The 57,671-nt window shown below is 33.7% G+C and carries 53 protein-coding genes, 6 tRNA genes and 1 pseudogene (1 of these 60 only partly in view); 13 read left to right on the forward strand and 47 right to left on the reverse strand.

What is annotated here, in order from left to right; translation table 11 throughout:
- Positions 1-206 precede the first annotated feature (206 nt).
- The 4 genes from CIGN_RS05740 to groES all read right to left on the reverse strand — a co-directional run bounded on the left by CIGN_RS05740 (position 207) and on the right by groES (position 3,389).
- Complete coding sequence (locus CIGN_RS05740) at positions 207-635, reverse strand: hypothetical protein (protein WP_086302731.1); 429 nt, start codon at positions 633-635, stop codon at positions 207-209.
- A gap of 462 nt (positions 636-1,097) precedes the next feature.
- Positions 1,098-1,358 (reverse strand): hypothetical protein, encoded by a 261-nt coding sequence (locus CIGN_RS05745; protein ID WP_086302733.1) that lies wholly within the window; start codon positions 1,356-1,358, stop codon positions 1,098-1,100.
- 114 nt (positions 1,359-1,472) lie between these two features.
- Positions 1,473-3,110, reverse strand: coding sequence for a chaperonin GroEL (groL, locus tag CIGN_RS05750; protein ID WP_086232376.1), 1,638 nt, complete (start codon positions 3,108-3,110; stop codon positions 1,473-1,475).
- 15 nt (positions 3,111-3,125) lie between these two features.
- On the reverse strand, positions 3,126-3,389 hold the full coding sequence (gene groES / locus CIGN_RS05755; protein WP_086227752.1) for a co-chaperone GroES: 264 nt from the start codon (positions 3,387-3,389) through the stop codon (positions 3,126-3,128).
- 233 nt (positions 3,390-3,622) lie between these two features.
- Between groES and CIGN_RS05760 the strand changes: the two genes are divergently transcribed.
- Positions 3,623-6,187 carry a translocation/assembly module TamB domain-containing protein gene (locus CIGN_RS05760; protein WP_086302735.1) on the forward strand — a complete coding sequence of 855 codons (2,565 nt, stop codon included), beginning with the start codon at positions 3,623-3,625 and terminating at the stop codon, positions 6,185-6,187.
- A gap of 48 nt (positions 6,188-6,235) precedes the next feature.
- On the opposite strand, the gene CIGN_RS05765 is transcribed toward CIGN_RS05760, so the two are convergent.
- The 8 genes from CIGN_RS05765 to CIGN_RS05800 all read right to left on the reverse strand — a co-directional run bounded on the left by CIGN_RS05765 (position 6,236) and on the right by CIGN_RS05800 (position 16,156).
- A complete protein-coding gene (locus tag CIGN_RS05765) occupies positions 6,236-7,510 on the reverse strand; it encodes an aminotransferase class V-fold PLP-dependent enzyme (protein ID WP_086302737.1) in 1,275 nt (424 codons plus the stop codon).
- Between the two features lie 55 nt (positions 7,511-7,565).
- Positions 7,566-9,365, reverse strand: coding sequence for an ATP-dependent DNA helicase RecG (recG, locus tag CIGN_RS05770; RefSeq protein ID WP_236844745.1), 1,800 nt, complete (start codon positions 9,363-9,365; stop codon positions 7,566-7,568).
- Complete coding sequence (locus tag CIGN_RS05775) at positions 9,365-10,603, reverse strand: M16 family metallopeptidase (protein ID WP_086302741.1); 1,239 nt, start codon at positions 10,601-10,603, stop codon at positions 9,365-9,367. The genes recG and CIGN_RS05775 overlap by 1 nt, the downstream gene beginning before the upstream one ends.
- The gene (gene pyk / locus CIGN_RS05780; RefSeq protein ID WP_086240183.1) at positions 10,603-12,045 is read right to left on the reverse strand and encodes a pyruvate kinase; all 1,443 of its coding nucleotides are present in this window, start codon (positions 12,043-12,045) and stop codon (positions 10,603-10,605) included. The genes CIGN_RS05775 and pyk overlap by 1 nt, the downstream gene beginning before the upstream one ends.
- An 89-nt stretch (positions 12,046-12,134) precedes the next feature.
- Positions 12,135-13,481: an FAD-dependent oxidoreductase gene (locus CIGN_RS05785; RefSeq protein ID WP_086226534.1), complete on the reverse strand. Its 1,347-nt coding sequence runs from the start codon at positions 13,479-13,481 to the stop codon at positions 12,135-12,137.
- A gap of 123 nt (positions 13,482-13,604) precedes the next feature.
- Complete coding sequence (locus CIGN_RS05790; RefSeq protein ID WP_086302743.1) at positions 13,605-14,606, reverse strand: asparaginase; 1,002 nt, start codon at positions 14,604-14,606, stop codon at positions 13,605-13,607.
- Positions 14,603-15,901 carry a DNA recombination protein RmuC gene (locus tag CIGN_RS05795; RefSeq protein ID WP_181892532.1) on the reverse strand — a complete coding sequence of 433 codons (1,299 nt, stop codon included), beginning with the start codon at positions 15,899-15,901 and terminating at the stop codon, positions 14,603-14,605. Before CIGN_RS05795 ends, CIGN_RS05790 begins: the two co-directional genes overlap by 4 nt.
- A 45-nt stretch (positions 15,902-15,946) precedes the next feature.
- Positions 15,947-16,156 carry an alkylphosphonate utilization protein gene (locus tag CIGN_RS05800; protein ID WP_086302747.1) on the reverse strand — a complete coding sequence of 70 codons (210 nt, stop codon included), beginning with the start codon at positions 16,154-16,156 and terminating at the stop codon, positions 15,947-15,949.
- A 160-nt stretch (positions 16,157-16,316) separates the two neighbouring features.
- Here CIGN_RS05800 and alaS point away from each other — a divergent pair, with 160 nt between their 5' ends.
- Genes alaS through CIGN_RS05820 form a run of 4 tightly spaced genes read left to right on the forward strand, consistent with a single transcriptional unit; the run spans position 16,317 to position 21,824 of the window.
- Positions 16,317-18,851, forward strand: coding sequence for an alanine--tRNA ligase (gene alaS, locus CIGN_RS05805; protein ID WP_086302749.1), 2,535 nt, complete (start codon positions 16,317-16,319; stop codon positions 18,849-18,851).
- Entirely contained in the window at positions 18,848-19,345 is a 498-nt protein-coding gene (locus CIGN_RS05810) for a hypothetical protein (protein ID WP_086224043.1), read from the forward strand. The genes alaS and CIGN_RS05810 overlap by 4 nt, the downstream gene beginning before the upstream one ends.
- Positions 19,342-19,887 (forward strand): septum formation inhibitor Maf, encoded by a 546-nt coding sequence (maf, locus tag CIGN_RS05815; protein ID WP_086224042.1) that lies wholly within the window; start codon positions 19,342-19,344, stop codon positions 19,885-19,887. Before CIGN_RS05810 ends, maf begins: the two co-directional genes overlap by 4 nt.
- Entirely contained in the window at positions 19,884-21,824 is a 1,941-nt protein-coding gene (locus CIGN_RS05820) for a transglycosylase domain-containing protein (RefSeq protein WP_086234273.1), read from the forward strand. The genes maf and CIGN_RS05820 overlap by 4 nt, the downstream gene beginning before the upstream one ends.
- A 121-nt stretch (positions 21,825-21,945) precedes the next feature.
- Here CIGN_RS05820 and CIGN_RS05825 read toward each other — a convergent pair whose 3' ends face one another.
- From CIGN_RS05825 to CIGN_RS05985, 33 genes and pseudogenes are all read right to left on the reverse strand, one after another.
- Complete coding sequence (locus CIGN_RS05825; RefSeq protein ID WP_179186968.1) at positions 21,946-22,233, reverse strand: cupin domain-containing protein; 288 nt, start codon at positions 22,231-22,233, stop codon at positions 21,946-21,948.
- A gap of 126 nt (positions 22,234-22,359) precedes the next feature.
- On the reverse strand, positions 22,360-22,716 hold the full coding sequence (gene rplS, locus CIGN_RS05830) for a 50S ribosomal protein L19 (RefSeq protein ID WP_086224039.1): 357 nt from the start codon (positions 22,714-22,716) through the stop codon (positions 22,360-22,362).
- Positions 22,713-23,408 carry a tRNA (guanosine(37)-N1)-methyltransferase TrmD gene (trmD, locus tag CIGN_RS05835; protein ID WP_086302751.1) on the reverse strand — a complete coding sequence of 232 codons (696 nt, stop codon included), beginning with the start codon at positions 23,406-23,408 and terminating at the stop codon, positions 22,713-22,715. The genes rplS and trmD overlap by 4 nt, the downstream gene beginning before the upstream one ends.
- A gap of 3 nt (positions 23,409-23,411) precedes the next feature.
- On the reverse strand, positions 23,412-23,942 hold the full coding sequence (gene rimM, locus CIGN_RS05840; RefSeq protein ID WP_086302753.1) for a ribosome maturation factor RimM: 531 nt from the start codon (positions 23,940-23,942) through the stop codon (positions 23,412-23,414).
- Positions 23,932-24,177, reverse strand: a complete 246-nt coding sequence (locus CIGN_RS05845) for a KH domain-containing protein (protein ID WP_086226545.1) — start codon at positions 24,175-24,177, stop codon at positions 23,932-23,934. Before CIGN_RS05845 ends, rimM begins: the two co-directional genes overlap by 11 nt.
- Positions 24,177-24,404 carry a 30S ribosomal protein S16 gene (gene rpsP / locus CIGN_RS05850; protein ID WP_063998335.1) on the reverse strand — a complete coding sequence of 76 codons (228 nt, stop codon included), beginning with the start codon at positions 24,402-24,404 and terminating at the stop codon, positions 24,177-24,179. The genes CIGN_RS05845 and rpsP overlap by 1 nt, the downstream gene beginning before the upstream one ends.
- A 70-nt stretch (positions 24,405-24,474) precedes the next feature.
- Positions 24,475-25,821, reverse strand: coding sequence for a signal recognition particle protein (gene ffh / locus CIGN_RS05855; protein WP_086302755.1), 1,347 nt, complete (start codon positions 25,819-25,821; stop codon positions 24,475-24,477).
- A gap of 325 nt (positions 25,822-26,146) precedes the next feature.
- Positions 26,147-27,160: a peptide-methionine (R)-S-oxide reductase MsrB gene (gene msrB, locus CIGN_RS05860; RefSeq protein ID WP_086302757.1), complete on the reverse strand. Its 1,014-nt coding sequence runs from the start codon at positions 27,158-27,160 to the stop codon at positions 26,147-26,149.
- Positions 27,161-27,274: 114 nt separating this feature from the next.
- Entirely contained in the window at positions 27,275-29,386 is a 2,112-nt protein-coding gene (gene feoB / locus CIGN_RS05865) for a ferrous iron transport protein B (RefSeq protein ID WP_086302759.1), read from the reverse strand.
- Complete coding sequence (locus tag CIGN_RS05870; RefSeq protein WP_086224032.1) at positions 29,387-29,611, reverse strand: FeoA family protein; 225 nt, start codon at positions 29,609-29,611, stop codon at positions 29,387-29,389.
- Positions 29,612-30,092: 481 nt separating this feature from the next.
- Positions 30,093-30,169, reverse strand: a tRNA-Arg gene (locus CIGN_RS05875).
- Between the two features lie 34 nt (positions 30,170-30,203).
- A complete protein-coding gene (gene fusA / locus CIGN_RS05880) occupies positions 30,204-32,279 on the reverse strand; it encodes an elongation factor G (RefSeq protein ID WP_086226549.1) in 2,076 nt (691 codons plus the stop codon).
- A gap of 12 nt (positions 32,280-32,291) precedes the next feature.
- Positions 32,292-32,762 carry a 30S ribosomal protein S7 gene (gene rpsG / locus CIGN_RS05885; protein ID WP_086232363.1) on the reverse strand — a complete coding sequence of 157 codons (471 nt, stop codon included), beginning with the start codon at positions 32,760-32,762 and terminating at the stop codon, positions 32,292-32,294.
- A gap of 69 nt (positions 32,763-32,831) precedes the next feature.
- Positions 32,832-33,215 carry a 30S ribosomal protein S12 gene (rpsL, locus tag CIGN_RS05890; RefSeq protein WP_063998572.1) on the reverse strand — a complete coding sequence of 128 codons (384 nt, stop codon included), beginning with the start codon at positions 33,213-33,215 and terminating at the stop codon, positions 32,832-32,834.
- A 146-nt stretch (positions 33,216-33,361) separates the two neighbouring features.
- A complete protein-coding gene (locus tag CIGN_RS05895; RefSeq protein WP_220323448.1) occupies positions 33,362-33,859 on the reverse strand; it encodes a GmrSD restriction endonuclease domain-containing protein in 498 nt (165 codons plus the stop codon).
- A 159-nt stretch (positions 33,860-34,018) separates the two neighbouring features.
- Complete coding sequence (rpoC, locus tag CIGN_RS05900; protein ID WP_086302761.1) at positions 34,019-38,542, reverse strand: DNA-directed RNA polymerase subunit beta'; 4,524 nt, start codon at positions 38,540-38,542, stop codon at positions 34,019-34,021.
- Positions 38,535-42,674 (reverse strand): DNA-directed RNA polymerase subunit beta, encoded by a 4,140-nt coding sequence (gene rpoB / locus CIGN_RS05905; protein ID WP_086302763.1) that lies wholly within the window; start codon positions 42,672-42,674, stop codon positions 38,535-38,537. The genes rpoC and rpoB overlap by 8 nt, the downstream gene beginning before the upstream one ends.
- A gap of 94 nt (positions 42,675-42,768) precedes the next feature.
- Positions 42,769-43,143 carry a 50S ribosomal protein L7/L12 gene (gene rplL, locus CIGN_RS05910; protein ID WP_086224027.1) on the reverse strand — a complete coding sequence of 125 codons (375 nt, stop codon included), beginning with the start codon at positions 43,141-43,143 and terminating at the stop codon, positions 42,769-42,771.
- 29 nt (positions 43,144-43,172) lie between these two features.
- Positions 43,173-43,658, reverse strand: a complete 486-nt coding sequence (rplJ, locus tag CIGN_RS05915) for a 50S ribosomal protein L10 (RefSeq protein ID WP_086226552.1) — start codon at positions 43,656-43,658, stop codon at positions 43,173-43,175.
- Between the two features lie 102 nt (positions 43,659-43,760).
- Entirely contained in the window at positions 43,761-44,465 is a 705-nt protein-coding gene (gene rplA, locus CIGN_RS05920; protein WP_086302765.1) for a 50S ribosomal protein L1, read from the reverse strand.
- A gap of 56 nt (positions 44,466-44,521) precedes the next feature.
- The gene (gene rplK, locus CIGN_RS05925; protein WP_086224024.1) at positions 44,522-44,947 is read right to left on the reverse strand and encodes a 50S ribosomal protein L11; all 426 of its coding nucleotides are present in this window, start codon (positions 44,945-44,947) and stop codon (positions 44,522-44,524) included.
- A gap of 11 nt (positions 44,948-44,958) precedes the next feature.
- Positions 44,959-45,489 (reverse strand): transcription termination/antitermination protein NusG, encoded by a 531-nt coding sequence (gene nusG / locus CIGN_RS05930; protein WP_086224023.1) that lies wholly within the window; start codon positions 45,487-45,489, stop codon positions 44,959-44,961.
- A 9-nt stretch (positions 45,490-45,498) separates the two neighbouring features.
- Positions 45,499-45,678: a preprotein translocase subunit SecE gene (gene secE, locus CIGN_RS05935; protein WP_086224022.1), complete on the reverse strand. Its 180-nt coding sequence runs from the start codon at positions 45,676-45,678 to the stop codon at positions 45,499-45,501.
- Positions 45,679-45,691: 13 nt separating this feature from the next.
- A tRNA-Trp gene (locus CIGN_RS05940) sits at positions 45,692-45,767 on the reverse strand.
- A 25-nt stretch (positions 45,768-45,792) separates the two neighbouring features.
- The gene (gene rpmG, locus CIGN_RS05945) at positions 45,793-45,960 is read right to left on the reverse strand and encodes a 50S ribosomal protein L33 (RefSeq protein ID WP_086226555.1); all 168 of its coding nucleotides are present in this window, start codon (positions 45,958-45,960) and stop codon (positions 45,793-45,795) included.
- Positions 45,961-46,009: 49 nt separating this feature from the next.
- Positions 46,010-47,209: an elongation factor Tu gene (tuf, locus tag CIGN_RS05950; protein ID WP_086232358.1), complete on the reverse strand. Its 1,200-nt coding sequence runs from the start codon at positions 47,207-47,209 to the stop codon at positions 46,010-46,012.
- A 73-nt stretch (positions 47,210-47,282) separates the two neighbouring features.
- A tRNA-Thr gene (locus tag CIGN_RS05955) sits at positions 47,283-47,357 on the reverse strand.
- Positions 47,358-47,496: 139 nt separating this feature from the next.
- A tRNA-Gly gene (locus tag CIGN_RS05960) sits at positions 47,497-47,573 on the reverse strand.
- Positions 47,574-47,582: 9 nt separating this feature from the next.
- A tRNA-Tyr gene (locus CIGN_RS05965) sits at positions 47,583-47,667 on the reverse strand.
- A 57-nt stretch (positions 47,668-47,724) separates the two neighbouring features.
- Positions 47,725-47,800 (reverse strand) — tRNA-Thr (locus tag CIGN_RS05970).
- A gap of 112 nt (positions 47,801-47,912) precedes the next feature.
- Positions 47,913-48,317: pseudogene (locus CIGN_RS08515) on the reverse strand (methyl-accepting chemotaxis protein); the annotation flags it as partial.
- Positions 48,318-49,855: 1,538 nt separating this feature from the next.
- Positions 49,856-50,344 carry a peptidylprolyl isomerase gene (locus CIGN_RS05980; protein WP_086224018.1) on the reverse strand — a complete coding sequence of 163 codons (489 nt, stop codon included), beginning with the start codon at positions 50,342-50,344 and terminating at the stop codon, positions 49,856-49,858.
- Positions 50,345-50,353: 9 nt separating this feature from the next.
- A complete protein-coding gene (locus CIGN_RS05985; RefSeq protein WP_086238538.1) occupies positions 50,354-51,061 on the reverse strand; it encodes a YebC/PmpR family DNA-binding transcriptional regulator in 708 nt (235 codons plus the stop codon).
- A gap of 111 nt (positions 51,062-51,172) precedes the next feature.
- Between CIGN_RS05985 and CIGN_RS05990 the strand changes: the two genes are divergently transcribed.
- From CIGN_RS05990 to lgt, 5 genes are read left to right on the forward strand one after another with little or no spacing between them, the layout of a single operon-like run.
- Complete coding sequence (locus CIGN_RS05990; RefSeq protein ID WP_086226559.1) at positions 51,173-51,376, forward strand: heavy metal transport/detoxification protein; 204 nt, start codon at positions 51,173-51,175, stop codon at positions 51,374-51,376.
- A gap of 8 nt (positions 51,377-51,384) precedes the next feature.
- Positions 51,385-53,529 carry a heavy metal translocating P-type ATPase gene (locus CIGN_RS05995; RefSeq protein ID WP_086302769.1) on the forward strand — a complete coding sequence of 715 codons (2,145 nt, stop codon included), beginning with the start codon at positions 51,385-51,387 and terminating at the stop codon, positions 53,527-53,529.
- Between the two features lie 3 nt (positions 53,530-53,532).
- Positions 53,533-54,675 (forward strand): Y-family DNA polymerase, encoded by a 1,143-nt coding sequence (locus CIGN_RS06000; RefSeq protein ID WP_086302771.1) that lies wholly within the window; start codon positions 53,533-53,535, stop codon positions 54,673-54,675.
- 41 nt (positions 54,676-54,716) lie between these two features.
- A complete protein-coding gene (locus CIGN_RS06005; protein WP_086224014.1) occupies positions 54,717-55,268 on the forward strand; it encodes a hypothetical protein in 552 nt (183 codons plus the stop codon).
- A 22-nt stretch (positions 55,269-55,290) separates the two neighbouring features.
- On the forward strand, positions 55,291-56,070 hold the full coding sequence (gene lgt, locus CIGN_RS06010) for a prolipoprotein diacylglyceryl transferase (protein WP_086303215.1): 780 nt from the start codon (positions 55,291-55,293) through the stop codon (positions 56,068-56,070).
- Positions 56,071-56,138: 68 nt separating this feature from the next.
- On the opposite strand, the gene CIGN_RS06015 is transcribed toward lgt, so the two are convergent.
- The gene (locus CIGN_RS06015) at positions 56,139-56,333 is read right to left on the reverse strand and encodes a hypothetical protein (protein WP_086228798.1); all 195 of its coding nucleotides are present in this window, start codon (positions 56,331-56,333) and stop codon (positions 56,139-56,141) included.
- A gap of 118 nt (positions 56,334-56,451) precedes the next feature.
- Here CIGN_RS06015 and CIGN_RS06020 point away from each other — a divergent pair, with 118 nt between their 5' ends.
- The 3 genes from CIGN_RS06020 to CIGN_RS06030 are packed head-to-tail and all read left to right on the forward strand — an operon-like array spanning position 56,452 to position 57,350.
- On the forward strand, positions 56,452-56,922 hold the full coding sequence (locus CIGN_RS06020) for a hypothetical protein (protein ID WP_086302773.1): 471 nt from the start codon (positions 56,452-56,454) through the stop codon (positions 56,920-56,922).
- 28 nt (positions 56,923-56,950) lie between these two features.
- Positions 56,951-57,169, forward strand: a complete 219-nt coding sequence (locus tag CIGN_RS06025; RefSeq protein ID WP_143297689.1) for a hypothetical protein — start codon at positions 56,951-56,953, stop codon at positions 57,167-57,169.
- Positions 57,132-57,350: a hypothetical protein gene (locus CIGN_RS06030; RefSeq protein ID WP_086302777.1), complete on the forward strand. Its 219-nt coding sequence runs from the start codon at positions 57,132-57,134 to the stop codon at positions 57,348-57,350. Before CIGN_RS06025 ends, CIGN_RS06030 begins: the two co-directional genes overlap by 38 nt.
- A gap of 84 nt (positions 57,351-57,434) precedes the next feature.
- On the opposite strand, the gene CIGN_RS06035 is transcribed toward CIGN_RS06030, so the two are convergent.
- Positions 57,435-57,671, reverse strand: partial view of a primosomal protein N' gene (locus CIGN_RS06035; protein ID WP_086302781.1) — the end only. The gene runs 1,596 nt beyond the window's last position; 237 of the gene's 1,833 nt are visible here — the last part of the coding sequence; its start codon lies off the right edge, out of view — the gene reads right to left on this strand; its stop codon occupies positions 57,435-57,437.

Below are 57,671 nucleotides of genomic sequence, written 5' to 3' on the forward strand. Positions count from 1 at the left end.
TAAAAAAGATTGTATCGTAAAAACGCCATTTAGTAAGGCGAAACTTCCATTAACAAATAAGCCTAAGCCTATGTTTTTAATTAGCTCATTCATTTTTGTATTTTAGCATAAATCCATCGCACACATTATATATGGCTAACTTTTCTCCATTCAAGCCATCATAAAATTTGGTGTGCTTTACTTTGCAATTTGTAAAATCAATCATTCTAAAATATACCTTTTCCGAGTTCAACCGCACCAAGACAAATCAATGTTATCCAAAGAGACAAAATAAAAAACGCCCAAAATCTTGCGTATCCATAAATATAATCAACAAGGTCGTCTCCAAGCCATTTCTTTACTTTACGAGTAATGCCAATCTTATGAAATATCCAAAGCGGAAGAAGAACAAATAATGGAATAAACATCATAGGCACAGCCATTATATAAGGTATAATATTTTTATGGACAACTCCATATTTGACAAGAATTGTCAATAATATAAAAACCGCAAATGGGGCAATCATCCAAAATATTTTAGGTTTAAAACCTTTTTTCCAAAAATTTTTTCTAGTATCTCTTTCAAATTCACTAGTCCGAACTCCAAATTCTGCTATCTTCATAACTCTTCTCTGTTTATCGTGCATATCTTCCATTCCGATACTCCTTTAATTTAATTAATAAAATTATAACTAAAATAATAGCAAAATATACTAAAAATCAGAATAAAATTATTAAATTAATGATTTTATTAATCTAATAATCATTAATCAATGAACATTTTTAAGTTTGATAAAACCTTAAAAACAAGTAACCAAGAAAATATATAAACAACCGCCATAAACGCACAAAACACCCCTTAAAATCCGAAAAAAGAGAAAAACAATATAATCTATCACAAAAAAATCAAAAGCTCTTAAAACTCAATTTTGTGATAATTAAAGATATTGATATATATAAATTGAATTTTTAGAAAGAAAAAAAGCTTAAACAAAATTTTTATGAAAATAAGAGTTGTAATACATTAAAGATAATATATTTTTATATATGAATTAAAAAACAAAAGATTGAAGTCATATTTATGAATTCTAACTTTAATCAATACTCTGCTAAATCCGTTATCTAAAGACAAGATATAAACTTTCAATATAACTATAAATAAAAACAAGAGTATAAAATACAACTATATAATATGTAATTTCTACAATCTTATTTTTCATTTTAAGAAATTTACCATAATTATAATCAGTATTTTTTATAGTTTCAGAACTCTCATATTCCAAAACAAAAAATGTATTATATATATAATAAATAGCAAGAGGAGCAACCAAAATACCCAAAATACTAAAAATAAGAAAAAATACAAAAAAAGCTGCCATATCCCAATTCTCCTTTAATTTATTAGAATAATTATAACCAAAAAATCCTTAGCTTGGAAATTTAAAATTCCCAAGCTTTGAGATTAGAATTATAAAATTCTAGATTTTAAGGGCTTACATCATACCGCCCATTCCACCCATACCGCCCATATCAGGCATTGCTGGCATAGCTGGTTTATCCTCTTTGATTTCGCTTACTGTAGCTTCTGTAGTAAGTAGCAAGCTAGCTACGCTAACAGCATTTTGAAGTGCTATGCGCTCTACCTTAACAGGGTCTATGATACCAGCTTCAAACATATCTACATACTCTCCGCTAGCAGCGTTAAATCCGTAATTTGCCTTATCAGCACTGCTTACTGCGTGAGCTACCACACCAGCATCAAATCCAGCATTTTCAGCGATTTGGCGAAGTGGAGCAAACAAAGCACGCTTGACGATATCAGCGCCGATTAGCTCATCACCTTTTAAATTCAAATCTACTTTATTTCCAGCCTTAATCAAAGCAGCACCGCCGCCTATCACGATGCCCTCTTCTACTGCTGCTTTAGTAGCGTTTAGAGCGTCATCTACTCTATCCTTTTTCTCTTTCATTTCAGTTTCAGTAGCGGCTCCGACTTTGATAACTGCTACACCACCGCTTAATTTGGCCAATCTTTCTTGAAGTTTTTCTTTGTCATAGTCGCTTGTAGTTTCAGCTATTTGAGCTTTGATTTGGCTGATTCTAGCATCTATCGCCTCTTTTGAGCCAGCGCCATTTACGATTGTAGTGTTATCTTTGTCGATTACTACTCTATCAGCTTGACCTAGATCATTTAAGCTAGCACTCTCCAAAGTTCTACCTAGCTCTTCGCTAATTACTTCGCCACCGGTTAAAATAGCAATATCTTCTAGCATAGCTTTTCTTCTATCACCAAAGCCAGGTGCTTTAACTGCTGAGATATTTAGCACGCCACGAAGTTTATTGACAACTAAAGTTGCTAAAGCTTCGCCCTCTATATCTTCGGCGATGATTAGTAGAGGTTTGCCTGTTTTTTGGATTTGCTCTAAAACTGGTAAAAGATCTTTTAAATTTGATATTTTTTTATCAAATAATAGTATAAATGGGCTGCTTAGCTCAACTTGCATTTTCTCTGCATTTGTGATGAAATATGGGCTTAGATAGCCTCTATCAAACTGCATACCCTCAACTACATTTAACTCATCATTGATTGATTTAGCCTCTTCAACTGTGATAACTCCATCTTTGCCTACTTTTTCCATAGCTTCGGCTATTAGATCACCAACGCTTGTGTCGCTATTAGCTGAGATTGTGGCTACTTGAGCGATCTCTTTTTTGCCTTCTACTTTTTTAGATGCGTTTTTAAGCTCGTTTATCACCGCAGTAGCGAATTTATCCATACCTCTTTTTACTTCGATTGGATTTGCTCCAGCTGTGATATTTCTTAAACCTTCTTTAAATATAGCATGAGCCAAAACAGTAGCTGTAGTAGTGCCATCGCCGGCTTCATCGTTGGTTTTGCTAGCTACTTCTCTTACTAGGCCTGCGCCCATATTTTCTATAGTATCAGCTAGTTCAATCTCTTTAGCTACGCTAACGCCATCTTTTGTTATTGTTGGTGCGCCAAAACTTTTTTGTAAAAGCACATTGCGACCTCTTGGACCCATTGTTACTTTAACCGCATCGCTTAATTTTTTAACACCATTATATAGTCTATTTCTAGCATCATCTGCAAATATAATCTCTTTTGCCATTTTCTATCCTTTTTATTATTTTATGATACCTAAGATATCATCTGTATTTAATACTAAATATTTTTTGTTATCAAGTGTAATTTCGCTACCACTATATTTCGCAAATACAACTCTATCGCCTTCGCTAATGCCTTCTACTTCTTTGCTAACAGCGATAACTTTGCCTTCGCTTGGTTTTTCTTTGGACGCATTATCTGGGATGATAATACCTGAAGCTGTAGTTTTAAGCTCCTCCTCTCTTTCTATAAGCACACGCTTACCTAATGGTAAAAAATTCATTTTGATCCTTTCATGTAATCTGATTTAAAAATTAGCACTCTATATATTTGAGTGATGAAAATATATCATAATTTTATATATATGTCAATAAATTTTGAGCAAATTTAAATAGAATTTATCAAAAACATTTAGTCTAAGCCACTAAAGTTTAATAAAAATTTATCCATAACTTAAAAATTTAATTTATTAAGCTTGATTTTAGTATAATTACCTAAATTTTTTAAGGAATTTAAATGAGAGTTGTATATTGGATTTTAGGTAGTTTAGTGGTAGTTTTGGCTGCTATTTATACACTGCTTTTTACTAGCATTGGCAATAACATCATAAAGCCATATATAGAAAAAATCGCTTCTGAAAAAAGTGGAATGGATATTAGACTTGACGAATTTAAGCTTGGTATTAGCAATCTTGATATAACTGCTAGTGTCAATAATGCCCTAAAAGCTAGAGTTTATGGGAATTATAGCCTATTTAGTCAAGCATTTGATCTTAATTATACCGCAGCTACAAGTGATTTGAGCAACCTTGGAATAGCTATAAAAGATGATATTAACCTAAAAGGTAAGGTCATTGGTAAACTTAGCAACTTCATCGCCGATGGTAGCGGCAAGATTGTTGGATCAAATTTACGTTTTGCAGCTAGAATCAAGGACTTTGCTCCACTTGAGATAAAGCTAGATGCTAAATCATTAAATTTAGCTCAAATCACAGCTATTGCTCTAGGCAAACCATACATAACAGGCAATATGAATATCCAAGCTGATATCACTAGCAAGGACACACTATATAGTGGAACAGCTAACCTAAATATACCAAAAGCTATAACAAATAATGAGTTAATTGCAACTGATTATGGAATTAATTTACCAAATAATTTTACTATAAAGGCTGATTCAAATCTAAATCTAGAAGGTCGCACAGCTAAAGCTAAAAGTATAATTACCACACCAATTGCTGTTGTAGCAGCTCTAAATTCTATATACAATATAGATGAAAATGTATTAAATAGTGATCTGAATTTAAATATCCCAAACTTAGCCAAGCTAGAACCAATAATTGGCCAAAAACTAAGCGGAGAAATTACAGCCAAAGCCAATACAAAAATATCTAATGGAAATTTAGAGTTTTTAGATGCTGATATAAGCGGATTAGGTGGGGTTATAACTGCTAAAATGGCAGATAATAAAATAAACGCTGATATCAAAAAAATAAAACTAAACGAGCTTTTAAAGCTAGTTTCAATGCCAGCAATTTTAAATGGCAATATTAATGGGGCTGCTTTAATTACCGCACTAAATGATCCAAACAAAAGAGCTGGAAATGTAAGTATAAATATAAATGGTGGAATAATTAATGCTAATGAATTAAATAAAATGATAGGTGCAAGCCTACCTAAAAATGTAAGCTTTAATTCAGATATTCAAGCCGCACTAAAAGGTGATAATGCAGAACTTAAAGCAAATTTAATATCTGAGATTTTAAACCTAAACAATCTAGATGCTAGCTACAATCTAGCCCAAAATACTGCCAAAGCAAATGCCCAAGCACTAGTACCAGATTTAGCTAAGTTTGGCAATATCTCAGGCGCAAAACTATCTGGCCAAATCGCTCTAAATGCAGATATAGATGCCAATTTAAATAATCAAAAATCACCACTAAAAAGCGCCAATGTAGATATTAAAGCAATGGATGGCATAATCACAGCAAATCTTGATAATGGAAAACTAAAGGCTAAAATTCAAAATATACTAGTTCAAAATATATTCTTGATGATTGGACAAAAACCACTTTTAAATGGTGAACTAAATGGTGAACTAAATTTAGATAGCATTGATATAGCAAATCTAAATGGAAAAGGCGATATAAAGCTTGAAAATGGTGTATTAAATGCAGCTAATTTAAAAGAACTAACTAATAAAGAATTTCCGCAAAATATAACACTAAACGCACATATCAAACCAACATTTACTAACTCAACCGTGCATTTTGCCTCTATAATTAATTCAAATTTAGCTACAATAAATAAATTTGATGGAAGCTATGATATTAATAAAAATAGCCTAGAAGCACTATATAGCGCAGATATACCAAGCCTTGCAAAACTTGAGTTTTTAACTGGAATGAAGTTAAATGGCGCACTAAATCCAAGCGGAAAAATATCAATCAATGAGAGTGTAAATGCCACATTAAATAGCGATTTTATAGGCTCAAAACTAAAAATTGATATCAAAGATAATAAAGCAAATTTAAATCTATCAACATTTGAGATTGCAAAATTGCTTGAATTTTTAGATTTTATGCCATTTTACGAGGGTCAAGCTACGCTAAATGCTAACTATAATCTAGATAGCGCCAAAGGAGATTTTAATGCCGATATAGCCAAAGGTCAATTAGCAAGAAGTGGGTTAACTACGCTAATAAGCACAGCAATTCAAAAAGATATCACAAAAGAAGTATTTAAAGATGGCTATTTAAAAGGAACAATTGATCTAAATTTAATAAATTTTATAACTCAGCTTAACTCGCAAAAGGCAAATATCAGTATAGCTAATGGTAGTTTAGATACTGCTACAAAAGCTATCAATATTCCAATAACAGCCAATATAGAAAAAACAGATATCGATATAAAGATAACTGGCACAAGCGATGAACCAAAATATTCTATCAGCTCAAACTATATCAAAGAGAAAATAAATGAAGAAATTAGCAAAGGAATAGATAAACTTTTTGACAACGATAAGGAAAAAAGTCAAGGCGCTAAAGAGCTGATAAATGGCTTGCAAAATCTATTTAATTAAAATCATTAATTTGAGACTTAAATACAAGTCTCAAATTAATACTAAATTTTAAATCAAATCCTTTCTAGCTTGCCCAATAGCATTAAGCAAATAATCCACATCATCTAAACTATGAGACCAATGCAAACTCACACGCAACCAGCCTGGCTTAAAACTTAAAGGTTCATCATCTTTTAATCCCAATAAATCATGACCATATGGCCCAGCACATGAACATCCAGCACGACTTTGAATTCCAAATTTTTTACTTAAAACCTGAGCTAAATCAAAAGGTGAAATACCTTTAATATTAAAAGCAAAAATAGCTAGCCTTTCTAAATTTTTAGGCACATAATCTATCACACCTTTTATATTAGAAAGCCCTAGCTCAAATTTATCCTTAAGCAAAGTTTTTTGCTCATTTATAAACTCTAAACCAACCCTATTTCTAAGCTCAAATGCTAAATATGCTCTAACTAACTGAGTGATCGCTGGGGTTCCAGCATCTTCAATTTTCTCTATATCTTCTAGATAATGAATACTTTTTTTACTGACATAGCCTACTGTTCCACCAGCTGAAAATGTCGGTAAATTTGAGCTAAATAGCGACTTTCTAATTGCTAAAATACCACAACTCCCAACACCGCCAAGCAGCTTATGTGGCGAGATAAATATCGCATCGCAAAGCGAGCTATCTACATTTTCATAAGCAATAAGACTTGAGGCATCTACAGCAATTATAGCGCCATATCGCTTAGCAGCTGCATTTAACATAGCCAAATTTGTCTTTATACCAGTTACATTTGAAGCAGCACTTATGCTAATTATGATTTTTCTATTAGCATTGATTTTTAAAATTTTATCAAGCTCACCCCAGTGAAGCCCACCATCTCTAGCCAATGGAATACGAACTACCTCACACATCCCAGTTCTATAACTAATCTCATTACTATGATGTTCATAAGGTCCTACAATTACAAGTGGCAAAGATTTTTTAATACTATCAAAATCAATATTTAAAGCCATTTTAGTTGCTGGTGGGATATAAATTCCCATTATCTCTTGAAATTTTTTAATCGCAGCACTACTACCTTGCCCGCATGGTAAAAGCAAAAAATCACTTTGTAATTTTAGTAATCTTTTTATTCCAGTACGTGCATTTTCATAGTAGTTTGTAGTAATATTAGAACATTCGCTGCACTCGCTATGTGTATTAGCATAGGTTTGAAGCATTCGCCTAATTTCATCTTCAATTGGTATATACCCAAGCCCACTAGCTGTCCAGTCAAAATAATAAATCCCATCTTTTAATATGATATTTTGGCGAATTTTATCGATATTCAATGGCTTTTTCCTAGATTTTTTATCTTATTATACTAAATTTTTACCAAATATAAATTTATACTACATTTTTAGCTTTAAAATCTGCTAGTCGTTTTTTAGCTCGTTGAGTTATTAACTCGTCCATATCATAGTATTCAAATGTAGCTCCATGCTGCATTGTTCCATCTAAAATATCACCAGCTTGACGGTTTTTTAAATCAATTTTAGCTACAACAAATCCATCAAGCGTCTGGGCAAATTCATTTAATCTACTTGGAATACTTGCAAGCTTAGTATATAAATAACACCAACCTCGCCCACCATTTCTACCAACCCTACCACGCAGCTGATGAAGTGAAGCAAGTCCTAACTTTTCAGGACCTACAATTACGATAGTTGAAAGCCGTGGAAGAGAGATTCCAACCTCAACAATAGTCGTAGCTAATAAAATATTTCCATCATTTGCAAACTGTTCTAAGATATCATCTTTTTGCTTATCTTTACCATGTGTTACATAGACTTTTTGAAATTTATTTAACCAAAATGGCGCAGCTACACTTAGACTTTGATAATTGCTTACCTCGCTCTCTTCTACTAGCGGATAAACAATGATCGTCTGTTTATTTTGTGAAATTTGCTCTTTGATATGTTCTAAAAGTGCGCCAAATCCACTATTTTGAATAATATGTGTGCTAATTTGCTTAGCAAATGGAATCTCTTTTAAAAAGCTAAAGCTTACTAATTCAGACTCAATGAGTGAAAGCGTTCTAGGAATTGGTGTGGCGCTAAACTGTAAAAAATGCGCCCTTAAGCTCTCATCGCGCGTTAATTCATCTATTTTTTGTCTTTGAATAGAACCAAATCTATGCTGCTCATCAATCATTATAAGAGTACTTTTTGGAAGTTCTTGATATAGTAAAGCATGAGTACCAATGATCAAATCTGCGTCATTTAAATTTACATTTTTTGCCCCTTTTTGTAGATATTTTACTCTCACAAAATCAGGCAAAAGCCTCATAGCCTCGCTATAAAGCTGTGTAGCTAAAATAGTTGTAGGCGCCATCAAAATCGAGCGGTTTGGATAATTAAGTAGTGCTGCGCCCAAGATTACTAAAGTCTTACCGCTTCCTACATCACCCATTACTACACGCTTTGCTGCTGTACTTTTAGCTAAATCTTCCTTAATATCTTCTAATGCTTTTATCTGATCGCTTGTAGGAATGAAAGGCAATGAGCTAAGCCAATGCGTGATATCATAGGGCTTAATAGCAGTGGCCTTAAAAAGTACCTTTTTAGCACTAAGCTTTTTTAGATAATTATAAATTTCAATAAATTTAAGTGTATCTAGCTGTTTATTATTTAAATTCATAACCGAATTTAAAGCCTCATCGCTAAGTTCATGTAAGGCTAAAATTTGCCTAGCCTCATCACCATTTAATCCTTGAGATTTTAAGGATTCTAAATTTATATATTTTTTGATTAAATTTTGAATTTGGTTGTCTTTTAATTCTCTTTTATAATGTGGAATAATTTGGCCAACTTTTGTAATAATTTTAGGATTACTAAACTGCCAAAGCCCATTATATAATACGGATTTACCATGGATATAGAGTCTTTTGCCACGCTTAAAAGAGGCGTAATGCCATGGCCTAGCATTAAATATCACAATAGAAACATCACACTCCCATGAGATACAATAGGCCAAAATACTAAGCATCGTAGGACGAGTTATAGATGATTTAATCTCAATTTCTACACTATTTTCACCGATACTTGGCTCATTTTTAACACGCAAATCATCAAAGCTTTTAGGCAAAATCAAAGCTAGATCAAGTAAACTTGCGATACCTAGCTCTTTTAACTCCTTGTACTCCACTATTTTGGCTCGCTATATAGACAACTATACAAGCACGCAATACTAAGCCAATTAAGCTCTTCAAGGCTAGCTATAAACTCATTTAGCTCCTTTTGCTTTAGTGATTTAATACGCTCTAAATTTAGATCAAATTCGCCCAAATCATAGCCTTGATAATACTCTTTTTGAGCTATTGCAAGACGCTTAAACATCGTCTCTTTTCTAAGTGGCTCACTACCAAGCAAGAAATTTCTAGCTGCATTTAACTCTTTTTGAGTTACACCCTTTTTGACAAATTTGGCAATCTGACTTTTTATTAGATGTATAGCTTTATCTTTGTTCTCATTTTTAGTCTGCAAATATCCACTCATTGAATTATAGCTAAGATTTAAATTAGCCGAGCAATATACGCTATATGCTAGTCCTCGCTTTACACGAATCTCCTCCATAAGCCTAGATCCAAATCCACTACTACCTAGAATAAACATTGCTACACTCAGCTTATATCTATCTTCTAAAGCAAATTTAAGCGGTGAGCCAAAATATATATAAGCCTGCTGGCTTGGTCTAGAAATTATCTCTTCTCTTTGTTCAATGCTAACTTCTACAGGACTTAACTCTCTAACCTCTCCAACTTTTAATACATCAGCTAATCTATCAAATTTAACTCTCTCAAGCGCTATATCACCGCCTAAAACTATAAACATATTTTCTAAATTTAAACTATTTTCTATAAACTCTTTAATATCGCCAAGCTCAATTTGAGCGATACTTTCAGGTGTGCCGATACTAGGCACAGCTAAGCGTGAGTTTGGATATAAAATTGCTTTTAATGCATTGCTTGCTTGATAATCAAAATCACTGTTATTTGAAGCAATTATGCCAAGTGTCTGGGTTTTTAGTTTTTTTAGGATATTTTTATCATAATTTGGCTGAGCTAGTAATTCTAACAGCATATCAAAACCATATTCAAAATGTTCACTTAAACACTCTAAGCTAATTTCAAAAGTCTCATATCCAGCGCTAGCACTAAGTAAAATCGCACGCATATCAAGCGCCCTATTAAACTCATTACTACCTAGTCTTTTACTACCTTCACTTAGCAATTCAGCAGCCATTGTAGCTATGCCATGTTTTTTTTCATTGCAACTTCCAGCCACCTTAAAGACAAGCTTAATTCCAACAAGTGGCAATTCGCTACTATGTTCATAGATTAGAGCAATATCACTATTAGCGATTTTTAAATTTAATCTTTCCACTATTTTACCTCATTTAGATAGTATTTTATTTGCTCTTTTCTTAAAATTCTTATATAATTTGTACTACCAATTTTGCCAGCTGGATAGCCTGCTGTAAGCGTATAGGTGGCTTCATCGCTTATTAAATTTGCATCTTTTAATCCTTTTATGGTGTTGGCTAAAAGCAGATTTAACTGATTTTGTGGCACAACTAAACTTGGAGTTACACCCCAAACAATAGTCAAACTTCTAGCCACGCTCTCATCATGAGTTACAGCAATTATTGGCATAGTTGGACGATTACGAGCCATCTTAATAGCGCTTGAACCACTACTAGTAATTGAAATAATAGCATTTGCGCCTATTCTTTGAGCCAAATGCGAACTAGCACTTGCTACCATATCAGTTTCATCAGCAAATTCAAACTCATCAAATTTGCCATATGGATATATAAGCTCACTTTGGACTATTGTTGCACTCATAGACTTAACCACTGCTACCGGATTTATACCTACAGCGCTCTCTTCGCTTAGCATAACAGCATCAGTCCCATCTAATACAGCGTTTGCTACATCGCTTATTTCAGCTCTTGTTGCACTTTGACTCTTTGCCATTGAGAGCATCATTTGTGTAGCAGTAATTACTGGGCGGTTTGCGGCATTAGCCTTTTTAATAATTAGCTTTTGAATGGTTGGAACTTTATAGTATGGCACCTCAATACCAAGATCTCCACGAGCAACCATAATTCCATCACTAGCTTCTATTATGCTATCAATATTTTCTACTGCATCAAATTTCTCTATTTTAGCAAATACCTTAGCACTTGAGCCAAACTCTTTTAATATAGCTTTAGCATTTATAATATCATTTGCATTTTGCACAAAACTAATAGCAACAAAATCTACTCCATTTTGTGCTCCAAATAACATATCGGCTCTATCTTTTTGAGTAATAACATCGATATTTAGTTTAGTATTTGGGAAATTTACCCCTTTATTTGAGCTTAGTATGCCATCATTTTCTATTACAGTTTCAATCATATCTGGCAGACATTTTACTACCTTAGCCTTTATCATTCCATCATATAAATATATATATTCACCCTCTTTTAACAAGGATAAAATTTGAGGCTGATTTATGCTAAGTTCATAAATTTCTCCATTTTTGCGGCCAATTATACTCTCTTTTAATACATTTAATCTATCACCTGCTTTTAACTCAAATGGTTCATTTAATGTACCAATTCTAATTTTTGGTCCGCAGATATCTTGAAGTATTCCAACCCTGATTCCTAAGGCATTTGAAGCCTCTTTTATCTTAGTAATTGTAGATTGATGATATTCATGTGTTCCATGTGAGAAGTTTAGTCTAAATACATTTACTCCCTCTATAATTAAAGATTTAATAACCTCAATAGAATCACTAGATGGGCCAATTGTTGCTACGATTTTTGTTTTTTTCATATTTACTCCTAAATTTTGGTAATTATACCAAATTTAAGGATAAATGATAAGAATTTTGGCAGAATTTAGGCGGATTTCTCCGCCTGATATTAGTCAAATAGCTCTTCGTTTAGCTTAGCTTCGTTGAAGTTCCTACCTAGATATTCACAAACTTCACGAACATCCCTTAATGCATTGCCAAGACAGCTAGTAGCCCCTGGACTTGGTGTCATATTAAAAATTATACCAGTTTTTGGATTAATACTTGCCTCACCTAGCATTAGCTTTTTCTCAGTTTTATTTAAAACTTGTGGGCGAACGCCACCAAAACCTTTAGCATAATAGATATCATTTGTAGTTAGGCTTGGGACGATTTTTCTAGCATCTTTTACAAATAGCTTTTTATTAAGATATGGTACTTCAAATAAGAAATTACGTAAGACATAGTTACGAATTTCACTATCTTTAAATAGATCAAACAAGATACCAGCAATAGCTGTGTCAAAATTTAAAGTCTTACAAAAGTCAAGGAAGCTACCCCAATTCTCATGATATCTCTCAAGTTTAGGCAATGCAAGTGCTGTTGGTCCAAATCTCGTACAACCATCAGCTAAGATATCAGGGTCACCATGAAGCGCAGCAAATGGAAGTTTTGGATTTTGCACCATATAAACTTTACCATTTAGAAGTTTTTGCTTAGTTAAATAAAAGCTACCAGCTACTGGCAAGCAACCAAAGTCTAGACCATAGCCCATTTTATGTGCTAAATATAATGAATGAGCACCTGCATTTACTACAACAAAATCAGCACTAATTGATAAGCCATTTGCGGTTTGGATATAGTATTTATCACCATTGCGGTAAATTTCATCTACTCTTGAATTTAAATATACATCGCATTCGCTTTTATCTTTTTTAGCATTTTCTATAAATGTAGTTGTAAATGCACCATAATCAACTGTAGTATATTCTCCACTTTTTACACCCATACCAACTACATTTTCAGCTCTATGAGTACCATCACTATTTAAAATAATTTTTGGCTCAATTTTAGCTAATTCAGCCTTATCATAAAACTCTAAATATGGATAAAGCTCTTTAAATTCCTCATATCTATTTTTAATATAATCTACCTCGACATCGCCTACGCCAATTGCCATTTTTTGACCATCAAACATATATTTACCTTGATAGCCGTGCTGCAAACCGTATTTTACTACCATTCTAGCAGTTTTGCTTACCTTTTGAGCTTTTTCAAATGTATAGTTTGTCTCTATATCACCACAATGTACAGTCTGCGAATTAGCTGTTCCTTTTGAATTTAACGTAGCAAGACCGCCGTACTTTTCTACCAATGCAATATTTTTAACATCTGTATATCTTGCTAATTCATATAGTAGCGCACCACCACTGATACCACCACCGACTATCACCACCTCGTAGTGTTTTTCTTTCATCCTTAACTCCTAAGACAATTTTTGAATTCCATAGTATATATTAATAAAACTTAAAGATAACAAAATAAAAATAGTAAATTACAATATTTATAAATTTATCAGTTTATATGTTACAAATTTACTCTAATAAATATTAAATTTTTCTTTTATTGTCTCTTTATCAAATCCGCTAGCAATACAAAGCATTAAAAGCACTCTAGCCTTTTGTGCATTAAGCGAATCACTAAGGATAAAATTTAACTTATTAAAATCTAACTCATCTCCACTAATTATGCCACTATTTGTACGGCTTGAGATTACTACTATCGCTCCTTTAGAATTTGCAAATTTCAGCGCATGAAGCATATTTGGACTTAGGTTGCCATTGCCAAGAGCTGCGCAGATTATACCCTTTGCACCTAAATTTAAAGCGCTATAGACAGCCTCACCGCTAGCCCCTGCGTAATCATAGACTATCTCTACGCATGGCAAATTTTGTAAGCTTGATAGATCTTCACAAAATTTAGCACTAAACTCGCTCCTCATCGTATGGCGTCTAAGACTTTTGGTATAAAATACCGCCTTGCCATAATGTACAATTCCGCATTTACCGCAATTTGGTGAAGCAAAGGCATTTAATGCTGTTGTATTTGTTTTTATAATCTCACGAGCTAGGTGAATCTCATCATTTATCACCACCAGCACACCCATATTAGCACTATTTTTACAAGCTGCAACACTTATAGCATTATATAAATTCATCGCTCCATCGCTACTTAAGGAATTTGCACTTCGCATAGCTGCAGTTATTACTACTGGTTTTTGGCTTTTTATGGTTAAAGTTAAAAAATACCCGCTCTCTTCAAGCGTATCAGTTCCATGAGTTATAACTAACGCATCTATTTTATCATTAGCCAATAACTCATTTGCCCTATGTGAGAGTTTAAGCCAAATTTTTTCATTCATATCTTGAGAACCGATATTACAAATCTGCTCTGCACTAATATCGGCTATACTTTTTAACTCATTAAATTCGCTTAAAATCTCATTAATACCAAATTTGGCACTCTCATATACTGAATTTATCGGCCCAGTACTAGCACCAGCGATTGTTCCACCAGTAGCTAAGATTGCTATCTTTTTCACTGCGTATCTATCTCATCGTAGCTTTGAGTATATGGCAAGGTTTTTGAAGTTTTTGCCCCAAGCTTTTTGAGCATTTCAAATTTACTTATTAAATTTCCACGCCCTTGATAAAGCGTAATTTTACCATCTTCAATAACCTTACTCATAGCAATTATTTGATTTTCTAATCTCTCATAATTTTTAATAAATACATCAAATTTATCATATATTTTTCCAGCTTCAGTAAAGATTTTCATTGCATTTTCATCACTTTTTAAATTGCGCCAACATATATAGACGGTTTTTAGCGCCATAAGAAGTGTTAGTGGAGTAGTTATAAATACACCTTTTTCATAGGCATATTCATATAAGCTACTATCAGCACCAAGTCCTACAAACAGCATATTATCATTAGGAATAAACATAAATACATACTCATAATTTTTACTATCTAAAAATGTGTAATTTTTAGAACTTAAATTATCAATATGATTTTTTATATCCTTTGCTAATGCTTTAGCATAAGTCTCCTTGGTGCTATCATCTGTAGCATTATGGTATTCATTATAATTAACCAATGAGCATTTAGCGTCTATTATCGCATGCTTGCTTTCATCAAATTTTACTACCACATCTAGATATTTTTGATTTCCATTTTCATCTTTGCAAGCTACTTGCCTATCATAGTTTTGACCCAAAATCAACCCACTACTTTGCAATACACTATCAAGCTGAATTTCTCCCCAGTTACCAAGTAGTTTTTTATTACTCTTTAATGCATCGGCTAAATTTTGCGCTTGCGTCATCACCCCTTTTGTTTCACTTTTTAAATTTTCAAAATTTACTTTGAAGGCGCTATTTATCTCTATATTTGACTTTTGATATTTACTTATCTCATCTTTTAAAGGAGTGATTAAACTCTCTAAAATCTTAGCTGAACTCTCAGTCATCTCTTTGCTACTTAAATTTAGCAAATTCTCGCTCATCTGTTTAGTTTTTAGATCAAAATACTCCCTAGTTTTATTATCTAACTCATCTTGACGAGCCTTTAGTTGAGCATTTGTCTCATTTGCATTTTCTAATTTTGTTGTTAATTCTGTAATCTTTTGTATATTTTGTATATTTTTCTCTTGAAGCTCTTTATTTTCATCTTTTGCGCTATTTAACTCTTGCTCTTTTATATTTAAATTTGCATTTAAATCACTCAATCTTTGACCTAAAGCACTTAATTGACCACTCTTTTTAAATAGCATAAATCCTAACCAAAAGCTTGCGCTAGCAATTACTGCAATCACTCCACTTAAAATCTCAACCATCGCATCCTCCATATAAGAAAAAACCTAAGCCTTTTCTTATTAAATTTAGATTTTTTTAAGGAATTCGCATTTTAGAACCACTGTCCCAACGCCATTTATTTTGCACTCTATCTCACCATCCTTGCTAGTTAGCTTGATATTTTTAATTGTTGTGCCACGTTTAATAGTACTGCTTGCGCCTTTGACTTTTAAATCTTTAATAACTGTAACGCTATCGCCTGCGTTTAACTCTGTACCATTTGAATCTTTTGCCATATTCTCTCCCTTAGTTGAATTAAGAACAAATTATAGCTAGTTAATGCTTAAATTTCGCAACCTAAAAATGATAAATTTGGATATAAAATTTATCTTAAATTTAATAAATTTAGTAAATTTATGATACAATCTAGCCATTTTTTTAAATAGGATAGAATCTATGGATATTAGAAAAGAGTATTTAGAGTTTTTTAAAAGCAAAGGACACGAAGTAGTTGCTTCTTCAGCCTTGGTTCCTGATGATGCAACCTTGCTTTTTACAAACGCTGGAATGGTTCCATTTAAGAGTATATTTACTGGGGATGTACCACGCCCTAATCCGCCAATTCGTACTAGTTGTCAAACATGCATTAGAGCTGGAGGCAAACACAACGATTTAGATAATGTAGGCTATACAGCCAGACATCATACATTTTTTGAAATGTTAGGAAATTTTAGCTTTGGTGAATATTTTAAAACTGAAGCAATTGCCTATGCTTGGGAGTTTGTAACTGAAATTTTAAAACTACCAAAAGATAGATTATATGTAACTGTACATGAAAACGATGATGAGGCTTATGAAATTTGGCAAAAACATATAGAGAAAGAGAGAATTTATAAATTTGGTGATAAGGATAACTTCTGGGCAATGGGAGATACGGGACCTTGTGGGCCATGTAGCGAAATATTTTATGATCAAGGCGCTGAACACTTTAATAGTGATGAAGATTATATGGGTGGCGATGGTGATAGATTTTTAGAAATTTGGAATCTTGTATTTATGCAGTTTGAAAAAAGTAGCGATGGAACTATGACGCCACTACCAAAACCTAGCATCGATACTGGAATGGGGCTTGAGAGAGTTACAGCTATTAAAGAGGGTAAATTTAGCAACTATGATAGTTCACTATTTATGCCACTTATCAACGAAGTAGCTAAGATTGCAAATTTAACCTATGAATATGAAAGTGGTGCAAGCTTTAGAGTTATTAGCGATCATATCAGATCGGTTGTATTTTTGCTAGCTCAAGGCGTAAATTTTGATAAAGAAGGTCGTGGATATGTCTTAAGAAGAATTCTAAGACGAGCCCTAAGGCATGGATATCTTCTTGGCATAAAAGAGCCATTTATGTATAGACTTGTAGATAAAGTAGTAGAATTAATGGGTGGTCACTATGAATATCTAAACGAGAAAAAAGAGTATGTAAAAGAGCTAATCAAGCTTGAAGAAGAGAGATTTTTAGCTACTATTGCTGCTGGATTAGATCTATTTAATGAAGAACTTGCTAAAACTAAAGATATTTTTAGTGGCGAAGTAGCGTTTAAGCTTTATGATACTTATGGTTTTCCGCTAGATCTAACTGCAGATATGTTAAGAGAAAAAGGCTTAAGTGTAGATGCTACTAAATTTGATACTTTAATGAGTGAACAAAAAGCAAGAGCAAAAGCTAGCTGGAAAGGGAGTGGCGATGCGGCTAAGGAGAGTGGGGATTTTAAAGAACTACTTGAAAAATTTGGTAAAAATGAATTTATCGGATATGACAGCCTAAGCTCAACTAGCCGTGTTCTAGCTCTGCTTAATAACGAATTTAAAATCACCAATAAATTAAACACTGGCGAAAGCGGATATATAATGCTTGATAAAACTCCATTTTATGCTCAAAGCGGTGGACAATGTGGAGATAGTGGCAAAATAAATGATAACAAAGTTTTAGATACTAAAAAATATTTTGAACTAAATTTAAGCCAAATTCAAGTAAGTTCTACTATTAGCGTAGGTGACGAAGTAGAGTGCAAAGTAAGCCCAAATAGATTAGAAATCCGTCGTCACCACTCAGCCACACACCTACTTCACGCAGCACTTAGAAGTGTTTTAGGCTCACATATATCTCAAGCTGGAAGTAGCGTAGAGGCTGATAAATTAAGATTTGACTTTAGTCATCCAAAACCTGTAAGTAGTGATGAGTTAGCCCAAATTGAAAAATTTGTAAATGACCAAATCCAAGCAGGCGCTAAAGCAAAAGTAGAAATAATGGATATAAACTCAGCTAAAAATAGTGGAGCTATAGCACTCTTTGGTGAAAAATATGGCGATGAAGTGCGTGTTTTAACTTTGGGCTGTTCTAAGGAGCTATGTGGTGGCACTCATGTTGAAAATATCAATGAAATAGGTAGTTTTTTTATTACCAAAGAGAGCGGTGTAAGTGCTGGAGTTAGGCGTATTGAGGCGGTTTGTTCTCGTGCTGCACTAAACTACGCAAATGAGCTAAGAAACGAGCTTGAAGAGATTAAAGCTAGTTTAAAAGGCGCTAGTCCAATTGCTGCTATTGCTAAGTTAAAAGATGAGATAAAATCTCTTCAAAATGAGATAAAAAATGCCACTTCATCAGTAGAGCTAAACTCTAAGCTTATAAATGGCATTAATGTAGTTGTTGATGAATTTAATGGTGATATCAAGGCAAAAATTGATGAAATAAAAAATAAATTTGATAGTGTTGTAATATTTTTAGCTAGCGCCAAAGATGGCAAGGTAATGCTAGCAGCTGGATCTAAAAATTGCAATATAAAAGCTGGAGAATTAGTAAAAGCAATTGCCCCAATTGTAGGTGGAGGTGGAGGTGGAAGAGATGACTTTGCCACTGCTGGAGGCAAAGATATAAACAAAATATCAAATGCCTTAGAAGAAGCTAACAAATTAATTAAGAGTAAACTTTGAACGCTTTAAATAGTTCATTTGCCAGACTTGACCAGATTGCGCCATTTATGCATATTAGTGTTGCGGCGCTTTTTATTGCTTTACAAATTACGGTAGTAGTTTGTGGTCATTACTGCTTTAAGGATATTGAGCAAAATCCACATCGCTATAAGCTAATTTTAAAGGAATTTAATAAATTTCTTTTTAGCGCCTTAGCGATAGTGGCATTTTTAGGCTTTGGCGGAATGTTTATGTCTTATGGAGAACGATTTCCAATTGGCGATCCAATGGTCGAAGCAATTGTTAAAACTAAGCTAGCAATTTTAGCATTTATTGGGGCAAATTTAGCATATATTTGGTATAAATTTCGTCAAGCCAAAGAGGCATTTTTAAAAGATGATATGCTTATGAGTCATGAAAATTTAGTTTTGATAATATATTATTTTACCCCTTTAAATATCGTTTTATCATTTATTAATATCTATCTTGGTGTTACTTTTAGAGGATTTTTATGATAGTTTTAGCATCTAGCTCAGCTAGTAGAGCGATGATTTTGCGTGAATATGGTGTTGAGTTTATTCAAGTTAGCCTAGATTATGATGAAGAATTTGACACAAATCTACCACCAGCAAAATATGCTATGAGTATCGTAAATAACAAAGCCAAACAATTTTTTGATAAATTTAAAAACCAGTATGAGCGTGTTCTTTTTGCTGATAGTAGCGTAGCAGCTTGCGGAAAAATTCTTGGTAAGGCAACAGATGAAGCGCACGCTAGATATATGCTAGAGTTGCAAAGCGGAAATTTGACTAGCGTCTATACTGCTATGAAGTTTATTAGCCCAAATATCTCTATTGATATGCTAAGTATTGCAAGCTATAAATTTGCTAAATTTAATTCATCTCATTTAGATGAATACATAGCTAGTGGATTATGGAAAGATAAAGCTGGAGCGATGATGATAGAAGGATTTAATAAAATATATATAGAACAAGAAAGCGGCAACAAACCCACAGCCATGGGGCTAGATATTATAAATTTAAAGGCATTTTTATGAAATATATTTTCAACCTAATTATAATTTTAGCATTAGCTAGCGTGGCTGGAATTATATATTTTTACTCTCAAATTAAGATTGATATATCTAAAATTGTAGATTACAATCCAAAATTAACTACTCATATTTATGATAAAAATGGTGATTTAGTAGCCTATATTTTTGATGAAGAAAATAGACAATACGCTAAATTTAGCGAAATTTCGCCACGCATTATAGAAGCACTCATTGCTATAGAAGATACAGCATTTTTTGAACATGGCGGGATAAATTATGAAGCAATTTTTAGAGCAGCAATTAAAGATATTCAAGCAATGTCTTTAGTTGAAGGAGCCTCAACCCTAACTCAACAACTAGTCAAAAATATGCTCTTAACACGTGAGAAAAAATTTACTCGTAAACTAAAAGAGCTAATAATCTCTTACGAAGTTGAGTACACTCTAACTAAAGAACAGATAATTGAGCGATATTTAAACCAGGTATATTTTGGTCACGGATATTATGGGATTAAGACTGCTGCGCTTGGATATTTTAAAAAAAATCTTGATGAACTAAGCTTAAAAGAGATATCTATGCTAGTGGGTCTACCAAAAGCACCTAGTAGCTATGATCCTACAAGACATTTAGATCTATCTCTCTCAAGAGCAAATAATGTACTGCTAAGAATGCACAATATCGGCTGGATAACAACCAAAGAGTATCAAGCTGCTATAAAAGAGACGCCAAAAATCTATGATCAAACCCTAACCCAAAACAAAGCTCCATATCTAGTAGATGAGACTATAAAGCAGCTAACCCCTCTATATCCTGATATACGATATGGTGGATATAAAATCACTTTAAATGCTGATTTAAAAGTACAAGAGATAGCACAAAATGCACTTAAATTTGGCTATAACGAAATCCTAAAACGCAATAAAGACGCAAATACCACAGTATTAAATGGCGCAATGATCGTCACCAATCCTACTAATGGAGATATACTAGCTTTAGTAGGCGGTGTAGATTATGCCAAAAGCAACTTTAACCGTGCTACACAAAGCTCTCGCCAGCCTGGTTCTAGTTTTAAACCATTTATATATCAAATTGCTTTAAACCAAGGATTATCCCCACAAAGCAAAATAGCTGATATATCTAGAATTTATGAAGGAGTAAATAAAAATAACAAAGAAGATCAAGACTGGAAGCCTAAAAACTTTAGTGGCAATTTTAAAGGCTTAATCACTTTAAATGATGCATTAAAACAATCGCGTAATCTTGCTACAATAAATCTTTTAAATTCTATTGGCCTTGATGTAGTTCAAAGGGATTTAGAGGATTTTGGTTTTAAAGATATTCCTAATAATCTATCAATTGCACTTGGAAGCTTTGGGGTTAGTCTTATGGATTATAGCGAACAATACTCGATATTCCCAGGACTTGGTACTAGACATGAGACTAGACTAATTAATTTTGTAGAGAACAAAAATGGTGAGATATTTAAATTCGAGCCAAAAAGCAGCGAGATTATCAAACCAGAACAAGCATATCTAATGATTAAAATGCTTCAAGATGTTGTAAATAATGGAACTGGTCGCTCAGCAAAAGTTGATGGAATTGAACTAGCAGGAAAAACCGGAACTACAAATGAGAGCGTAGATGCATGGTTTTGCGGTTTTGGCCCTGAGATTCAAGTATTAATATGGTATGGAAATGACAATAACACTCCAATGCGCTATGTAGAAGGTGGCTCTAGAACAGCAGCACCAGTATTTAAGCAGTTTATGCAAGACTTTATCGCTGAATATCCACAAACTAAACGCAAGTTTGATATGCCTCCTGGTGTGTATCGTAGAGTTTATAACGGAGTAGATGCATTATATACTACTACTTCTCCGCTACCAAAAGAACAAAATAATATCCTAGAAAAGCAAGATAGAGAAGGGATAATTTTTTAGTTTTTTAGAGTATAAATTTGATAACTTCAAATTTATACTCTAATTATTTATAGCATAAGTAATTAAAGCTAATTTTTGTAAAAATTTAAATGATAGTAGTATATTAAGGCAAATTTAAAAATTACTTTTTACTATTTGCTACTTTAAATACTCTTGTATGACTATCTGATTTTGATAAACTTAGTCTTATTATAGAATTTTCTAATGCCTTTAACGAATGAGGTATAAATGCAGGCAATGTAATCATATCAAATTCATTCATAACCAAAATCTTTCCACTCATTTCAAATTCAATACCACCACGAAGCACTTGAACTATAATCGCATTTGGAGCCATATGCTCTTTCATAACCGCATCTTTAGCCATAGTTATGCGAATTTCCTTGCTAAATTCACTCTCACAAAGCATAGCAGTCTTAACACCATCAAAAATATTAAAATTAAAAATAATTTTTTCCACAGTAAGCCCAAAATAATGATTAAAAATCGAGATAAAGAAGAAGCCCCAAAAAAAGGGGCGAAATTGCAATAGAAATTATTTTTTAAGCTCTTTAATTCTAGCAGCTTTACCACGTCTATCACGTAGATAGAATAGTTTAGAACGTCTTACACGACCTCTACGTAGTACTGTAATACTCTCTAAGCTATCGCTATAAATAGGGAAAATTCTCTCTACACCAACGCTATTAGCACCGATTTTGCGAATGATGAAAGTCTCACCAGTACCACTACCACGGCGAGCTATACAAACGCCTTCAAAGTTTTGAATTCTGCTTTTGTCGCCTTCTTTGATGTGGATAGCAATTCTCAAAGTATCACCAGCACGAAAGTCAGGCACAGACTTAGTCGCGATTTGAGCATTTTCAAATGCTTCAATATATTTATTTCTCATCTTTTTTCCTTAAAGTTTGGCGATTTAAGAGTTTGATACAAATCAGGGCGAAAAAACCGAGTTTTGCAAAGCGCCATATGATTTTTTAAAACGTTGATTATACTATGATTACCCTTTAAAAAAGCTGAAGGCACAGGTGAGCCATTAAAAATATTTGGCTTTGTAAAGCTTGGAGCTTCTAAAATTCCATCTTCAAAACTCTCAATATCTAATGAATTTGCATTACCTAAAACCCCGGCAATATTGCGGCTAATAGCATCACAAAGACACATAGCAGCAAGCTCACCACCAGTTAAAATAAAATCCCCTATGCAAAAAACCTCATTTACTCTACTCTCGATAACACGTTCATCTATACCCTCGTATCTACCACAAATAAAACTAATATTTTCTAGCTTCGCAAGTCTCTTAGCGTCATTTTGATTAAATTTTTTACCGGCTGGAGTGAGATAAATTACATGCGTCTGCCCTATGCGATCAATCGCATCACAAAGTGGTTGCGCACTCATCAAAAGCCCAGCCCCACCACCAACCATATACTCATCAACTTTTTTATGTTTATTTTGAGTAAAATCTCGTGGGTTTATACAATTGATCTCTATTAGTCCACTTGTCTGAGCTCTACCAAGTATAGAATCGCTAAAATATGGCGTAACTAAATTTGGAAATAAGGTTATAAAGTTAAATTTCATAAGCTAAGAATTAAGCAATATATCCATAGAGTTTTTTACATCTACTCTTTTGCTGTTAATATCAATCTTAATAATAAAATTATCTTGATATGGTATATAAAACTGCTTTGTAAGTCCTTTGCTAATAAGTTCTGTGCTAGTCTTAATATCAAATAAAAATCCAGCCCCAACTTCTAAAATATCGTCAATTTTACCAAGCAAAATCTCGCCCTCATAAACCATAGAATCTATGATGTCAAAATAAAAATACTCATCTTTTTTAAGCTTACAACTCTTTTTAGTATCTTCTACAGTACGGTATAAAACTCGATTTACAAGCTCTTTTGCTACTTCAATACTCTCAAATCCATCAAATATTACAAGCGAATTAGAAGGTTCATAGCTCTTAATGGATAAAAGATTACCGAACTTATCATAAAATTTAGCGCCTTTTTTATACTGTTCTATGAAATCACTACGGTTATGAAGCTTTAAAGCTCCCTTTAATCCTACGGTTTTACCAAGTATGCAAACCTCTACTAAATCACTCTTCAATAGCTTTTACCGTAATTCTATATGAAGTTGGATCTTTGGCTTTATAGCCTATAACTACGGTTTTGATAGCATTTATCATTTTGCCATCTTTACCGATTAATTTTCCAGTATCGACCCTACTAGCATAGATAATAATCTCATCGAAGTTCTCACCTAAATTTATCCGCTCTGTGCGGATAATATCAGGTGAATCACTTATAAGTTTAGCATACTCTTTTAAAAAATCTTCAACCATTATTTTGTAATTTGAGCGACTCTATCGCTTAGTTTAGCGCCAACACTTTTCCAATATGCAAGTCTCTGGGCATCAAATTTAATCACTTCTGGCTCTACCATTGGATTGTAATAACCAATACTTTCAATCCAACCACTATCACGTCTTTTTCTACTATCAGTTACTACGATACGATAAAATGGTCTTTTTTTGCGTCCCATTCTTGTTAATCTAACTACTGTTGCCATCTTTTTCTCCTAAAATATTTTTTATAAGGCTTAGTTATAGCTAAATTCATAGCCATAAATAAACCCTAACTTATTTAGGACGGTTAGCGTTTGCCAACATATTTGCAAAGCCTTTCATACTATCTTTATTAGAGAATTTTTTAGCCAACTTTGCAGCACTACTAAACTGCTTTAAAAATCTATTTACAGTCATTTGATCAAGTCCAGCACCAGCAGCAATTCTACGCTTTCTAGCATTATTTAATAAATCTGGATTCTCTCTTTCTTTTGGAGTCATTGAGTTTATCATCGCTTTTATATGTTTAATCTGCTCTGAATTATCTAAATCAATATCTTTTAACTGATTTGCCATAGAACTCATACCAGGAATCATTCCTAAGATTCCTTTCATGCTTCCAAGCTTTTTAACACTCTCAAGCTGAGCTATAAAATCATTAAAATTAAACTCACCTTTTTTAATCTTTTTATTGAGCTTTTTGGCCTCTTTTTCATCTATGATTGTAGAAGCTTTCTCAGCTAAAGTCGCCAAATCGCCCTCGCCTAAAATTCTGCCAACGATTCTATCAGGGATAAAACTCTCAAGATCGGCCACTTTTTCACCCACACCGACAAATCTCAGCGGAATTCCTACTTGGTGTGCTATACCTATAGCTACACCGCCTTTTGTATCGGCATCAAATTTACTTAAAATAACCCCAGTAATGCCAAGAGCCTCATTAAAACTAGTAGCAGTGCGTACGCCATCTTGCCCACTCATCGCATCTGCAACATAAAAAATTTCATCTGGATTTAATACAGATTTTACCTCTTTTAATTCACTCATTAATGCTTCATCTATTGCCAAGCGACCAGCAGTATCAACTAAAAGTACATCATAAAAACCATCTTTTGCTTTTTTTAATGCTTCCTTAGCTACATTTACTGGATTATTTTCACCATCAATAGTAAAAAGCTCGATCTCATTTGCGCTACAAAGCTGTCTAAGCTGTTCTACTGCTGCTAAACGCTGCAAGTCGGCTGCAGCTACTAAAACACGTTTTTTACGTGCTTTTAGGTAGCTTGCTAATTTTATAGTTGTTGTGGTTTTACCACCACCTTGTAAGCCGGCCATTAACACAACTGTTGGAGGGTTTGAAGCAAACACAAATCCGCTACCTTTATTACCATCATTTGGAGCGGTTAAAATATTCGTTAAATTAGTTTTTATACTATCTAAAAACTGCTTTTGGCCTATAGTGCCCTTTTTCATATCAGCTTCTACAAGACTTACAAGTTCTTTTGTCACCTTGTGATAAACGTCAGCCTTTAACAGCGACTTTTTCAGCGTCTCAAGCGCATTTTTTAATGCCTTTTCATCATCGACAAATTTAAGTTTATTTACAGCTGATTTTAGCGATTCGCCAATAAGTTCAAACACTATATACCTTTTAAATTTGATTAAAATTGCTAATTATACCCTAAATTTCTTTAACTTTCTTTAATTGCTTAACTATACTTATACCTTTATGACAGATATTTTATGTAATACATAGATGTAAACTAGTACTAAACAAATATGTAAAGCATAAAATTAGCTATAAAATATTAAATTAATTTTTTAAAAGTACTTCATTATAGACTACTTTATAAACTTAGCGGTTCTTTAACAGTTATCGCCAAGCAAAAAATAATTAATAATTATATCTCTTACTAAGTTTAAAACCTAGATAGAAATTTAATAAAACATACTTTCAAACTAACAATTATTTTACATAGACTTTATATTCAGAATATCCTCTAATATCCATCTGATCATATGGGATAAACTCTAATGAAGCACCATTAATACAATATCTAAGCCCTCCTTTATCAATTGGCCCATCATCAAATACATGACCTAAATGGCTGCCGCTCTGTCTTGATGTGACCTCTATTCGTTCCATTCCATGACTTAAATCCCTATGATAACTAGCTGCATCAGTTGTAATTGGCTTTGTAAAGCTAGGCCATCCGCACCCAGCATCATACTTATCACTAGAGCTAAAAAGCGGTTTTTTACTTACAATATCTACATATATACCACGCTCATCAAATTTATCATACTGACTACTATATGGTCGCTCAGTGGCCTTTTCTTGTGTTACTTTAAATGCTAAATCGCTTAACTTTTCTTTTAATTCAGATAGGCTTGGAATTTTAAATTTGCTTTCATCATATAGTGGTTTGCTAGCCAAATTTAAATCAATATGGCAATAACCATTTGGATTTTTATCTAAATATTTTTGGTGATATTCTTCTGCTTTTATATAATTCTTAAGTGGCTCTATCTCAACTACAATTGGTTTAGTAAATTTAGCCTGTTTACGACTGATAAAATTCTCTATAACACTCTTTAGCTTATCATCACTATAATATATACCAGTGCGATACTGTCTACCTATATCATTGCCTTGTTTATTGATAGAAAATGGATCAATAATACGAAAATAATGCTCTAAAATTTCATTAATATCAACCCTATTAGAATCAAATTTAAGCCTAACAACTTCTGCGTGATCTGTACGAGCAATCTGATTATAGCTAGTTTGGTCACTTATGCCATTAGCATAACCTACTTCACTATATACCACTCCATTAATAAGATCAAAATATCCCTGAGTCCCCCAAAAACATCCACCGCCTAGATATATCTCTTTTAAATTTGACATATTTTCACCTTTTGGATTAGCCATTAAAGCAGTAATGGCAAGAATTATTGTAGTTATGTATTTTATCATTATACAACCTTAAAATCTAAATTTAGACAATTCTAGCAAAAGCAAAAAAATAAAATCTAAATATATTATTAAGGTTTAAATTTAATCAAAAGCCCATTTAAAGGGGCAAAACTCTCAAAAGAGCTTTGCTATATGTAACCCTATAAATGAAACCAAATAAGCAACAAATGTAGTAAAAATGAATAGATAAGCTATATATTTATATCCGCCAGCCTCTTTGCCAAAGACAATTGTAGCTGCTAAACAAGGATTATATAACATCACAAATAACACATACGCCACAGCCACCTCAATCGGTATAGCTTCTTGAATTTTTTGTATTAATCCATCGTTATTTTCATCTACTTCGCCACCTAACGAATACAATACACCCATTGTAGATATCGCAACCTCCTTAGCTGCTAAACCACTAACAATAGAAACGCTCAATCTCCAATCAAACTCCAACGGAGCAAAAAATGGCTCAATAAATTTACCAACCTTTCCTAAATAGCTATTTTCTATTAAGATATTTTCTAATTCATTAGATAATCTCTCTTTGTCTTCATCAGTTGCGGCTATCTCTATTTTTTGTTCATAAATCTCTTTAGTAGAGTCTTGAAACGGAAAACTACTAGCAAACCATATAAGCACAGCTGCAGCTAGAATGAAAGTACCGGCCTTTTTGATATACATTTTAGCTTTGTTATAGACCATAAACCAAATGAGCTTCCAATTTGGCATTCTATATTTTGGCATCTCAACAACAAAAGGCTCATCAGGACCTCTAAATGCCGTCATACGCAAAACCTTAGCCGCTATAAGCCCTAAAATAGCACCAAAAATATATATACCAAATAGCCAATTTCCAGCTTGAGCTTTTGGAGCAAAAGCACCTATAAATAGCACATACACAGGCAACCTAGCACCACAACTCATAAAATTAATTATGAAAAGAGTAAGCAAGCGGTCTTTTTCGTTTTTGAGAGTTCTTGTAGCCATAAATGCCGGGACAGAACACCCAAATCCAGTCACCAATGGGATAAAGCTTTTACCATGCAAGCCAAATTTATGAAAAAATCCATCTAACAAAAATGAAACCCTAGACATATATCCAGTAGTTTCCAAAAGCGCAATTCCAAAAAACAGTATCATAATATTTGGCAAAAATAGTATCACAGACCCAACCCCACCTATGATGCCATCAGCCAATAACGATGCCAAAAGCTCACTACTCACACTCTCTTTAACCATATCACCCAACGCCACATATCCAGCTTCAATATAGTCCATAGGCACCGCACCAAGAGTAAATGTAAGCTGAAATATCAACCACATAAAAAACAAAAATATCGGAATCCCAATATATTTGTTTATCAAAATTTTATCAATCATCCTAGTATAATTAATCTCTTTAGGCTTATGATATTTCACGCTCTCAGCGATCGCACCATTGACAAAATTACTACACTCTTGCATAAATATCTCACTTACAGATTGAGTTTTGTAGTGGATATATAGGTTATTGTGAGCTGTCTGGATCACCTTTGATAGCTCTATCCAAATGGGCTTATCGTGTAAATACTTATAAATTTGATTATCTTGCTTTAACAAAGCTATCGCTATATCTTTATTGCTTAATTTTAACTCTTTTATATTTGTATCATTTTTAGATTCTAAAAATTGCGAAATATCATCTATCTCTTTTTCAATCGCATCACTATAAATTCGCTTATTTGGGATATATGGTGATTTGTAAATTTCTATTATCCGTTCTATCAACTCATTTAAATTTGATTTTAAACTAGCAGATACTGATACGCAAGGCACTCCAAGGAGATTTTCAAATTTCTTAGCATCAATATTTATCCCCTCTTTTGATGCTTCATCACTCATATTTAGAGCTAAAATCATCTTTTTATTTCTCTCCATAATTTGGGTAGTCAAGATCAAATTGCGCTCTAAATTTGTAGAATCTACCACATTTATGATGATATCATAATCATTTTTATTGATAAAATCTTTAGTTATCCTCTCTTCAAGCGAGTAATCATTAATAGAGTAAGTTCCAGGAAGATCTATAATCTTAATATCATAATCTTTATATTTAAAATTTGCTTCAGATTTTTCAACTGTCACACCGGGGAAATTCCCAACCTTCAAATGCGATCCACTAAGTGAATTTATAAGTAGAGTTTTACCTACATTTGGTTGACCTACAAGTGCGATTTTAATAATCTTTTTCATCTAAATTCTCTCCACCTCAATACTCTTTGCCTCATCATATCTTAGCATCAAGCACATTCTATTACACTCAATCAAGATAGTCGAACTCCCCAATGAACTCTCTATCTTTTTAATAGTTTTGAATTTAGATAGCCCTAAACTAAAAAACCTCTCAAGCAATCTCTCAGTTACATTAAAATTTAAAATTTTAGCCATTTGACCATTTTCTAAAAGATCCAAAGTCATTAAAATCTCCAATAATGAAATTTATTATCAATTATAGTGAAATATACATTAAAGTTTTATTAAAAATAGTGGTTGTGTTGCAGAATTAAATTTTTGAATTACTAATACATATGCGCAACTACAAGATAGCTTAATACTAATATATAAATAAGATTTTAAACTAAAAATATTTAACAATATTTATTAAATAAAATTAATCTATTATTGTCTAGAACAGCTTAAATTTTATTCCTATAATAATTGTATTTGACGCAATCTTGTGTTATATGGCGTATAATAGAATATTTTTTAATGCTACAATTTAGGTATTATAAATAAAATATAATTAAAAGAAAATTTATTTAATTTTTACAAAAGGATAATCTTACTGATTAAGCTTAAAAGGTTGAATTTGATTTCTAACAGCTATGATTTTTTAAAATCTAAGAAAGAAACTTGGATAAAAGTAAATAAAGAGTATTAATCCTATTTAATTACAAAATGGCCTCCCCAATAGGATTCGAACCTATGGCCTCAGAATTAGGAATTCTGCGCTCTATCCTGCTGAGCTATGAGGAGCAAACTCCGCTGAAGCGGAGAAAATCAAAATGTATTAACCATTTCTCTTTTTGATAATTTCATCAGATACATTTTTAGGAACTTCTTCATAGTGATCAAATTCCATTGAGTATGATGCACGGCCTTGAGTTTGACTTCTTAAATCTGTAGAGTAGCCAAACATCTCAGCAAGTGGACAGAATGCAGTAACGATTTTATTACCACCTCTTTCATCCATTGAGCTAATTTGACCACGGCGTCTATTTAAGTCACCAATTACATCACCCATATACTCTTCTGGAGTCTCTACTTCGACTTTCATCATAGGTTCTAGAATTACAGCACCAGCCTTTCTAGCACCCTCTTTAAAGCCCATAGAAGCAGCAAGTTTAAACGCCATTTCAGAAGAGTCAACTTCATGGTAGCTACCATCAAATAGTGTAACTTTAACATCTTCTACCGGATAACCAGCTAAAACACCGCTTTGAAGTGCTTCATTACAACCTTTTTCAACAGCTGGGATATACTCTTTTGGTACAACCCCACCTTTAATATCATTGACAAATTCAAATCCGCTACCCGGTTCAAGCGGCTCAAGGCGTAAAAATACATGACCATATTGACCACGACCACCTGATTGTTTAGCGTATTTATACTCTTGCTCAACTGTCTTTTTGATAGTTTCACGATAAGCAACTTGAGGCTGACCAACTTCAGCTTCAACCTTAAATTCTCTTAACATCCTATCAACAATAATTTCAAGGTGTAATTCACCCATACCAGCAATAATTGTCTGACCACTCTCTTCATCAGTGCTAACTCTAAAGCTTGGATCTTCTTGAGCTAATTTGCCTAGAGCTATACCCATTTTTTCTTGGTCTGCTTTTGTTTTTGGCTCTACTGCAACGCTAATAACTGGCTCTGGGAAATCCATTCTCTCAAGGATAACTTTATCTTTTTCACTAGCTAAAGTATCACCTGTTAAAGTATCTTTAAGACCAACTACAGCACCAATCTCACCAGCGTAAAGAACTTTAATCTCTTCACGTTTATTTGAATGCATTTTTAATAGACGGCCGATTCTCTCTTTTTTATCTTTTGTTGAGTTATAAGCATAGCTACCGCTCTCTAGTTGGCCTCTATAAACCCTTACGAATGTAAGTTGTCCAACAAATGGGTCAGTCATAATCTTAAATGCAAGACCAGCAAATTCGCCATCATCTGTGCTATCTACAACTACTTCAGTACCATCTTCAAGCTCACCTCTAATAGCTTCAACTTCATCTGGAGCTGGTAAGTAATCAACAACTGCATCTAGAAGTGGTTGAACACCTTTATTTTTAAATGAAGTACCACAAACCATAGGAATAATACTCATAGATAGACAACCAGCTTTGATACCTTTTTTAATCTCTTCAATAGTTAACTCTTCGCCACCAAAGAATTTTTCCATTAGAGCATCATCAGTCTCAGCTACAGCTTCAATCATTTTATTGCGATATTCTTCAGCTTTTTCTACAAGATCAGCTGGAATATCTTTAACTACAAAATCAGTTGGTTTTGTATCATCTTCCCAAACAAGTGCTTTCATAGTAATTAGATCTACAACACCCTTAAACTCATCTTCAGCGCCAATTGGAATTTGGATAGGCACTGGATTTGCTTTTAAGCGGTTTTTGATCTGCTCTTCAACATTATAGAAGTTAGCACCGATTCTATCCATTTTATTTACATAAACCATTCTTGGAACACGGTATTTATTAGCTTGTCTCCATACTGTTTCACTTTGAGGTTGAACCCCACCAACAGCACAAAATACAGCTACAGCACCATCTAAAACACGCATAGATCTTTCAACCTCGATAGTAAAATCAACGTGTCCTGGAGTGTCTATAAGGTTGATTTGATGGTTTTTCCAAAAACAAGTAGTCGCAGCAGAAGTAATCGTAATACCGCGCTCTTTTTCTTGTTCCATCCAGTCCATAGTAGCAGCACCATCATGAACCTCGCCGATCTTATGGCTCATACCTGTAAAAAATAGAATTCTCTCACTAGTTGTAGTTTTACCAGCATCGATATGCGCAGCGATACCGATATTTCTAACCATATTTAATGGAGTTTTTCTTGACATAAGCTCTCCTTATTACCAACGATAGTGAGCAAATGCTTTATTAGCTTCTGCCATTTTATAGGTATCTTCTTTTTTCTTAAATGAAGCACCTTTTGAATTTGATGCATCGAGCAACTCAGCGGCTAATTTTTCTATCATTGTTCTCTCACTTCTTTTGCGAGCAAAACTGATAATCCAACGGATTGCTAGAGCTTGTTGGCGAGCTGGGCGGACTTCTACTGGCACTTGATATGTAGCACCACCTACACGGCGAGATTTAACCTCCATAATAGGTTTTACATTATCGATAGCACTATTAAATACATCTATACCTTTTAGCTCTCCACCTTTAGAATCAATAGCTTTTAAAGCGCCATACATAATCTGTGTAGCTACACTTTTTTTGCCATCATACATAAGTGAATTAATAAATTTAGTTATAACTTTATTGCCATAAATTGGATCAGGCATTACTTCCCTAACAGGGGCTTTTCTTCTTCTCATAACTTTCCTTCAAATTTAAATTTTACTCAAACTAAGCCATATCTAAGGGCTAGTCTGCGTCCTAAAAGATTACTTTTTAGCTTCTTTTGGGCGTTTAGCACCATATTTAGATCTAGATACAGTTCTTTTAGCCACGCCAGCTGTATCAAGCGCACCACGGACAATATGATATTTAACACCTGGTAAGTCTTTTACCCTACCGCCACGCACTAGCACGATGCTGTGCTCTTGTAGATTGTGACCTTCACCGCCTATATAGCTGATAACTTCAAATCCACTTGTTAGCCTTACTTTGGCAACTTTTCTCAAAGCTGAGTTTGGTTTTTTAGGAGTTGTTGTATAAACTCTAGTGCAAACTCCTCTTCTTTGAGGACACTCTTTTAACGCTGGTGATTTAGATTTTACGATCACTTTTTTGCGTTCTTTTCTGACCAATTGATTAATGGTTGGCACAATTTTTCCTTTCAACTAAATTTATTAAAAAGTCGCTATTTTATCCAAATTTTACTTAATTTAAAATGAAATATATTCTATTTATTTATAAAATTTTTTAAAGCCTGTTCTATTGCTTTATTTCTAGATTCTATATCAACTTTTGACTAAATTTTATCTTCTCTATTGCCAAGCTCTTTTACCTCTTGTGAATTATGATTCTCTTTATATTTTTCTTGTTTTAAAGAAAAAAAGTTATTAGCACATTTAATATTTGTTAGTTTGTTAAGCAAAATTTTATTACCTATTTGCTCCAAATATTGCGAATGACTTGTCTCGTTCCACTCATCAAAATTCGTATTTTGCCAAGTTTTAGGTAAAATATGCTCTACTTCTAATTTATAGCTTTCTATATCACTAGAAAAATTATTTAAAAATCTCTCTGGCAAGAATTTGCTATAAGAAAAATTTATATTTTGATTTAGCTCTGCATTCATTTTAAAAACTAAATCTTTAATTTCATTTGTATTTGTTTTATTATTTAGAATTTTAACAATCATTGCTTTTAGCAGTTCAAGTAGATAAATTTCGAATTCTTTATTAAAATTCTCATTAAATTCATCTTTTATAAAATTATCCTTATTTCTCCAAACCAAAAAAGCCACAAAAAATCTCCACATATCATTTTGATACAAACAAAGAATTTTAAAATATCTATAAGCTTTTTGGCTTAAATATACTTCAGGTGCTCCCCAAAAATAAACTAGAATTTAAGTAAAATTCAGATCAATGATCCAAATTTTACTTAATTTTTTTGTAGTTTATTAATCTTTATACTTCATCTTGATTTTTTTATCTTGATAAAGACCAGTACCCACAGGTATCATACGACCTAAAATAACATTTTCTTTTAAGTCTTCAAGGTAGTCAAATTTAGCCGCTATACTAGCTTCTGTAAGCACTTTTGTAGTCTCTTGGAAAGAGGCTGCAGAGATAACACTATCACTACCGATAGCTGCTCTAGTAACGCCTAAAAGCACAGGCTCAGCGATCGCTGGCTCGCCACCCATTCTAATGATTTTCTCATTTTCTTCACGGAATTTACGACGGCTAACCATATCGCCTACGATGAAATTCGTATCGCCGCTATCTACAATTTTAATCTGTCTTAACATTTGAGATACAATAATCTCAATATGTTTATCGCTAATAGCAACGCCTTGAGAGCGATAAACTTGCTGAATTTCGCTAATTAGATATCCATGAAGTGCCTTCTCTCCAAGAATTCTTAGCACATCGTGGCTACTTACTAATCCATCAGTTAATTTCTCACCAGCATGAACAAACTCGCCATCACGGACTTGAATTTGTCTTGATTTATCGATTAGATACTCAGCCGTTGTGCCATCTTCGGCTACTATTACTACTCTTTCTTTAGAGCGTAAAGGCTTTTCAAATCTAATAACGCCATCGATTTCAGCAATTATTGCTGTATTTTTAGGACGACGAGCTTCAAATAGCTCTGAAACTCTAGGAAGACCTCCGGTGATATCTTTTGATTTTGCTACAGCTTTTGGTGTTTTAGCTATAGTATCAGCTCTTTGAACTGTAGCACCATCTTTGACAAATATCGCAGTTTTTGGCTCTAGTTGATAGCGAATTAATTTGCCATTATCAGTTGTAATAACAATTGTAGGTTTAACTCCACTTGGTAGATACTCATTAATAACTAGCCTGCTCTCGCCTGTTGCTTCATCGTATTGCTCTGTTACGCTATATCCTGGCTCGATATCTTCGTATGCCACTATACCAGCTTCTTCAGCGATTACTGGATTTGAGTATGGATCCCACTCAGCTATAACTAGCTTAGAATCAACCTGTGGTTTAGCTAAGATATCAGTAGCTACTACATCAGAGCTATCATCAAATTCAATTACGCTATTTCGTGGGATATAGTGGCGCACAGCCTCTCTATCTTCTTCATCCGCTACTACGACAAATAGACCTTTTTCTGCTACTATATCGCCTTTTTTAATCTCTCTAATTCTCTCTAGATAATCACCTTTTAAGATATAGTATTTTAGCACACCATGCGCACTAGCTACAATCTCTTGAGTTACTGGATCGCCATCAGCTACCTTAACTTCACTTGCAAATGGAATACGATTTGGAATATTCCATCCATCTTTAATCATCTCTACGATACTTTCATTCTCTTTTACTGCATCACCTTTTGAGTAAGGAATATAGAATTTACCATCTATTTTACCGCTTACACCGGCTAGCTCATTTGGTTTAGCTAAATCATGTCTTCTTAAAACATACTTAACTTCATCTTTTTTGCCTTTTATAGTGATATTTACATCTTCATGAGCAACTTCAATATCTATAACACCATCAAATGGAGCTTTAATCTTTGGTTCAACCAATAATATAGCAGCGTTTCGTCTATTTATCACTATAGATTTACCATTGTTTTCATATGTTTTTAGGTTATAATATCTTATAAAGCCCTCTTTTTGCGCTACTATTTGTCTATCTTGTTGCTCTGTAGAGGCAGTACCACCGATATGGAAAGTTCTTAGCGTTAGCTGAGTACCAGGCTCACCGATCGATTGGGCTGAGATGATACCTACGGCTTCGCCTGGTTTGACTAGTTTGCCCTCACCTAGATTTATGCCATAGCACTTAGCGCATACACCTTTTGGTGCTTTACATGTAATTGGTGTTCTAATGCTAATTGATTTTATACCAGCTTCGATAATTACTCTAGCCTTAGCTTCATCGATTAATGTGCCTTCTGTGTATAAAATTTCATTAGTAATAGGATCGATAACATCATCGCTTAATACTCTACCTAAAACTCTCTCTTCTAAACTCTCAATTAACTCACCACTCTCAGTGATTTCAGTAATTTCAACACCTTCGTGAGTGCCACAATCATCCATTGTAATCTTAACATTTTGAGCAACATCAATTAATTTTCTTGTTAGATATCCAGCATTTGCGGTTTTAAGCGCAGTATCAGCAAGACCTTTTCTAGCGCCGTGTGTTGAGATGAAATACTCAAGGACATTTAGACCCTCACGGAAATTTGAAGTAATTGGTGTCTCAATAATACTACCATCAGGCTTAGCCATAAGACCACGCATACCAGCAAGTTGGCGAATTTGAGCCGCACTACCCCTAGCGCCGCTATCAGCCATCATATAAATAGAATTAAATCCGCTCTTATCATTTTTGATGAGTTTCATCATATCACTAGCTACTTTGTTGTTTGTATCTGTCCATATATCAACAATTTTATTGTATCTTTCTGAATCAGTTAGCAAACCTGAGCCATATTGATTTTGGATTTCACGAACTCTTTTTTTGGCTTCATCTACATATGAATATTTGCTATCAGATACTATTATATCAGCTATTGATATGCTAACTCCAGCTTTTGTAGCGTATCTAAACCCAAGATTTTTAAGCTTATCCAAAAATCCCGCTGTGGATTCTAAACCGCCATTTTTATAGACATAATCAACTAAATTTGCTATGTCTTTTTTCTTCATTACCTTATTCCACATACTCTCTGGAACTGAATTCTCTCCCAAATCAGGTAGAATTGATTTGATAATCAATCTCCCCGCAGTTGTAAATACAGTCCTACCATCTACCATTGTCTTAATCTTAGCATGCAGATCAAGGAAGTGAGTCTCAACTGCTATCATAACTTCATCAACGCTAGCAAAAATTTTATTTGAGCCTATTACATCTACTTTTTCAAGGCTTAGATAATATATACCAAGAACCATATCTTGGCTAGGGACTGTCACAGCTTTACCACTTGCTGGAAGCAAGATATTCATAGAACTAAGCATTAAAATTTTACACTCAGCAATTGCCTCTTGAGATAAAGGGACATGAACGGCCATTTGGTCACCATCGAAGTCAGCGTTGAAAGCCGAACAAACAAGTGGATGAAGCTGAATAGCCTTACCTTCTATTAGTACTGGGTGAAATGCTTGGATAGACATTTTATGTAGAGTTGGCGCTCTATTTAGTAGTACTGGATGATCAGCAACAACCTCTTCAAGGCACTCCCAAACCTCATTTGTCTTATCTTCTATCATCTTTTTAGCTAATTTAACATTTGTAGCATAGCCTTTTTCTTCAAGGCGGGCTAAGAGATGTGGTTTAAATAGCTCTAAAGCCATTTTTTTAGGCAATCCACACTGATCCATCCTAAGTCTAGGACCAACAACGATAACGCTACGACCAGAAAAATCTACCCTTTTACCAAGCAAATTTTGTCTAAAGCGCCCTTGCTTACCTTTAATAATTTCGCTTAGAGATTTTAGAGGGCGTTTATTCGCACCTTTTACAGCATTTGCTCTTCTGCCATTGTCAAATAGAGCATCTACTGACTCTTGCAACATTCTCTTTTCGTTACGGATAATAATCTCAGGCGCATCAAGCTCCATAAGTCTTTTTAGTCTTGCGTTGCGATTTATAACACGGCGATAAAGATCATTGACATCACTAACTGCGAATTTACCACCATCTAGGCTAACAAGAGGTCTTAAATCAGGCGGTAAAACAGGTAAATTTGTTATCATCATCCACTCTGGGCGATTACCTGAATTTAAAAAGCTCTCAACTACTTTTAATCTTTTTACAATACTTTTTTTCTTAGCTTCGCTATTTGTGCTTTCAATCTCTATTTTTAACTGCTCTAAGATGCTAACAAGATCTAAATTTTCAAGCATATCACGGATGACTTCACCACCCATTCTAGCACTAAATCCACTATCAGCAAATCTTTGTTCTAAAAGTATATATTGCTCTTCATTTAAGACATCATAAATTTCAACTTTTTTGCTATTTTCGTTATCATAGTATGCTTCACCTGGATTTTCTACTATATATGCTTCATAGTATAATACACGCTCTAAGTCTTTCATTTTAATACCAAGAAGAGTTCCGATACGACTAGGAAGTGAATTTACATACCAAATATGCGCCACTGGGGTAACTAGCTCGATATGTGCCATTCTAGAACGGCGAACCTTAGAGCTTGTAACTTCAACTCCACATTTTTCACATTTGATACCCTTATAGCGCATCTTTTTATATTTGCCACATAAGCACTCATAATCCCTAATAGGCCCAAATATTTTAGCACAAAATAGACCATCTCTTTCTGGTTTTAGAGTTCTATAGTTGATGGTTTCAGGCTTTTTAACTTCGCCATAACTCCATGCTTTTATACGTTCAGGACTTGCTAATCTTAATTTAAATGCTTCAAAATCCCTTGGTCTTGCATCTTCTTTAATCTCTATAGGTTTTAACTCACTCATTATCATTATCCTCATCGTAAATCTCAACATCTAGTGCTAGAGATTTTAGCTCGTTTGTTAAAACAAAAAATGTCTCTGGAATACCTGTACTTGGGACATTTTCACCTCTAGTTAATGCTTTATAAGCTAACCATCTTCCTTCAACATCATCAGATTTTACAGTTAGCATCTCGCGAAGTGTATGAGCCGCACCATAAGCTTCTAAAGCCCAAACCTCCATCTCTCCAAATCTTTGACCGCCGCTTAAAGCCTTACCGCCGACAGGTTGCTGCGTAACTAAGCTATATGGACCAGTACTTCTAGCATGGACTTTTTCATCTACTAGGTGGTGAAGTTTTAGCATATACATACAACCGACATTTACACGCTCAGCCATCTTAGATCCGGTTCTACCATCGTATAATTCAGTTTTACCATCCATATCGATCTTTGCCATCTCAAACAATTTGCTAAATTCTTCAGCCTTAACCCCTTCAAATATAGGAGTAGCAAATCTTACACCGCTTGCCCAATCTCTTGCATATTCTATTAGCTTCTCATCATCGATTTTTTCTAATATTGCTTTGGCATCCATTAGTCTTGATACATCAGCTATTTCAATCATTTTAGCTCTTAATTCTATTATCCATTCTTTTGATTTTCTATCAAAAATCTCTTGAATTTGCTCACCAAGCTTCATACCTACAAGACCTAAGTGGCTTTCTAAAATTTGACCAATATTCATACGACTAGGAACGCCTAGTGGATTTAAAACAATATCTACTGACCTACCATCTGGCAAATAAGGCATATCTACATCAGGGACGATATTAGACACTATACCTTTGTTACCATGGCGACCAGCCATTTTATCTCCAACTTTTAGCTTACGCTTAGTAGCTACATATACTTTGACAAGTTTGACTACTCCGCTTGGCAAAATATCATCTTTTTCTAAAATTTCAAGCTTAGCATCATGCTCATCTTTTAATTTTTTCTTCTCATTTTGGAAGTAAGCTTTCATATCTTCATAGCTTTTTTGTACATCTTTACTAAAGCTTTTTACATATGAATTTAGAGTAAATCTATTTATATTGGCAAGATACTCTTTTTGTATCTTTTGACCTTTTACATATGTAGTTTTACCAACTTCTAAATCGCTTTGAAGTTCGTTATTAGCTAGTAAAGCAGTTACTCTTAACATCTCTTCTCGGTCAAGCATTAAAAGTCTATCGTGATGCTCTTTTTCTAAGATATTTTTCTCATCTTCATAGGCTTTAAATGATCTTGAGTCTTTTTCATAGCCTTTTTTAGTAAAGATTTTAACATCGATTACCACACCTTCCATGCTTGCTGGAGCGTATAGGGATTTATTTACTACATGGCCAGCCTTTTCGCCAAAGATTGCTCTTAGAAGTCTTTCTTCTGGAGTTGGCTTAACTTCACCTTTTGGAGATACTTTACCTACTAAAATCATACCAGGCTTAATATGAGTACCGATTCTTACGATACCACTTTCATCTAGATGCTCGATCTCTTCTTCTTTCATATTAGGAATATCTCTAGTAATCTCTTCTACGCCATCTTTTAGCTCTCTAGCTTCAATCTCTTTTTCATAGATATGAACGCTAGTAAATGCATCTGTGCGAATCATTCTCTCGCTCATTACAATAGCATCTTCATAGTTATATCCATTCCACGGCATAAAGGCAATTAAGGCATTTTTACCAATTGCTAGCTCACCTTGATCCATACTAGAACCATCGGCAATTATCTGACCAGCTTCTACTTTTTGTCCTTTTTTTACGATTGGGTGTTGGCTAAATGTCGTATTTTGGTTGGTACGCATATTTTTTTCCATGGTGTATTGATCTATATATGGACCATTTTCATCTTCGCCTAGAATAAATATATTTTTATTATCAACTTTTTCTATTACACCGCCACGTCTTGCTTTAATAGCTTCCCAAGCATCACGTGCTACAATAGCTTCCATACCTGTACCTACAATAGGTGCAGTTGATTTTAAAAGAGGCACAGCTTGGCGTTGCATATTTGAACCCATAAGCGCACGGTTAGCATCATCATGCTCTAAAAATGGAATCAATGAAGCAGCTACCCCCATAACCATACCGCTACAAAGGTCAATTAGTGTTACATCATCTCTTTTGGCAAGTATCATCTCACCATCTTGTCTAACCTCTATTAAATCCTCGCTAATCATACCATTCTCATCTAAGATTGTAGATGCTGGAGCGATAATATGACCCTCTTCTTGAGTTGCTGTAAGATAGACAATTTCATTTGTTACTCTACCATTTTCTACTTTACGATATGGAGATTCAACAAAGCCTAAATCATTTACTTTAGCATATGTAGAAAGAGTATTTATAAGACCGATATTTTGACCTTCTGGGGTCTCAACTGGACAAATTCTACCATAATGAGTAGGGTGAACGTCACGAACCTCAAAACCAGCTCTTTCTTTAACTAAACCACCTTCACCAAGTGCTGATAATCTACGCTTATGAGTAACTTCACTAAGTGGATTAGTTTGATCCATAAACTGACTTAGTTGACCACCGGTAAAGAATTCCATAATAGTAGTGGTAATCATCTTAGGATTTACAAGATCATATGGCATAATCTCATCGATATTATTGCTTAGGCTTGTAAATTTATCCCTAATAGCCTTTTGCATTTTTACAAATCCTAAATGAAGCTCATTAGCTAAAAGCTCACCAATAGAACGAATACGGCGATTACCTAAATGGTCTCTATCGTCTATATGACCTTGACCATTTTTTACCTTAATTAGATATTTAGCAGTTTTAATGATATCTTCATTAGTTAATACTGTTACATAATCAGGCGCATTTAATCCAAGCTTGTGATTCATCTTCATACGACCAACCTTGGTTAGATCATATCTTTCTGGATTAAAGAATAGATCATTTACAAAACTTCGAGCAGCTTCTTTAACTACAGGCTCACCTGGACGCATAACTTTATAAATTCTAATTGCAGCTAGATCATTTTCATCTTCTACGCCTTCTGTTTGTTTAAGAAGTTTGAGAGTCTCATAATCTTGCAAAAATGAGTTAATAATAGCATCGTCGACTCCATTTGCTAAATCATTTGCTATCTCTATACTATCTTGCTCATTAGCGATTTTAGCTATCTTATTCTCATCGAGTTGTGTAAGAGTATCATATAAAACCTCACCACTATCTTTATCGATAACAGGACTAGCAAGATATCTATTTACCAATGTTTCAAGCGGATATTCTATAAATTTAACGCCATCTTCTATTAATTTATCAGCTTTTTTTCTAGTTAATCTCTTACCAGCTTGATGTAAGATATTGCCATCTTCATCTTTAATATCATAATCAACCCTACCAGTAAAGTCATCTGGATTAAACTCTACTAAGAATTTATTATTTTGAATTTTTAGAGTTTGCATAGGGTAAAATAACTTCACGATATCTTGTTTTTTATATCCTAAAGCCCTAAATAAAATGGTAATTGGCACCTTACGACGCTTATTAATACGGACATATAATACATCTTTAGTATCATACTCAAAGTATAACCAAGATCCACGATCTGGGATAATCTGAGCAGTATAAATAAGTTTATTTACAACCGTAGGACTCTCTTCTTCTTTAAAAATAACACCAGGACTTCTATGCAGCTGATTAACAACAACTCTCTCAACACCGTTAATAATAAATGAAATTCTATCGGTCATTAAAGGAATTTCACGAACAAATATCTCTTGTTCTTTGATATCCTTTACTCCAATTTTTTCACCTGTTTTTTCATCTCTATCATGAACTATTAATCTAATTTTAATTTTTAAATTTACAGAATATGTCAAGCCTCTTTCCATACACTCTCTAATAGTATATCTAGGCTTACCAATTTCACTACTGACATATTCAAGCGAAAGTCTATTTTGCGGATCGTGAATAGGAAAAATAGATTTAAATACTTTTTCGATTCCGCTTTCGGTTTGTGAATTATCAAGATTTAAAAAATGATCAAAACTCTTTTTTTGTAATTGTAATAAATTTGGAACATCAATCTCTTTAGCAACATTAGAAAAATCTACCCTAAGACGATTTCCAGAATAAAGGCTATTTAGCATTTTATTACCTCTATAGAATAGTTAATTGAAAGAACATCGTAAAAACGACAATGGAGTTGGAAGCGAGAAAATCTCGCTTCTACAAAATTGTAAATTATTTAAGTTCGACTTTAGCGCCAGCTTCTTCAAGTTGTTTTTTAGCTGCTTCAGCTTCTTCTTTGCTCGCACCTTCTTTAAGAACTGATGGAGTACCTTCAACAGCATCTTTAGCCTCTTTAAGACCAAGACCTGTTAAAGCACGAACAACTTTAATTACTTCTATTTTTTTAGCACCACTATCAACTAGAACAATGTTAAAATCTGTTTTTTCTTCAGCAGCTTCAGCAGCTCCGCCAGCTACAGCACCAGCTACCATAACAGGAGCAGCACTTACACCAAATTTTTCTTCAAATTCTTTTACTAATTCACTTAGTTCAAGAACTGATAAATTTGAAATAAACTCTAATACATCTTCTTTAGTTATTGCCATTTTAATTCTCCTAAATTTTATTTTTTAAATTAAGCAGATTGCTCTTTTTTCTCTTTAAGCGCATTTAAACCAATAGTGAAATTTTGAATTGGCGCATTCCAAACTTGTAGTAGCATAGCAATAAGTTCGTCGCGAGACGGCATTTTTGACAATGCAACAACTTTAGATACAGGAGCAACTTCACCATCAATATAAGCTGTCTTGATTTTAAATAGATCTTTATTAGCTTCTTCAAATTTAGCTACAACTTTAGTAACCGCTAGTTGGTCTTCGCCCCATACAAAGATATTTGTATCTTTAAGCTCCATACCATCTTTAGCAGAGTTATTCAAAGCTATTTTTGCTAAAGTGTTTTTAATAACTTGAACTTTTACATTTTGCTCTTTAGCAGCAATTCTTAACGCCTCAAGTTTTTTAACACTTAAACCTCTATAGTCACATACTACTATAGCTTCGCTAGCTTTAAATTCAGCCTCAAGGTTTGAAATAATTTCAGCTTTTTCGTTTCTAGTCACTTTCATTCTCCTTTCCGACCGGTGATTTCAAGCAGAGAGAGCGAAAATACGCTCAATTAAGCTTACGCCTCGGCTATCTCCAATCTAAGATAAAAATATTAATTATTTAAGATCCATAAGCTCTTGAGTTTCAAGAGATATAGATGGACTCATTGTTAAAGATAGTGCTGCAGATTTAATATATTTACCTTTTGCAGCTGCAGGTTTATGTTTATTTATCATCTTAATAAAGGCAGAGATATTATCATTTAGCTGCTCTTTTGTAAAGCTAACTTTACCTAGGCCAGCATGAATATTTCCTTGTTTATCAACACGGAAGTTAACTTGACCATCTTTAGCATTTTTAACAGCCTGAGCAACATCCATAGTTACTGTACCAGTTTTAGGATTTGGCATTAAGCCTTTTGGTCCTAAAAGACGACCAATTTTACCAACTAAGCCCATCAAATTTGGAGTAGCAATAAGCACATCAAAATTGATAACTCCCTTAGCAATTTCATCAACAAAATCCTCAGCGCCAACTATATCAGCGCCAGCTGCTTTGGCTTCATCAGCCTTAGCATCTTTAGCAATTACTGCTACTCTTACAGTTTTACCAGTACCAGCAGGTAAAACTACTGAACCACGAACCATTTGATCAGCATGTCTAGGATCAACATTTAATTTAAGTGCTATTTCAACTGTTTCATCAAATTTAGCTGAAGCAAGTGTTTTAACTGTCGATATAGCTTCATCTAAATTATAAATTTTATTTGAATCTACTTTCTTAAGTAGTTCTGCAAATCTCTTTGTAGTTTTTTTTGACATTAATTTCTCCGCATTTTTAAAGTGCTACCACTAATTTTAAATCCTAGTGGTAAGGATTAATCTACTACAGTTATACCCATAGAACGAGCTGAACCAGCTATAATTTTAGCAGCTTGCTCTCTATCTTTTGTATTCATATCAACTATTTTTTTATCAACAATCTCAAGAATTTGAGCTTTTGTTAACTTGCCAACTTTATTTTTAAGCGGATTATCCGCACCTTTAGTGATGCCAGCAGCTTTTTTGATTAGGTCAGTTGCTGGTGGTTGTTTTGTGATAAATGTAAAGCTTTTATCTGCATAAACAGTAATAACAACTGGAATATTATAACCAGCCATATCTTTTGTTCTTTCGTTAAATGCTTTACAAAATTCCATAATATTTACACCTTTTTGACCCAAAGCAGGACCAACCGGTGGACTTGGATTTGCTTTTGTAGCTGCAATTTGCAATTTAATTTCACCTACAACTTTTTTAGCCATAAACTATCTCCTTAGACTATCTTTTCAACTTGTGAATACATAATTTCAACAGGCGTACTTCTACCAAATATAGATACATTTAAGCGAAGTTTGCCATGAACCATATCATACTCTTCTACAGTTGCGTTAAAGTTTGCAAATGGGCCTTCTGTAACACGAACAATTTCGCCAGTTTCAAATGAAATTTTTGGTTTAGGCGCTGCTCTTTTACTAACCTTTTCTAAAATAAGATTTATATCTTTATCGCTTAAAGGTGTTGGTTTCTTTGCTTCACCAATAAATCTGCCAACCTTAGGAAGAGACTGAATTTTGTGCCAAAGTGCAGTATCAAGATCCAAATAAGCGAAAGCATAACCTGGATATAGGCTTCTTTCGTTAATCTTTTGCTTTCCATTTTTAATCTCAATTACATCTTCAGTAGGAACGATAACTTCTAAAAGTTTCTCTTCAATACCATGATCTTTTACTAGATTTTCAATGGCTCTTTTGACACTCATCTCACTACCTGCATAAGTTTGAATAGCATACCACTTATGTGCCATAACAGATCCTTATACAAGCTTAGAAACAGAAAATGACATAATTAAATCAACCAAAGCTAAAAATAAAGAAACTATAGTAACAACAGCAAAAACTGTTATAAAAGCATTTCTAATCTGCTCTTTGGTAGGAAATATAACCTTGCCAACTTCTGCACGTGATAATTTTAAATAACTTATAAACTTTTCCATATCTAACCTTTTGTGGCAGGGCAAGAGGGATTCGAACCCCCAACCATCGGATTTGGAATCCGGCGCTCTACCGTTGGAGCTATTGCCCTATATAAATACAGCCAAGAAGTTAGCTTATTTTAGCTTAACTTCTTTATGAACTGTATGTTTTTTTAATCTTGGACAATATTTTTTAAGCTCTAACTTTTCAGTTTTTGTTTTGCTATTTTTGGTTGTTGTGTAATTAATATCATTACACTCAGAACACTTTAAACCAATTTTAACTCTATTTGCACTTGCCATATTTTTTCCTTAAAAAGGGTGCAAATTAAATTCGCACCCATAAGTTAAATTACTTAATAATTTTAGACACAACGCCAGAACCAACAGTTCTACCACCCTCACGGATAGCAAATCTTGTACCCTCTTCTAGCGCAACTGGAGCAATAAGCTCAACAGTTATTTTTAGGTTATCGCCAGGCATAACCATCTCTGTACCTTCTGGTAGAGTGATTGAACCAGTAACATCTGTTGTTCTTACATAAAATTGTGGTCTATAGTTATTAAAGAATGGAGTATGACGACCGCCTTCTTCTTTAGTTAAGATATACACTTCACCTTCAAATTGTGTATGTGGAGTGATAGATTTTGGCTTACATAGAACCATACCTCTTTCAACATCTTCTTTTTTAGTACCACGTAATAGAACGCCTACGTTATCGCCAGCTTCACCTTGATCCATCTCTTTTCTAAACATTTCAACACCAGTAACTGTTGTTGTTTGAGTATCACGGATACCAACGATTTCAATAGTATCGCCAACTTTCACAACACCTTTTTCAATTCTACCTGTAACAACTGTACCGCGACCAGAAATTGAGAATACATCTTCAATTGGCATTAAGAAATCTTTATCAGTTGCACGAGCTGGAGTTGGAATATAGCTATCAACTGCATCCATAAGAGCCATAATTTTAGCTGACCACTCACCATCTATACCAGCTTTAGCTTCTTCAAGCGCTTGAAGAGCAGAACCGCTAACGATTGGAGTGTCATCGCCTGGGAAATCATATTCACTTAGAAGTTCACGAATTTCCATTTCAACTAACTCTAAAAGTTCAGCATCATCAACCATATCAGCTTTGTTCATAAAAACAACGATATATGGAACACCAACTTGGCGAGATAATAGTATATGTTCACGAGTTTGTGGCATTGGGCCATCAGCTGCAGAAACAACTAGGATAGCGCCGTCCATTTGAGCAGCACCAGTAATCATATTTTTAACATAGTCGGCGTGACCTGGACAGTCAACGTGTGCATAGTGACGATTTGTTGTTTCATATTCAATATGAGAAGTAGCAATTGTAATACCTCTCTCTTTTTCTTCTGGAGCATTATCGATATTATCGTAATCTTTAAGCTCTGCAAGACCTTTTCTTGATAAAACAGCAGAAATAGCAGCTGTTAGTGTAGTTTTACCATGGTCAACGTGACCGATAGTACCAATATTTACGTGTGGCTTATTTCTTGAAAACTTCTCTTTAGCCATTGTATCCTCCGTTATAAAATTCAACTTTTATACTTAAAGTTTGTATTTTTTGTATTTCTTATTTCTACTTTTATGGAGCTCATAGCGGGACTTGAACCCGCGACCTCTTCCTTACCAAGGAAGTGCTCTACCTCTGAGCCATATGAGCGTTTCTAGATATGGAAACTTCAGCTTGGCAAAACAGAGTTATACTAAAATTATACAAACACCGAAAAACTAAAAAATGACTAAGATTAACTGCAGAATAGAATATAAATTCAAAAAAACAGCTCCCAGTCAAATTTAAATGGAGCGGGAAACGGGACTCGAACCCGCGACCCTCAGCTTGGAAGGCTGATGCTCTAGCCAACTGAGCTACTCCCGCGTATAGCAATGGTGGTGAGACGTGGATTCGAACCACGGAAGACATAGTCAGCAGATTTACAGTCTGCCCTCGTTGGCCACTTGAGTATCTCACCCTAAGTAATTAAAATAATGATTGCTATATGTATCTGGTCAAACACTGTAAAGATAAATGGAGCTGGTGAACGGAATCGAACCGCCGACCTACTGCTTACAAGGCAGTTGCTCTACCGGCTGAGCTACACCAGCACCTTTAACTTGTGAGCTGGAATTATAGCTAATTTTATTTTATTTGTCAAGGCTTTTTTGAATAATTATAAAAAATTTCGCCAATTTTTTATAATCGGCGAAATCTTAGTATTTAGAATTTATTTTTATTTATATTAGTAAGCATCTCTTCACTCATCTCTTCAACATTATTTGAGATACTAGCTATTTTAGTAGTTTCTTCATAATTGCGTTCTGTACCATTCTCTATAGCGCTCATAGCTTCGTTTATTTGATTGATTGCTGCAGTTTGTTCGTTAATGCTAGCACTCATATCAGTAATACTTTGAGTTAAAATATTTACATTAGCTTCAATTTCAGTTAGAGATTTGCCAGTTTTTTCAGCTAATGTTCTAACTTCATCGGCCACAACTGAAAATCCTCTACCATGTTCACCAGCACGAGCAGCTTCTATAGCAGCATTTAGAGCAAGTAAATTTGTTTGTTCAGCTATATCTTTAATGATAATAATAATATTTTTAATATCATCACTTTGCTTTATAACCTCATTTGCTCTTTCATTTATAGAATTCATTGAGCTGCTTAACTCCTCTACGGCTGCGGCACTCTCTTGTAAAGATGCTGCTTGAAGTTTTGATGATTCATTTAATTTATCAATTCCATCTTTCATATTGTGTGATGCTTCATATAGTGTTTGACTGGATTTTTGTGATAGGCGTAGCATCGCTACAGTAGCATCACCTAACTCATTTACACCATCAGCCATTTTAAGAAGATAGTGTTTTAAATTCTCATTTGAGGCTCTTTGAGTATAGTCATGCTCTGAGTATTTGGCTATAATTTTAACTATCTCATTTATATTTTTTTCAAGTGCTAAGGCCATGTTGTTTAGCGTCTCTTGTAGTTGTTTCATTAGTGGAGAATCGCAATTGCTATTTAAACGCACATTAAAACTACCTTGAGATAGCTCTTTTAGAGTTTTTACTGTTTCATTAATAAATTTACGCTCAGAGCCGATTTGAATGCGTAAATTTGATATATTTTGGTTAATCATCTTAGCTATTACGCCAAATTCATCTTTTGAGTTAATATCTATGGTCTTGCAATCATCTTTTTCATGTCCAAGGAAAGCAAAAAATCCTCTAAGCCCATCACTAACTGGCTCAATTTGAGCTATCTTTTTACGAAGAACAATAGAACCAAGCACAATCACGATAATGTTAATAATGAATAATCCTAAAACAGCATCAAAATATAGTGTAGTTTTATCAATTTTAGATTGCACTTCTTGATCTGTTCTGCTCTTAAGCATCACAAAAAACTCATCAATTGGCTCCATAATTTTAGCTTTTTCAATGTGATATTCTTTAGAATGAGTTAAATCAATTGCTAGGCCTGCATCTGGCTGACCTATGATGGTGTATTGACCATTACTATCCATAAATTTACCCATTACCGCATTCATAGCTCTAGTTTCGATATCTACTAAGTGATTTGAGCGAGCCTCGGACTCTTTTAATTTATCTAGCTCGGCTCTACTAAAGCCTAACGCTTCCATTTTTTTAGTCAAAGCAATTGTCTCGTTACTATCTGGACGAGGTTTTTGGCCTGTTGCTGCTACAAAATCCCAATAAATTCTTTCATAATTCATAGGTCTTGGAACTTTACCATTTCTAATATCTAATATAGTATTATACTGGTCAATATAGTGACTATCACCTGTAACGCTATAAGTACGAGCTAATCTAGTTAAATCATCAGAACTTTGGCGAAGTTCATCAGCTAGTATATATGACTGATATCTTCTCTCAGATGCCTCTATAAGCTCATCTTGTACACCAATCACTCCAAGTAGAGCGACTAAATTTAAAACGACTATAGTAATAATCGCACCAAAAATAGCATAAAACAAGGTAGTGAATTTCATGAAAATCCTTAAAAATAGTAAAATTGCGATTTTGTTATAATACAAACATTGTAGTTAAATATTGCTTAAGTTTATGGGTAAATATTAATAATTTATTTAAAGAATTTTAACTTCGCGTGAGAAAACTCACGCAATAAATATAATTGAGTTTATAAACTCTCTTTGATCTCTATAGTAGTAATTTTATCCCCTTGTCTAATCGCATCTAAAACACTCTTGCTCTCATCATCTATCAACTCGCCAAATATAGTATGAACACCATTTAGATGTGGCTGAGCGCTATGGCATACGAAAAATTGGCTACCGCCTGTATCTCTGCCGGCGTGTGCCATGCTTAGGCTACCTCTATTATGTTTGCGTTTTTGACCGACACATTCGCATTTGATTCTCCAGCCTGGGCCACCAACTCCATTACCGTACGGGCAACCACCTTGGATAACGAAATTTGGTATAACTCTATGAAAATTAAGTCCATCATAAAATCCAGATTTAGCTAATTCTACAAAGTTAGCTACAGTTTGTGGGGTCTCATCTGGATATAACTCGGCTATCATATCGCCTTTATCTGTTTTGATAACTGCGAATTTACATTTAGATAATTCATTGGTATCTATATCATATATTTTTAACTCTTCCATTAATTCTCCTTATTCTATATTTGTATATACTGCTTGGATATCATCGTCATCATCAAGCTTATCTAAAAGCTTTTCAATCTCACTAAGCTCTTCATCATTGAGCGAAATTGTGGAATTTGGAATGTATTGTAAGCTACCTTTTTTAAGCGTTAGATTACACTTCTCAATCCCATCACTAAGTGTGCCAAAGCTCTTATAATCACCATATATCATCAAGCTATTTTCACCTTGTTCTAATAGCTCAAGACCATAATCTATAAGCTCTAATTCTAACTCTTCTAGATCGCTACTTGGTAACTCTACTTCAAATACCGCCTTACGACTAAACATAAAGCTAAGGCTACCACTTGGTAAAATCTCTCCACCATTTTTGTTAAATATAGCCTTTACATTTGCTACTGTCCTAGTGGCATTATCAGTAGCTGCTTCTACGATGATTTGAACGCCGTGAGCGGCCTTGCCATCATAAAATATCGTTTTGATATCGCTACTATCTTTGCCACTTGCTCTTTTGATTGCTGCGTCAATATTATCTTTTGGCATATTTTGAGCTTTGGCTGTAGCTATGGCTGAGCGGAGTTTTGGGTTCATGTCTGGATCGCTCCCGCCCTCTTTGGCCGCTACTGTGATCGCTTTGGCTAATTTGGGGAATAACTTGCTCATCTTATCCCATCTAGCCTCTTTACTAGCTCTTCTATACTCAAATGCTCGTCCCATTTTTGTCCTTTTGGATTTTCTAAGGCGGTAATTATATCAAAAAATCGTTAAATTTTAATTAGCTATATAATTATATAATTTTTAAAATCTCAATTAAATTTAGGATAAATCGTGAAATTTGAAGTTAAAAATATCAATTGCCAAAGTTGTGTAAATTTGATTAAGAATTCTCTTGAAGATGAATTTGGCACTATTATCATTGATTTAACAAGTGAGCCAAAAATTCTTACTATAGATATAAATAGTGATGAGATTAAGGCTAAATTTATAGATGAGCTAAATGAGCTTGGCTTTGAAGTTATTAAAGAAATTTAGGAATTTACTTGAATAAGATTGAGTTAAAAATCAGCGGAATGAGCTGTGTAAATTGTGCAAATTCTATTAAAAAATCAGCACTAAAAATCCCGGGAATAAAGTCTGCAAATGTAGATTTTAACACTCATTGTGCTGTATTTGAATATGATCAAAATGCTGATATAGAAGCATTAAAAAATAAAATTATTAAACTTGGTTTTGGTATTGCAAACAATCAAGATGAGCTTGAAAATGCTCAAAATCAAGAATTAAAAAATTACCAAAATAAATTTATAATCTGTTCTATAATTAGCGCAGCTCTTATGTGGGCAGAGATGAGTAAATCCAATCCTATACCTATGCCATTTATGATTGCTTTGGCTTTTATTGGGATATTTTATTGCGGATCTAGTTTTTACTCTCATGCATTAAAGAGCTTAAAAGAGCGTAATTATGATATGAATGTACTAATATTTTTGGGTACTTTTTGCGCATTTTGCTACTCTATTTTTGCTACAATTTTTCATAATCAAATTCCAACAAATCTAAACTATCTATATTTTAGCGGTGCGACAATGATTATAACCTTTGTCTTGCTTGGCAAATATTTAGAAAATAAAGCCAAAGCCACTGCTTCATCTTACCTAAAATCTTTAATAAATCTAAGCCCAACCAAGGCTTTTATCATCTCTAGCGATGGGAGTACCAAAGAGACTTTAGCTAGTAGTCTTAAAATCGGAGATATAGTTTTAGTCAAAACTGGCTCTATAATTCCATGTGATGGCATTATAGAAAATGGAGGTGCTGAGATAGATACAAGTGCAATAAATGGCGAAAGTATGCCAGTTTATAAAAGCACTGGTCAGATGGTATATAGCGGTACTCTAAACTGCAATGGCCATATATTAATAAAAGTTACTAAAAGTCCAAATGATACCTTACTGGCTCAAATTTTAAATCTTATTCAAAACGCAGCTAGTAAAAAGCTATCTATCTCACGCATAGCTGATAAAGTAGCAAATATTTTCATCCCTTTAGTAATAGCTACTTCTGTGGCTACATTTTGTATCTGGGCTAGTTTTGGTATGGAATTTAATGGAATTTTAAGTGCTATTTGCGTGCTTATTATCTCATGTCCTTGTGCCTTAGGACTTGCTACACCAATTGCTATAGTTTGTGCTATATCACTGGCTTTGAAGCATTCAATTTTGATTAAAAATCCAGTTGTCCTAGAGCAATTCAACGATATTAAATTTGCCGTATTTGATAAAACTGGAACCATCACAACAGCAGATATAAGCGTAATAGAAACCAGTCTTAATAAAAATGATTTATCCATAGTAGCCAATATCTCAGCACTAAACTCGCACCCAGTTTCAAATGCGATTACAAACTACGCCAAAGAGCTAATCAATGTCAAATTTCAAAGTAAATTTGAGTATATTAGTGGGCTTGGAATTAAAAGCGATAATGTTTTAATAGGCAATGAAAGATTACTAAATTTAAATTTAATATCCATAGACAAAAATCAAAAAGCCATAATAGAGCAAAAAATGGATATTGGCTATGGGGTTATCTTAGTAGCGATTAATGGCAAATTTAGCGGTTATATCGCAATTAGCGATACTATAAAGCCTGAGGCAAAAGAGGTTATAAAGAGCCTAAAATCACAAAATATAACCCCAGTAATTTTAAGCGGAGATAGTCATAAAATCAGCAATCTAGTAGCCAAAGAACTTGGTATTGATATGGTTTATAGCGAGGTTTTACCACATCAAAAATATGAGATAATAGAAGATTTAAAAAAATCAGGAAAAGTCGCATTTATAGCAGATGGAATCAACGATGCTGCTGCATTAAGGGCTGCTGATATCTCTATAGCGATGAACTCTGGAAGCGATCTAGCTAAAAATAGCGCCGATATAATCTTAATGCAAAATAGCCTAAATGGAGTTATAAAAAGCATAAATCTAGCCAAAAAAAGCAACACTACTATAAAACAGAATTTAACTTGGGCGTTTGGATACAATACTATTTGTATTCCAATTGCTGCTGGAATTTTAGAGCCATCTTTTGGAATTCATCTTACACCGATGTGGGCAGCACTTGCTATGAGTCTAAGCTCTATTAGCGTAGTTTTAAACTCTTTAAGATTAAAACTAGCTAGAATTTAGACTATGTTTATTCACATAGATCTTGATGCATTTTTTATCAGTGCAGCTGCAACAATAGATAAAAGCTTAATTGGTAAAAAAGCCGCCGTAGCAAATGGAAGTAAATTTGATATATTTGGCGACTATCATGAGTATGGCATAATTTTAAGCGCTACCTATGAAGCTCGTGCTATAGGAATTAACTGCACTATGCACTCAAGTTTAGCTAAAAAACTCTGTCCTGATTTAATCATCGTTCCAACAGATTTTGAGCTATATCATAAATTATCAAATTCTCTTTATAATTTATTGCTTAATTATACTGATGAAATTGAGAAGTATAGTATTGATGAGTATTTTATAGATCTTGCTGGAACAAAATATGATATTAATCCTTTAGTATTTGCTAATAAGCTTAAATTTGAGATAAATAATAAACTAAATTTACCTTGTAGTATAGGAATTGCGCCAAATAAACTACTAGCTAAGCTTGCAACCAATCTAGCAAAACCTAGCAAAATATATCAAATAAATAGTCCCCAAGAGATAGAAAATCTACAAATTTCCAAGCTTCCAGGAGTAGGTAAATCTCTTTATAAAAGTTTACAAAAATATGGAGTTACTACTATTAAAGATGCTCTAAATGCCAAGCATATATTTGACAAACTTGGCAAATATGCCATAAATCTTTATAGCTCTTTAAATTTAATCCATCAAGACAAAATTATTAAAAATCAGCCACGCAAATCTCTAGCTATAGCTAGAAGCTTTGCCCCAATTAAAAATAGATATGATATCAATAAAAGATTAATGACTCTATGTAGACATCTATATTTTGAAGTAGCTTCACTTGCTTTAACCCCAAGCAGGATCGAGCTAAAACTTCGCTATAAAGGACAAGAGCAAATAAGCATAAGCACTACTATTAGTGCTAACTTTACTCACAAATTTTTAGAACAGATTACTAAAGAGCTATTTATAAACTTAGATAAATTTAAAGAGTATGAGATAAACTATCTAAGTCTTTGTGCGGCTGGATTTGATAAGCAGCAACAGCGATCTTTATTTGATACTCAAAGTCCAAAAAATAGCAAAATTAGCACTGCCATAATGCAAATTCAAAAAAAATATGGCGTAGATGCTATTAAAAGCCTATCTGAGTTTTAAGCAAAATTTAGCTAAAATCAGCAAAAAATTTAAGGAAAATTATGAAAGTAGCCGATGCGTACTCTATGATTTGTATGGTTTTTGCTAGTAATTTTGCTAATGCAATCACTGATGAAGCAATCAAAAAACTACAGCCAACTTGGATGATAAAAACCCAAAATCTAGAAAATGAAAAGGGTAACGCCCTGCTAGCTAGAGCTTTAATGCACTGCAAAGCTGAGGAGATTGCTGCAGATTTGGATAATTTTAAAGTTGCGTGCTCACTAAAATTTTTTAGGCAAGTTAGCGATGAAGAGATAGAGCATTTATATAAACAGCTTAACTTTGATAAGCCATTTACTAACTTACGTGCTACCCATGTTTCAAATATGTTTGCTCTACTTGGCGTTATATTTAAAAATAATACAAATGAAAAAACTCATACAATTCTTGGAATGTATTTGGTTGATTTTTTCCTGCCTAGTTTGGTGTTATTTGCTAAATTTCTACGTTATAATGCCAAAACTCCATATTATCAAGCTATGGGCGAATTTATAATGGATTTTATAAAAACTCTTAAGACAAATTTGGGGTTAAAAATTGACGTTAAATAGTTGGAATTTAATCTATTTAAATATGAATCCAGTGGCATTTAGCCTATTTGGATTAAATATACACTGGTATGGAATTATGTATGTTTTAGCCTTGCTAGTAGCGCTTTGGATGGCTAAATTTTTTGTTAAAAAAGACAAACTACCAATCTCAAATTCGCTTTTAGATAGCTACTTTTTCTGGGTTGAAATCGGCGTAATTTTAGGTGCTAGGCTAGGCTATATCATCATTTATGACCCAAATACCCTATACTATCTCACTCAACCTTGGCAGATATTTAATCCGTTTATAAATGGCGAATTTGTAGGTATTCGTGGAATGAGCTACCATGGTGCTGTTGTTGGATTTATTATTGCGACTCTTCTGTTTTGCTATAAATTTAAGCAAAATATCCTTTTATATCTTGACCTTGTAGCAATTAGTGTGCCATTAGGTTATATCTTTGGTAGAGTTGGAAATTTCTTAAATCAAGAGTTAATTGGTCGTACTACTGATGTGAGCTGGGGTGTAGTAAGTGCAGGAGTATTGCGTCATCCTAGCCAACTTTATGAAGCTGTGCTTGAAGGACTAGTGATATTTATTATTTTATATTTTTACCGTATTTATAAACGATTTAACGGTGAATTAATCGCCCTTTATGCTATGCTTTATCCCATTATGAGATTTATTTGTGAATTTTATAGAGAGCCTGATTTTGGTATTGGGTTTGTCGCATTTGGGCTAAGTATGGGGCAAATTCTCTCTATTATTATGTTTGGCTTTGGTCTTTGGCTATATATTTGGCTTAAGTGGGTAAAAAAGTAGCTTAGAGATATTCTGTATTTATCCACTTTAAGCCCTTTAAGTTGTCATTAAAAGTAAATATAATTAAATTATCTATTTTTAAGTGATTCTTTTAATATATTTTTAATATCTTTAGTTATCTCTTCTTCGCTCTCAATCATCTCGTATAGCTTAAATCCAGCCTCGATAATCGCATATAGCTCAGGCTTTGTTGTTCGCCATCTTTGTAGTGTTCTAGTAGTGGTGCGTAGTATCCGCGCTTTATCTTGCATAGTGTATTTCATAATGATAGATTAGCAGATTTGTATTTAAATAAAAATTCGGATATTATTTCGTAATTTTATTAAAAATTTAGACTTAATGCCTTATAATTCATTTTGCCAACTTACAAAAAGGATTAAAATGTTTAAGGTGATTAAATATTCCATTTTTGCTGGAGTGTTTTTGACTTTAGCAGGGTGTGGAACAAAAATTGAAATCTTGCCAGAAATAGTTGAATCTAGCAAAGACCAACATATAATCTACGCTAAATTTGATAGCAATAAAACTTATATGAAAAAGTATCTACCAAGTAATGTTATAATAAAAGATGACGCTCCTATTAGCGTTAAGTATAGTTTTACCAATATAAAAACAGGAAATATAACAATTGAACATAATTTAACATTAGAAATGAAAGCTGATTTGAAATTTTTTAATAACAATAAAGAGATTAATATAACTTCATTTTGTAATACATATAAACATGCATCAGTATTTTCTTATAGTAATTATACAAAATTCAGAAAAGTATGTATTCCTGAAATTCAAAAAAATCTACAACAGCAGATAAATATTAAATTTGAAAAAGGAGAATTTAATGTATTTAAATAAAATCTTTACAGTTTTAACTATTTTCATTATGGCGATTATTTTCACTGGATGCGGTGCTAGAGGAGCTTATTTTAATAAATTTGAACAACCTACCGATGGAAATGCTTCAATTTATGTATATAGACCTGCTATGTTTTTTCGTGGCGGTATGAGATATAATGTCATAATAAGCGATGATGGTAATGATATAACAGAAGGATTAATGAGCAATGGTGCCTATATTTTATACACAAGTTCCAGCAAATAGAGAAATAGAGATTAAAACCGATACTACAAGCATAGGATCAATTTTAATCGATACAGAAAATCAAAAAACTTATTGTATAAAATCTTATCCCGTTCAAGGTTTTATCTCTAGAGCTAAAATAATGCAAGTTGATATGGAGACTTGTCAAAAAGAGATTATAAATACTCAATTACATGAATAATTACTCAAGCCTAGATTTCTAGGCTTGGTTTTATCCAAATTTATTTCAATGCCTTTCAATTTTGTTTTATAATAATAGCTAAATTTAACTAAAATTCACCGGATCGATATCAGGTAAGGCGCCATAATCTCTAGCAATTTTACTAGCCTTTAATAGCGGAGTATGAGTAGCAGATCGTAAAAGTATCTGATAGCGGTGCTTAGATGCTATCAACTCTATGATGCACTTACCATACCCTACTATCTCTAGCTCGGCCATACTCTTTAGCTTGCCTAAAATTTGCTGCATTTTACTCACAGCCTTAGATTCATCTTTATCTTC

The sequence above is a fragment of the Campylobacter devanensis genome (assembly GCF_002139915.1).
GTDB lineage: Bacteria > Campylobacterota > Campylobacteria > Campylobacterales > Campylobacteraceae > Campylobacter > Campylobacter devanensis.

Bases quoted from the DNA above. Each gene is read 5' to 3' on its own strand.
- rpsG (WP_086232363.1), bottom strand. From the start codon at position 32,762: ATGAGAAGAAGAAAAGCCCCTGTTAGGGAAGTAATGCCTGATCCAATT.
- rpmG (WP_086226555.1), bottom strand. From the start codon at position 45,960: ATGGCAAGTGCAAATAGAGTTAAAATTGGTTTAAAGTGTTCTGAGTGT.
- CIGN_RS05820 (WP_086234273.1), top strand. From the start codon at position 19,884: ATGAAATATATTTTCAACCTAATTATAATTTTAGCATTAGCTAGCGTG.
- CIGN_RS05785 (WP_086226534.1), bottom strand. From the start codon at position 13,481: ATGAAAGAAAAACACTACGAGGTGGTGATAGTCGGTGGTGGTATCAGT.
- CIGN_RS05845 (WP_086226545.1), bottom strand. From the start codon at position 24,177: ATGGTTGAAGATTTTTTAAAAGAGTATGCTAAACTTATAAGTGATTCA.
- CIGN_RS06000 (WP_086302771.1), top strand. From the start codon at position 53,533: ATGTTTATTCACATAGATCTTGATGCATTTTTTATCAGTGCAGCTGCA.
- fusA (WP_086226549.1), bottom strand. From the start codon at position 32,279: ATGTCAAGAAAAACTCCATTAAATATGGTTAGAAATATCGGTATCGCT.
- rplK (WP_086224024.1), bottom strand. From the start codon at position 44,947: ATGGCTAAAAAAGTTGTAGGTGAAATTAAATTGCAAATTGCAGCTACA.
- CIGN_RS06015 (WP_086228798.1), bottom strand. From the start codon at position 56,333: ATGAAATACACTATGCAAGATAAAGCGCGGATACTACGCACCACTACT.
- rpsP (WP_063998335.1), bottom strand. From the start codon at position 24,404: ATGGCAACAGTAGTTAGATTAACAAGAATGGGACGCAAAAAAAGACCA.
- rplL (WP_086224027.1), bottom strand. From the start codon at position 43,143: ATGGCAATAACTAAAGAAGATGTATTAGAGTTTATTTCAAATTTATCA.
- CIGN_RS06025 (WP_143297689.1), top strand. From the start codon at position 56,951: ATGGCGATTATTTTCACTGGATGCGGTGCTAGAGGAGCTTATTTTAAT.
- lgt (WP_086303215.1), top strand. From the start codon at position 55,291: ATGAATCCAGTGGCATTTAGCCTATTTGGATTAAATATACACTGGTAT.
- rplS (WP_086224039.1), bottom strand. From the start codon at position 22,716: ATGAGAAATAAATATATTGAAGCATTTGAAAATGCTCAAATCGCGACT.
- feoB (WP_086302759.1), bottom strand. From the start codon at position 29,386: ATGAAAAAGATTATTAAAATCGCACTTGTAGGTCAACCAAATGTAGGT.
- secE (WP_086224022.1), bottom strand. From the start codon at position 45,678: ATGGAAAAGTTTATAAGTTATTTAAAATTATCACGTGCAGAAGTTGGC.
- nusG (WP_086224023.1), bottom strand. From the start codon at position 45,489: ATGGCACATAAGTGGTATGCTATTCAAACTTATGCAGGTAGTGAGATG.
- groES (WP_086227752.1), bottom strand. From the start codon at position 3,389: ATGAATTTTTTACCATTAGGTAAGCGTGTGCTTATAGAAAGAGAGGAG.
- tuf (WP_086232358.1), bottom strand. From the start codon at position 47,209: ATGGCTAAAGAGAAGTTTTCAAGAAATAAGCCACACGTAAATATTGGT.
- maf (WP_086224042.1), top strand. From the start codon at position 19,342: ATGATAGTTTTAGCATCTAGCTCAGCTAGTAGAGCGATGATTTTGCGT.
- CIGN_RS05760 (WP_086302735.1), top strand. From the start codon at position 3,623: ATGAGAGTTGTATATTGGATTTTAGGTAGTTTAGTGGTAGTTTTGGCT.
- rplA (WP_086302765.1), bottom strand. From the start codon at position 44,465: ATGTCAAAAAAAACTACAAAGAGATTTGCAGAACTACTTAAGAAAGTA.
- CIGN_RS05745 (WP_086302733.1), bottom strand. From the start codon at position 1,358: ATGGCAGCTTTTTTTGTATTTTTTCTTATTTTTAGTATTTTGGGTATT.
- CIGN_RS05800 (WP_086302747.1), bottom strand. From the start codon at position 16,156: ATGGCAAAAGATTCAAATGGTACAGAGTTAAACGCAGGCGATAGCGTT.
- trmD (WP_086302751.1), bottom strand. From the start codon at position 23,408: ATGAAATTTAACTTTATAACCTTATTTCCAAATTTAGTTACGCCATAT.
- CIGN_RS05985 (WP_086238538.1), bottom strand. From the start codon at position 51,061: ATGGGACGAGCATTTGAGTATAGAAGAGCTAGTAAAGAGGCTAGATGG.
- groL (WP_086232376.1), bottom strand. From the start codon at position 3,110: ATGGCAAAAGAGATTATATTTGCAGATGATGCTAGAAATAGACTATAT.
- rpoB (WP_086302763.1), bottom strand. From the start codon at position 42,674: ATGCTAAATAGCCTTTATTCTGGAAATCGTCTTAGGGTAGATTTTTCT.
- CIGN_RS05825 (WP_179186968.1), bottom strand. From the start codon at position 22,233: ATGCTTTGTGAGAGTGAATTTAGCAAGGAAATTCGCATAACTATGGCT.
- CIGN_RS05795 (WP_181892532.1), bottom strand. From the start codon at position 15,901: ATGGTTGAGATTTTAAGTGGAGTGATTGCAGTAATTGCTAGCGCAAGC.
- CIGN_RS06030 (WP_086302777.1), top strand. From the start codon at position 57,132: ATGGTGCCTATATTTTATACACAAGTTCCAGCAAATAGAGAAATAGAG.
- pyk (WP_086240183.1), bottom strand. From the start codon at position 12,045: ATGAAAAAAACAAAAATCGTAGCAACAATTGGCCCATCTAGTGATTCT.
- CIGN_RS06005 (WP_086224014.1), top strand. From the start codon at position 54,717: ATGAAAGTAGCCGATGCGTACTCTATGATTTGTATGGTTTTTGCTAGT.
- msrB (WP_086302757.1), bottom strand. From the start codon at position 27,160: ATGATAAAATACATAACTACAATAATTCTTGCCATTACTGCTTTAATG.
- alaS (WP_086302749.1), top strand. From the start codon at position 16,317: ATGGATATTAGAAAAGAGTATTTAGAGTTTTTTAAAAGCAAAGGACAC.
- CIGN_RS06020 (WP_086302773.1), top strand. From the start codon at position 56,452: ATGTTTAAGGTGATTAAATATTCCATTTTTGCTGGAGTGTTTTTGACT.
- CIGN_RS05870 (WP_086224032.1), bottom strand. From the start codon at position 29,611: ATGACTTTGGATCTTTTAGAAAATGGTCAAATGGCTAAAATTTTAAAT.
- CIGN_RS05980 (WP_086224018.1), bottom strand. From the start codon at position 50,344: ATGGAAGAGTTAAAAATATATGATATAGATACCAATGAATTATCTAAA.
- CIGN_RS05740 (WP_086302731.1), bottom strand. From the start codon at position 635: ATGGAAGATATGCACGATAAACAGAGAAGAGTTATGAAGATAGCAGAA.
- rpoC (WP_086302761.1), bottom strand. From the start codon at position 38,542: ATGAGTGAGTTAAAACCTATAGAGATTAAAGAAGATGCAAGACCAAGG.